Origin of the sequence: Sphingobium sp. SA916, from assembly GCF_002894065.1 — a bacterium.
GTDB lineage: Bacteria > Pseudomonadota > Alphaproteobacteria > Sphingomonadales > Sphingomonadaceae > Sphingobium > Sphingobium fuliginis.
Window position 1 is genome coordinate 1 of sequence record NZ_LXYF01000040.1, and the last position, 55,353, is coordinate 55,353.

Sequence of the window (55,353 nt, forward strand, 5' to 3'; positions counted from 1 at the left end):
CGGCGGCGGTGGCGGCGGCTTTGGCGGTGGTCGCGGCGGCGGCGGCGGTTTCGGCGGCGGTGGCCGCGGCATGCCCGCGCAGGTCGTCGGTGAAGGCACCGGCGTGGTCAAATTCTTCAACGGGCAGAAGGGCTTCGGCTTCATCGTCCGCGACGATGGCGGCGAAGACGTGTTCGTCCACATCAGCGCCGTCGAGCAGGCGGGCCTGACGGGCCTCGCCGAAGGCCAGCCGCTCGGCTTCACCCTGGTGGATCGCGGCGGCAAGGTGTCGGCCACCGATCTCAAGATCGAGGGCGAACCGCTCCCCGTCACCGAACGCGCCCCTCGCGAGCCCCGCGCCGGCGGCTTCGGCGATCGTCCGGGCGGCGGCGACCGCGGCCCGCAGCGCCAGCTCACCGGCGAACGCGCCAGCGGCACGGTCAAGTTCTTCAACGCAATGAAGGGCTTCGGCTTCATCCAGCGCGACGACGGCCAGCCCGACGCGTTCGTGCACATCAGCGCCGTAGAACGCGCCGGCATGAGCGCCCTGAATGAAGGCGACCGCCTCGACTTTGAACTGGAAGTAGACCGCCGCGGCAAATATGCGGCCGTCAACCTTCAGACGAAGGCCGACTAAAGAACGGCCTGCCCGCTTTAGGGAGAGGATAGAAAGGGGTCGCCTGCCCGGCGGCCCCTTTTTTATATAGACTTAATTAGCTGATTTGTTGGTGCACAACCATACGGCACCAGCTATTCATCGTTGGCTATTTCCGCGCTGCCCTGTATCAGCGAAAGCGCCGGTCGATAGAGAAAGGGCACCCGCCACGCCGGGGTTGGGCCACCGAGTCTCTCAAAGAAGCCAATGGTTTCTAATTGCCCTGCGATCTCATTGACCGCTGCGTCGTCGAGGTTCCACAACGCCTTTAAATTAGACAACGGCTGCGTAGCTTTCTGCTCTTTCAGCGCTTCAATGTATCGCCTCAAGGCGGGATATTCGGCAAAAATCGTCTGCTCTAGGCTCAGGACTCACTGATCAGAGCCAGAAGATGACGGTGGCAGCGAGGGCGATGGCCGAGAAGAAGGCGTTGGGGCATCGGTCGTAGCGCGTCGCGACCCGTCGCCAGTCCTTGAGGCGGCCGAACATGATCTCGATGCGGTTGCGCCGTTTGTAGCGGCGCTTGTCGTGTTTGACGGCCTTGTTCCGGGATTTGCGACCGGGAATGCAGGGGGTAATGCCCTTTTCCTGCAAAGCATCGCGGAACCAGTCGGCATCGTAGCCGCGATCAGCGAGCAACCATTGGGCTTTGGGAAGTTCGTCCAACAGGGCAGCGGCACCGATATAATCGCTGACCTGCCCTGCGGTCATGAAGAAACTGATCGGACGGCCGTTCGCATCGGTAACGGCATGGAGCTTGGTGTTCATGCCGCCTTTCGTGCGTCCGATCAGGCGTCCCGCGCCCCCTTTTTTACCGCAAGGCTCGATGCCGTGCGGTGGGCCTTGAGATAGGTTGCGTCGATCATAACCGTCCTGCGTTCGGAAGCCTGAGGCGCTGCCAGACCTTCCATCATCCGAAGGAAAACGCCCTTGTCACCCCACCGCTTCCAGCGGTTGTAAAGCGTCTTGTGCGGCCCATAGTCCTTTGGTGCATCTCGCCAGCGCAACCCATTCCGGTTGACGAAAATGATCCCGCTCAGCACCCGTCGATCGTCGACACGCGGTTTGCCATGGCTCTTGGGAAAGTAGGGCTCAAGCCGAGCCATTTGCTCGTCCGTGAGCCAATACAGGTCGCTCATCTTCAATCTCCTCGCGGAGCCTGAATCAGATCAAGCCGGTTATATCAATGGGTCCCGACCCTAGCTTTAGGTTATGATGCATAGTTATTGACTCTCATGCTTTTCACGATAGCCCAGTAAAGTCTACAGGTAGTTGGGGGTTGGCGTCTGCTGGGCGAAGATTATAGCCCTCAAACACGGTTGAGGCATCGAGCATATGTTGAACGTCCGGTAATCTAGACGCCTAAGTGGGTTGGCGAGGAAAAGTTGAAATTCAAACCCGCCGAAACGGAAACGGCGCCACCGTCCGCTCATAGCCATGCAGATCCAGCGCCCGCGTCACCGGCGGCAGGGCGCGATCCGGGCACCCCCGCCGCTCGCACAGATGGCAGGTCGGCCCCACCCCGGTCGCCGCGCCCTTCTCCAGATCGATCCCGTCGGCATGCACGATCCGCGCCCCATGCTTCGCCTCGCAGCCCAGCGCGATCACTGACCGCCCCCGCGCGCCGCCCTCCTTGGGCAACCCCACCGTCAGGCTGACGAAGCGCCGCCCGTCCACCGTCTCGATCAGTTGCGTGTGCACCGCATCCGGCGCCTGCCCCTCATGCGCGTCCCAGCGCGGGCAGGTGCCCCCCAGCCGCGCAAAGGGCCACGCCTCCCCGTCGAACCGCTTCGACACGATGCCCGCCCGGTCCACCTTCGCCATGAAGAAGGGCACGCCCCGCGCCCCCGTCCGCCCCAGGCTGGTCAGCCGATGCGCCAGTTGCTCCATCGACACGCCGAAGCGCGCCCGCAGCAGCGGCAGGTCGTGCCGGCTCTGCTCCGCCGCCTTGGCGAAACGGTCATAGGGCATGATCAGCGCCGCCGCCGCATAGTTGGTGAGCGCGATTCCGGCGAGGCGGCGGCTGTCCTCGTCCGGCGGCCCCGCCCGCGCCACCTGCCCGCTTATCGCGTCCGCCAGTTCCTGCGCGCAAAGCTGATAGGCCACCGCGAACAGCCGCCCCGAAGAGGCCAGCCGCTCGCTCAGCAACAGCCGCCGCCGGTGCATGTCATAATGGCGCAGCGTTCCCGCCAGCACATCCTCCCGCACGATCTGCACGGCCATGCCATGCCGCTCCTTCAGCCGCGCCCGGATGCCCGCCTGCAAGGCCGATGGATCGTCGCCCAGTTCCCCCGCCAGCGACTCCGCCGCCGCGTCCAGCTCCGCGAAATGATTGCCCGCCCGCGCGATCGTCTCGCGCAGCCAGTCGAGCGGCGCATGCAGCGGCGCCACGCTCCCCGGCGCCCCCGCCAGTCCGGACGCCACCTGCTCCGGCAGGCGCCGCAAATCGCTGAGCGCCCGGTAAAATCGCCTGATCGCCTCGCTCACCCCCGGATAATTTTCCGCGACCTCCAGCACTTCGTCGCGGGCGATGCCGATGTCGCGCACCAGCGCGTCGGACAATATCTCCCCCAGCGCGCTGGCGGCCCCTTCCTGCGTGCTGGCGACGAAATCGCGAATGTCGATGTCATAGACATTGGCCAGCCGCAGCAGCATCTGCGCCGTCAATGGCCGCTGATTGCGCTCCAGATGGTTGAGGTAACTGGGCGACACCCCCAGTTCCTCCGCCATCCGCGTCTGGTTCAGCCCCAGCTCCCGCCGCAAAACCCGCAGCTTCGGCCCCAGATAGAGTTTCCGATCATCCGCCATACTGTCACTATGTCAAAAAATGACAATATGAACAAGTCACCGCATGACACCGCTTCACTAATCGGCCTTCATTGACCGACTCGTTCATGGTTTGATGCGTCATCCCAACGGAAAGGAAGACCCATGGAAACGACCGAAGCACCCCAGCCCGCCCGCTCCCGCGCGGTTTTCTCCCAGGAGGATTTCGGCCTGATCCGAACCGCCATCGCCCATTATCTGCGCGAGGTTCAGGACAAGCCGGAATCTGTCAAATACGCCAATCTCTACCACCGCCTCGGCCGGGTGAGCTGAGCGTTTCAGGGTTCAGGAGAGGGAAGGGCGCGGCGGAAAAACCGACCGCGCCCTTTTCCCGTCAGAACAGCCGCGTCAGCCCGTAAAAGGCCGCGCCGATCACCGCCGCCGCCGGCAGCGTCACCACCCAGGCGACGATGATGCTCGACGCCACGTTCCACCGCACCGCCGACAGCCGCCGCGAAGCCCCGACGCCCACGATCGCGCCGGTAATGGTGTGGGTCGTCGACACCGGCACGCCCAGATGCGTCGCCAGGAACAGCGTCAGCGCCCCGCCGGTCTCCGCGCAAAATCCCTGTCCGGGCGTCAGCCGCGTGATCTTCGACCCCATGGTGTGGACGATCTTCCACCCGCCCAGCAGCGTCCCAAGGCCCATCGCCGCCTGACAGCTCAGCACCACCCAGAAGGGCACATGGAACCCGCCCGTCAGCATGCCCTGCGAATAGAGCAGCACCGCGATGATCCCCATCGTCTTCTGCGCATCATTGCCGCCATGCCCCAGCGAATAGAGCGACGCCGACACAAGCTGCATCTTGCGGAACACCCGGTCCGCCCCCTGCGGCGTGAAGCGCCGGAAAATCCAGCTCACGACCAGCACCAGCAGCAATGCCAGCACCAGCCCGATGGCGGGCGACAGCACGATGGCGGCGCTGGTCTTGAACACCCCGCTCCACACCACCGCGGAAAGTCCCGCCTTGGCCGTCCCCGCGCCCAGCAATCCGCCGATCAGCGCATGGCTGCTGGAGGAGGGGATGCCCAGTCCCCAGGTGATGAGGTTCCAGGCGATGGCCCCCATCAGTGCGCCGAAAATCACCGCCGGATCGATGATGCTGGCGTCGACAATGCCCTTGCCCACGGTCTCAGCCACATGCAGCCCGAAGAAGAGGAAGGCGATGAAGTTGAAGAACGCCGCCCAGGCGACCGCATATTGCGGCTTCAACACGCGCGTCGACACGATGGTCGCAATCGAATTGGCGGCGTCGTGCAGCCCGTTCAGGAAATCGAACAGCAGCGCGACCCCGATCAGCGCGATCAGCAGCGGAAAGGCGATATGGGCTTCCATCTATCTGCTCTGGCCGGATCAGGCGTGGTCGATGACCAGGCCGGAAATCTCGTTGGCGACATCCTCGAACCGGTCCGTCACCTTCTCCAGATGGCTGTAGATTTCGTTGCCGACGACGAAATCCATCGGATTGCCCTGTCGCGCCTGATTGTAGAGCGCTTTCAGCCCCGCCTCATGCAGGATGTCGGCATGCCCCTCCAGCTTTACCAGCCGTTCGGTCAGGTCATGCAGCCGCGCCGAATTCAGGTTCAGCGACCGCAGCAGCGGCATCGCCTCCGCCGTGATCCGCGCGCATTCGACGATCAGGGCGCTCATGTCCTGCATCTGCGACGGAAATTCCTTCACCTCGAACAGCGCGATGGCTTTCGCCGTCTGGTTCATCTGGTCGATCGCGTCGTCCATCACCCCGATCAGCCCCGTAATGGCGCTGCGGTCGAACGGCGTCACGAAGATGCGGCGCACATCCTGCAGCACTTCGCGGATGATGTCGTCCGCTTCATGCTCCCGGTCCGAAATCTCCTTGATGTGGGCGTCGATGTCCGGCCCGCCCTTCAGCAGCTTGGCGAGCGCATCGGCGCCGGCGACCAAAGTCGCGGCATGATCCTCGAACTGCTCGAAAAAGCGCCCTTGCTTGGGCATCAGCGCGTGAAACCAGCGCAGCATTCCAGTCCTTTCGCTTTGCCATTCCTTGACCCGCAGCAACGTCCGCACGAACAGGCCCGGGTCCCGGGGCGGTTCGCGGAAAGCGGCGATGATGGATTGCAGATCGGGTTCGTCGACAGCCTTTGCAGCTTCGGCAACGGGGAACCAACGCAGTTCCCGCTGCCCTTGTTCGGGCCATTGCGACAACTGGCCCGTCACCGCAAGCGGGAAAACCTCGACCGTCGCCTCTTTCGTGTCGCCCCGCCGCCGTTTCTTGTCATAGCGATAGCGGCCGAGCGGCGCGGGGCAGGCAATGCCGTGAATGCCCGCCTCTTCATAGGCCTCCAGCTCTGCGGCGCGGTGGCCGGCCATGCCCTTGATGCGATTGCCCTTGGGAATCACCCAGCGCCGCGTATCGCGAGAGGTGATCAGCAGGATACGCATCGACCCGTCGGGGCCGGTCGAATAGGGAAGGGCGGCGATCTGACGCATTCAGCCGCCCTTATACGCCCGCCGGCGCATCCGATCGAGTTTCGCCCACCCCTGGTCCATCCGCGCCTTGTAACGAAATCGTCACATTGCGCAATCAACCAGGTTATCAGATCGACAGGCGGGCCGTCAGGCGGATGTCCCGTCCCGCCAGTGGGGCGTAATCCTTCAGGAAACTGGCCGCCCGCCGCGCCTCCACATCGAAGATGTTGTTGGCGGAAAGGGTGATGGTGGTCCGGCCATTGCCCTTGAGCGGCTTGAAGGAGAGCGAGGCGTTGACCAGCGTGAAACCGTCGGTCGGCGTTTCGGTGTCCGCGATGCGGTTCTGGGCGAAGCTGCGCTCGACCTCGCCCCGCAGGCTCAGCCGGTCGCCCTGCAATTCCACGCCGCCCAGCAGACGAAGCGGGGGTATGCGCGGCGCCGGACCCGATCCGACGATGGTGGCGCGCACATAGTCGGCCACGCCATCCAGGTTGAGGGCATAGCCGCCGATCTGCCCCAGCTTCACCGTGCCTTCCGCCTCAAAGCCGAGATAGCGGGCATTCGCCTGCAGATTCTGGTAGCAGGGGAAATCCAGCGGTTCTCCGCCATTGGCGGCCATGCAGACGCTGTCGTCGGCCAGCGTATCGTAGATATAGCCGTCGAACCAGTTGTGATAGGCGGAAAGCGAGAGGGTATAGCCATTGCCCTGGCCGCGCAGCGTGCCTTCGACGCCCCAGCTCTTTTCCAGCCCGAAATCGGGATTACCGAGTTCAAAGGCCTGCGTTCCGGCATGGTTGCCGCGGGCGAACAGCTCCTCGGCCGAAGGAGCGCGCTCCGTGCGGGACAGGTTCAACCCGACCCGCCAGCCAGGAGCGAGTTCCTGACTGATCCCCAGCGAACCGGAAAGTGCATTGAAGCTGCGATGATAGGCGGGATTGAGCAGCGTCTCGTCCGCATCGGCCCCGACCCGCGTATGTTCATAACGCCCGCCCAGCTCGACCCGGGTGGTGCCGAGGTCGAAGGATTGCAGCGTGAAGAAGCCCAGTTGCTCCGTCTCGTTGCGCGGCAGGAATTTTTCTTCCCCCACCACGTGGAAGTTGCGTGCAAAGAACTGCGCGCCGATCGCGCCGTCCCAGCCGCCGCGCCTGGCCTGGACCAGTTCCAGCCGCGATTCGATCGACTGGTTGTAGAATGTCGTGCCGACCTCGCCCGTCTCCTCTATCTCCTGATGCTGATAATCGGCGAAGCCCGCGCGCAGGCGGATCGATTCCAGGAAGCCGCCATTGACGGGCAGTTCGGCGCGCAGGTCGGCCCGATCCTGCTTCATGTGCAGCCGCACCTTTTCCGCTTCGCCATCGGGATCGAGCGAATAGCGGACCGGCACGCCGTAGAAATTGTCGGTATGCGCGACGGAAAAGCCCAGATTGCCGCCATCGGTGATGAGCGCCGCGCCGCCCGCCACTTCCCATGTCCGCGCCGCGCTGTTGGGCAACTTGCCGCGCAGGGTGGCGAGGTCGCGGATTTCCGGGTCGCTGCTGGCATTCGCCTGGGCCCGCAGGGCGGGGGTCAGGATATAGCTGCCGGTGTCCAGATCGCCGCTCTTGGAATAGCTGCCGTCGAAATGGACTACGAACTTGTCACCGATGGGGGCCTCGATCTCGCCCGATCCGGTGCGTTCATTGGCTGCGCTGCCATAGGTGGCGATGCCGTCGACGTGGATCGGTTCGTCCGGCACGCGGCGGGGGATGCGGCTGTCGATCACATTGACCACGCCGCCAATGGCGGAGGAGCCGTAGAGCAGCGCCGCAGGGCCGCGCAGCACCTCGATCCGGTCGGCGGTGAGGGGGTTGATCGCCACGGCATGATCGACGGAGGTGTTCGACACGTCGAAGCTGCCGATGCCGTCGGTCAGGATGCGCACGCGCTCGCCCTGGAAGCCGCGCAGCACGGGGCGGGAAGCATTGGGACCGAAGGAGGTTGCCGAGACGCCTGGCTGGTGCGCCAGAGTGTCGCCGATGGTGGGGCGCAGCGCCCGGGTCAGTTCTTCGCCTGATACGACCGACGTTCCTGAAAGAATATCGCCCTGCCGGCGTGGAATGATGGCGGTGACGACGATGTCCGCTCGTTGATCATGATAGGCTTGGGGCGCCGCGTCGGCAGGGGCGTCCTGAGCAAAGACGGGAAGGGCGGCAGACAATGCGGAAAAGGCGCAACCGGCACGCAACAGTGCGGAACGATACATTCGGTTCGTCATCCTTGAATGGGAGGAGATGCGCTCTCCTATCTGAAATGATATAGCATATCAATACTGCTTGGCGCGGGATCGATCGCTTGCCCGCGAAATCGGCTCAGCCAGTCGCAGCGGATGATCAGAGAAAGAGGAATTCCGCCAGCGCGGCAGCCGCGGCCGGGCTTTCCGGGCGGAGAGCCTGCCGCACTTCGATGGCCGGGAGCGGACGTTCGAGCGCGATCCGCCTGATCCCGGTCATCCGGCCCAGATCGCGGGCGAGGGGGCCGAAGGCGGCGAAGCAGCCCGCCCCTTCGCGCAATATGGTCATGATGTCGAACAGATTGTCGGTTTCCAGCACCGGATCGCCCAGCCGGACGCCGCCGCGCAGCAGCGCCTCGTCGATGATCCGCCGCAGGCCGTTGCGCGGCTCCATCGCCAATGTCGGCATGGCGGCAAGCTCTCCGGTCGCAACGCTGTCGCGGCGGGCGAGCGGATGGTCCGCGCCGGCATAGAGGTTGATCTGCTCCGACCAGCCATAGCGGGAGGATGGCTCATCCGTCTCGCCCAACGCATAGAAATAGGCGATGTCGGCCTTTCCCCGGCGGAGCGCCCAGGCAGCTTCGTCGGCCAGGTGGATCGTCAGGTCGAGCGTGATGGCGATGTCGTCATTCGCGGCCTCGAACGCGGCCAGCGCTTCCTGGAAATGGCCGAAGACCGGGGCGGGCGCGGCCAGGACGATGCTTTGCCGCGATGGCGCCGATTCCGACGGAGGGGCGGCGGGGATCATGCCGTCCGCCTGATCGACCCCCCAGTTTTCCGGCTGATCCTGCGACAACAGGGTCATGGCCTCCGCCGTTTTCCGGCCGGCGGCGGTCAGGCGCGGGGCGCCGGCAAGATCGTCGAAGAGGCGATAGCCCAGACGCAGCTCCAGCGAGGCCAGATCGCGCGCGACATCATCGGGTGTGATCCCCAGATCGCTGGCGCAGCGCGAGAGGCTGCCCGATGCCACCATCTGCGCGAATATATCCAACTGGCGCAGGGAAGGCGTGGCCATGGCCCCTGATAGTGCAAATATCGCGCGGGGTTAAGGCCGATATTGGGTGAATATCGCTTTGGCATATTGACGAAGGCCGCCCAAAGATGGCAGGGCGCTCAGCCTGACGGGCGGGTATAGCTCAATGGTAGAGCACTAGCCTTCCAAGCTTGTGATGCGGGTTCGATCCCCGCTACCCGCTCCATCCCCTCATGGAGGCCCGTCCACGCCCATGGGCGACATCGTCAATCTACGACAGGCGCGCAAGGCGAAGGCTCGGGCGGACAAGGAACGCCAGGCTCAGGGCAATCGCGTCAAATTCGGCCGCACCAAGGCGGAACGTGTGGCGCAGTCAGCGGAAGAAGAACGGAACAGGCGGCTGATCGAAGGCGCGCGCCGTGACAATAGGGATGATAGTCCCAAATAATAGATCGCTGATTCTGAACCACAGGCAAGAATATAAAGTCTAAAACATCATCCATCAAAATGAACGAATGTTCATATTGGCCATGTTCTGATCATTTCGTCGGCCCTTTGGCTCGATTGATCGGGAATAGCCTTCAGGCTTTGCGCTGAATCGTGAGGCTCGTGGGTTTGATCATGGCTATGACTGGAAACATTCGCTCACTTCGCCCCGCCAGGGCCGCGATTGCCGCTGTTCTGGCTTTCAGTTCGACTCCGCTGCTCGCGCAGACCATCGTGCCGCCGAGCCAGCCGGTGATTGTCAATCCAGCCGCGGAACCGGAGCAACCGCCGGCTTCGTCCGCTCCGGCATTTGCGCCCGCTCAGCCTGTGGTTCAATCGACGCCTTCGGTCGAACAGCGGCTGGATGCCGCCATCGCGGCATCGCAGGCGGAGGAGAAGGCGCAGACTGCGGTAGCGGCTCCGGTGGAGCGGCGCGCACCAAGGCCAGCGACCCGAACGGCAGCGCGGACCGAGCCTGCCGCGTCCCCGCAACGCGCTACGGCCCCGGTGCAAAGCGAAGCGCCTGCCCCGGCGCCTGTACAGGCGGCCGCTCTGCCAGCAGCCGCCGCTCCTGTCAGGCCGGCGCCGGTTCCTCCGTCGCAAGCCGGGATCGATCCCGCGCTGCTTTGGGCGCTGGGCGGCGGCTCGCTGCTGATGGCGGGCCTCGCGGGCGCTGCCCTGTTGCGCAGGCGCAAGCGTCGTGAGGAGCAGTGGGAAGGCGAGGGGCATTGGGAGGGCGAGGTGATCCAGCCCATGCCTGCGGAACCTGCTCCCGCCATGCCGCTGATGACGCCGCCGCCCGCAATTGCTCCTGCGCGGAGCGAGGAGGAAAGCAGCTTGGCAGCGATGGTGGCTGCGCCGCCAAGCCCGGAGAACCCGTTCCGAACCCACGCCAAGCGCATGACCCGCGCAAAATTCCTCCTCGCGCAGCGGCAGAAGCAGGCGGCGACCCCGGCGGCGGAGGAAACCATGGCAGCGCCGCCAGTATCGGCCAGGCCCGCGCCTGCGGCGACGCAGACGGTCTATCGTTTCGGTTCCGACCGGCGCCGCGACAGCGTCTTCAAGCCGCGGACGAGTTGAGTCCGATTCGATTCCTTGAGGAAAGGGGATGCCGGTTCCGATCGGCATCCCCTTCGTCATGCGATAGTTCCGCCGTTGCGGTTGCGTTGGATCGCCCGGCCTGATACCGGCCCGCCGGTAATTGCATGGCCGCCCAGGCCCGCTTCAAGGAAAGTTGCCCATGTCCGACAAGATCAACCGCATCGTTCTTGCCTTCTCAGGTGGGCTGGATACCAGCGTGATCCTGAAATGGCTGCAACAGACCTACCAGTGCGAGGTGGTGACCTTCACCGCCGATCTGGGACAGGGCGAGGAACTGGAGCCCGCCCGCGCCAAGGCGCGTCTGATGGGCGTCAAGGAAGAGCATATCTTCATCGATGACCTGCGCGAAGAGTTCGTGAAGGACTATGTCTTCCCGATGATGCGCTCCAACGCGCTTTATGAAGGGCTTTACCTGCTCGGCACGTCCATCGCCCGGCCACTGATCGCCAAGCGGCAGATCGAGATCGCGAAGCAGGTCGGGGCGGATGCCGTCAGCCACGGCGCAACCGGCAAGGGCAATGACCAGGTGCGCTTCGAACTTGGCTATTACGGTCTCGCGCCCGACATCAAGGTGATCGCGCCCTGGCGCGAATGGGACCTCACCAGCCGCACCAGGCTGATCGAATTCGCTGAGAAGCACCAGATTCCGATCCCCCGCGACAAGCGCGGCGAAAGCCCCTTCTCGACGGACGCGAACATGCTGCACACCTCTTCGGAGGGCAAGGTGCTGGAAGATCCGTGGGAAGAAACCCCGGACTATGTCTATTCGCGCACGGTGAATCCGGAGGATGCGCCCGACGCGCCCGAATATATCACCATCGATTTCGAGCGCGGCGACGGCGTGGCGATCAATGGCGTCGGCATGTCGCCCGCGACCCTGCTGGAAACGCTCAACGACTATGGGCGCAAGCATGGCATCGGCCGCCTCGATCTGGTCGAGAACCGCTTCGTCGGCATGAAGTCGCGCGGCATGTATGAGACGCCGGGCGGCACCATCTACCACCTCGCCCATCGCGGGATCGAGCAACTGACGCTCGACCGGGGGGCCGCGCACCTGAAGGATGAACTGGCGCCGCGCTATGCCGAACTCATCTATAACGGCTTCTGGTTCTCGCCCGAGCGCGAGATGCTGCAGGCGGCGATCGACTTCAGCCAGGAGAAGGTGACCGGCACGGTTCGCCTGAAGCTCTACAAGGGCGGCGTCTATGTCGTCGGCCGCAAGTCGCCCCATTCGCTCTACAGCGAGAAGGTCGTGACTTTCGAGGACGATGCGGGCGCCTATGACCAGCGTGACGCGGCGGGCTTCATCAAGCTGAACGCGCTTCGCCTGCGTCTGCTGGGTCGCCGGGATCGTTGAATTTGATTGTTGTTCCCGCGAAGGAGGTTTGGAACCGAAGCCAAGCCTTCGCCCGATACAAATTGCGACATTTTATCGGGTGACGTGACAAAATTGCGGGACAAAACTCCCCGATAAGCATCCGCAAGGACGGCAGGGCGCCGTTCGTGACAGACGCTTTGAAGGAAGATTTCCATGATCCGCAAATTCATGACCACGGTGGCGCTGGGCTCGCTGTTCGTCGGCGGGCTCGCTGCCTCGCACCTTGCTTTCGCTCAGGACGACAGCGCCGGACCGCGCGGCGGCGGCATGCTGATGATGGCCGACGCCAACAAGGACGGCGCCGTCACAAAGGCGGAACTGACCGCCGCCCTCGAAGCCCGCTTCGCCAGGCTGGACGCCAACAAGGACGGCAAGCTCGACCAGGCGGATCGCGACGTCCTCCGTCAGCAGCGGCTCGATGAGCGTTTCGCGGCGCTCGATACCGACAGGAACGGCCAGATCAGCAAGGCGGAATTTGCCGCCGGGCATCAGGGCCGGGACGGCATGCACGACCGCATGGGCAAGCCCGGCGGGCCGGACGGCCATGGCTGGGGTCATCGCGGTTGGGGAAAGCATGGTGGCGGACAATATGGTGGGGCACAGGGCATGCGCGGCGGTCCGGGCGCTGAAATGAAGAAGGACGGCACCATCACCAAGGCCGAATTCATGGCCCGCCCGCTCGCCATGTTCGACAAGGCCGACGCCAATCATGACGGCAAGGTGACCGCCGATGAGATGAAGGCGGCGCGGCAGGCCTTCCGCGACGGCTGGCGCGACCGCAAGGGGCCGCCGCCCGCCAATTGAGGGCAGGGGCGAAGGCGTCGATTGCGCGCCTTCGCCCTTCCCACCCGCATCCAGCCATGACAAGAACCGGACCATGAGCGAACGACCCCATCTGCTGCTCGTCGACGACGAGCGCTCGATCCGCGAGCCGCTGGCGCAATATCTCGGCCGCAACGGCTTTCGCGTGACGGCCGTCGAAAATGCGTCGGAAGCGCGGATGCGCCTTAACGCCAACGCCATCGACCTGGTGATCCTAGACATCATGATGCCGGGCGAGGACGGGTTGTCGCTCTGCAGCCACATCCGTGAGACCAGCGAGATTCCGGTGATCCTGCTGACCGCGAAATCGGAGGAGACGGACCGTATCGTAGGTCTGGAAATGGGCGCGGACGATTATGTGCTGAAGCCCTTTTCCCCGCGCGAACTGGTCGCCCGCATCAAGGTGATCTTCCGCCGCGTCGCGACCGGCGGGCAGCGGGTCACGGCCCCCGATGGCGCAACCTATGCCTTCGCCAACTGGCTGCTCAAGACGCAGGAACGCACGCTGGTCGACGGCGAGGGGGTGGCGTTGCCCCTATCCACGGCGGAATATAATCTGATGCTGGCCTTCGCCACCCGGCCCAATCAGGTGTTGAGCCGCGACCAGTTGCTGGACATCACCCAGGGGCGGGAGGCCAATGCCTTCGACCGGGCGATCGACAACCAGATCAGCCGCCTGCGCAAGAAGATAGAGCCGGACCCGAAGAACCCGACCCTCATCAAGACGGTCTGGGGCGGCGGCTACACCCTGTCCGCGGACGTGCGGAAGCTGTGAGGCGGCTGCGCCTTTGGCCGCAGAGCGTCGTCGGCCAGATCATCATCCTCGTCGCGCTGGCGCTGTTCTTGGCGCAGGCGATCAATTTCACCCTGTTGCTGCGCGAGCGTCAACGGATCGAGCTGACCGCGCAGACCGCGCCGGGCGTCTATCGCATCGTCGACGCGCTCGACAACCGGCCGGACCGGCGCGGCGGCGACGAGGCGGATCGGCGGGGAAGGGTGCGCTTCCTGAATGCTGCCCCGCCCTTGCCGGGGCAAGCCCGGCCGGACGTCGAGCGCCGCGCGAGGGCGATGTTCGACGATGTCGGCCTTTCGGTCCGCTCCATCCGTGCGGCTGAACAGCCGCAGCTGCTGCCGCCGCGGCGCTGGGACAATTTCCGCATGCGCGCGGCCGGCGGCAGGCATGATCATGTGCATATGACGCGTCTGGCGATGGCGGTCGAATATCAGCCGGGCAAATGGGCGCTGACGCAGACGCGCATCGGGGACCGGCCGCCGCGCTTCGGCGGATGGCTGGTGGGGCAGACGCTGATCCTCTACGCGATCGTGCTGCTGCCGCTGCTCTGGGTCGGGCGCAGGCTGGCGCGGCCGTTGAAGCAGTTGACCCTTTCGGCGGAGCAGTTCGCCCGCACCGGATCGGCCGACCCGGTGGAGGAACGCGGCCCCGGCGACGTGCGGCAGCTCACCATAGCCTTCAACGCGATGCGCAGCCGCATCTTTGCGATGTTGAACGAAAAGGACCGGATGCTGGGCGCCATCGGCCATGATCTGCGCACGCCCCTGGCCTCGCTGCGCGTGCGCGCCGAATCGGTGGAGGACGAGGGCGAGCGCGCCCGCATGTCCGAGACGATCGACGAGATGAACCGGATGCTGGAGGATATTCTCTCGCTCGCCCGCGCGGGTCGCAGCAGCGAAGCCCGGCAGAAGGTCGATATGTCGGCGCTTGCGGACGCCGTGGTCGAGGATTTTCTGGAACTCGGATCTCCGGTCGATCTGGCCGACAGCGATCGCGCGGTCGCCAATGTGCGCCCGCAACAGATTCGCCGCGCGTTGCGCAACCTGATCGAGAATGCCATCGTCTATGGCGAGCGGGCTCATGTCTCGGTCGAAAGAGGGGATGGCACCATCCGGCTGATCGTGGCGGACGATGGACCCGGCATATCGGAAGACCGGATGGAAGAGATGATGGAGCCCTTCACCCGGCTGGAGGGCTCGCGCAATCGGGACACTGGCGGGGCCGGCCTGGGGCTGGCGCTGGTTCGGGCGATCATGACCGAACATGGCGGCGCGCTGAAGCTCGCCAACCGGGCGCAGGGCGGATTGGAAGCGAGTCTGGTCCTGCCGGCCTGAAAACGGCGATTTTCAGCCGAAGTTCACAGTGTATGCGCGCGCGTGCCCGGGCGCGCGTAGGCGCGTCGCGCAATGCGTCGGACGTTTCAAAGAGGGGTGGGCGATAGGCCGGCCGGCGGACAATAGGACAGGCCGAACTGGGTCAATGTCGGGGAAATAGGATATTTTGTCAGTAGCCTGTTGCGCTTGGGTCACATGCTCCTGCGGGGGGCTTGGGGCGAGGTCGGGAGCAGAATGGCTGGAAATTGGCCAATTCAGGACCTTCCCCTCCCGTAAACGGGAGGGGTTAGGGGTGGGCCCGAGCGTAGCGAGCTTCTGACTTAGAGCAGAATCCGATCACTCTGGCTCATAGCCGGTGGCTGTGAAGTAGTTTGCGCATTCTTCGGGAGTGAAGCGTGGCAACGCGTCACGTATCGCATCCCATAGCTCCGGGATGGTTCGGGCGGCGGCTTTTCGCAAGATAGCCTTAAGTTTGGAGAAGGCGTTTTCGATGGGATTGAAGTCGGGGCTGTATGGCGGCAGGAACAGCATGCGCGCTCCAGCCTCTTCAATGGCTTCACGGGCAGCCATTGCCTTATGCGCCGGCAGATTGTCGAGGATGACGATGTCACCAGGATGCAACGTTGGCGCCAGAACCTGCTGGGCATAGGCAGCGAACCATTCACCGGTCATGGGACCGTCCAGGACCATCGGCGCGGTCATGCCCGTCAGGCGCAGCGCACCGGTGAAAGTGGTGGTTTTCCAATGGCCGTGCGGGATTGGAGACCGACAGCGGATGCCCCGCCTTGCCCGTCCCCGCAGGCGGGCCATCTTTGTCGAGGCGCCGGTCTCATCGATGAACACCAGCCGTTCGGGATCGAGGTCAGGTTGCGCCTTGAACCATGCGCGTCGCCGCGCGAGAACGTCGGGCCGTCCCTGCTCGCTGGCGTGTGCCGTTTTTTTTGACGGTCATGGAATGGCGGTCGAGAAAACGCCAGATGGTGCTCGGCGCGAACATCGCGCCATGCTTTGATCGAAGCATCTCGGCCAGTTCGACCAAGGTGATGTCCACCTGCTCCTCAACCGCGCCAAGAATGACATCGCGATAGGCTTCGATCCTGCGCGACCGCATGTCGCCGCCCTGAGGCTTTGCCCGCGTCGAACCAGTCTCACGCCATTCGCGAACCCAGCGGACGGCGCTTGCTGCCGCGACGCCGAAACGCTCGGCTGCAGCGCGCCGGGATAGCCCCCCATCTACCGCCGCGATCACACGAAAACGTAAATCCTCCGAGATCGACTTCGTCATGCCAGGCTGGCCTCCTCGTCCAGCTGGCATGTTGAATCAGATTTCCTGGCTCCAGGGAATCCCCTCGATTCCGTCAGATCGGATTATGCTCTAGCCGTTACAAAACAGCGCAGATGCCGCGCCAGCCCACCCCCTAACCCCCTCCCGCCTGCGGGAGGGGGAATGTCCGCAATCCACCCAAGGCAGCCGGGTTGGTTCAATGCTTGCCGGGCTTGTTCGACGTCCCCGGTGCTGTCGGGTTGATCAACTGCGCGCCTGCGGGGAGGCTGGTGCCGCCCATGTCGAGCTTGCGCGCTTCGGTCCGGGCCATGGTCATGGGGTTGTCGCGTTCCTTGATCGCGGCCCTGGTTTCGGCGTCGGGTTGTTCGTCCGCATCGCCGTCGTTCGCGCCGCGGCTCCACCCCAGGATGATCGACATGCGCCGGTTGCGCGGGTCGTAGACGTCGCCCTTCGCGAAAGGTTCGCGATCGGCCACACCCTCGATCCGGGCGAAGCGGTCGTTGCCGATGCCGCTGGCGGCGAGTGCCTTGCGCGTGGCTTCGGCGCGGGCGGAAGAGAGCATCCAGTTGTTCATCGTCTGGCCCGCGCTGTATGGCAGGCCGTCGGTGTGCCCACGCACGATCAGCGGATTGGGCATGGTCCGGATCGTCGCCGCGACCTCGTTCACCAGTTCCCGCGCCTGCGGCAGCAGGCGGTCGGTGCCCATGGCGAACATCGCGAAGTCCGCCTCGTCTATCAGGTCGATGCGCAGTCCTTCGCGCGTTTCGGTGAAGCGGATGTTCTTCAGCAGCTTGCGGATGCCCTGGCGGCGGGCCATGCGCGCCTCCAGTTCCTTCCTGATCGATTCGAACTTCACCCGGTCGGCGGCCTTGGTGGCCTTGCCGCCCTGGTCCTTCGTGCCCGATGCGTCGCGCGGGATGGTGATGGCGAGATTGCCCTGACCGCCCGTGGTCGGATAATTTTCCTTCGCCGTCATGCTGTCGCCGCCGAACATGCCGTTCGACCCGGCCGAACCTTCCTTGAGCTGCACCAGGGTCGGCGTGAAATAGTCGGCCAGCCCCTTGCGCTGCTTTTCCGTGGTCGCGCCCAGCAGCCACATCAGCAGGAAGAAGGCCATCATCGCCGTCACGAAGTCGGCATAGGCGACCTTCCACGCGCCGCCATGATGGCCGCCATGACCGTCGACGACGATCTTCTTGACGATGATCGGTCTGGGTTCGGGCTCGTTCGCGCCGCGCTTCTTCTCGGCCATGGCTTATTTGCCCCGCATGCCGTCGAACACTTCGGCGAAGGCCGGCTGGTTCGCATGGGTCAGGCTGGAACGCGCGGCCTCGATCACCAGCGGCTGCGGATGGCCGTGCAGGGAGGCGACGATGATCTGCTTGACGACATGATACATGGACCCGTCCGCCTCGATCACGGCGCGGCAGCGATTGGCGAAGGGGTTGACCATGCCATAGGCGAGCAGAACGCCCAGGAAGGTGCCGACCAGCGCCGAACCGATCATGCCGCCCAGGATCGCCGGGGGCTGGTCGATCGAGCCCATGGTCTTCACCACGCCCAGCACCGCCGCGACGATGCCGAGGGCAGGCAATGCGTCCGCCAGTCCCTGGAGGTTGTCCGCGGGACGCAGCGCTTCATGATGATGGGTCTTGAGCGCATTATCCATGACTTCCTCGACCGCATGGGGATCGAGCGTGCCGGAGGAGACGACCACCAGACGCAGCGTGTCGCTGATCAGGTGGATCAGCGTCTTGTCGCCCATCAGGCGCGGATATTCGGAGAAGATGGTCGAGCTGGCCGGGTCCTCGATATGCGGTTCCAGCGCCACGGGCCCTTCGACGCGCAGCGTCTTCATCAGCTTGGAGACGAGGAAGATGCAGTCGAGAAAGTCCTGCTTCTTGTATTTCGGGCCCTTGAACACCTTGCCCAGGCCGCCGCCCAGCGCCTTCAGGTCCGAGCCCGAATTGCCGATGATCAGCGCGCCGACGGCCGCGCCGCCGATGATGATCATTTCATGTGGAAGCGCGTGCAGAACCGGGCCGATGTCGCCGCCTGTAAAGATGAAGCCGCCGAACACCATGGCGAGCAGCACGACCAGGCCGATGATTGCGAACATGATTATCCCCGAAATTCTGCCCGAAGGCGCCGTCTTGATCGAAGCATCGCATGAAAGACGCTCTCGATTGGTTAATACGGCTTGGCGATGCCGTGGTTTAGGGCGCGACCGAAAAATCGATGGCGATGTTTCCGGGCGAAAGATCCTTCTGTTTCGGAAGGTTCGTCCAAGCCATGGCGTGTTCCTGCCCGGGCAGGAACATGATGACCATGGGATCGCTTCAGGCGCCTATTTGATCAGGTCGAACAGGGTCTGCTGGTTGATCCGGGCGAAGGCGGACTGCGCCGCCTCAAGCTGGAGCAGCTTGGCCGATACCGAGGAGATCACATCCTGCAGGTCGGTCGATTCCAGGCCTGCGCGCCGTTCCTTGAGGTCGAGGTCGACATTGGTGAGGCGCGTGCCGATCACGTCCAGCCGGTCGCTGCGCACGCCCTGCTTGGTCTGTTCCAGGACGATGTGGTTCTGGGCCGCCTTGATCGCGTCGAGCCCGGCCGCGACGTCGCTGTCGGTCCCGCTTTGCAGCGCGGCGATGCTCTGGCCCAATATGGCGTCGAGCGTCATCGGCGTGCCGTTGACGTCGATCCCTTCCGACACTTCCTGCCGCGTGCCGACCACCGCGAGGTTGAGGCCGCGGCTGACCGGGACCAGCACGCTCTGCCCATCGTCGAAGGCGGGTACGCCGCTGTAATCCTTCTGGTTCAACAGCGAATCGATGGTCGACCGGATCGTCGTCATTTCCTGGACGATGGCCGTCTTGTCGGTCGTGCTGAGCGATCCGTTGCGGGCGCGCGTCATCAATTCCTGCGCGCGCGTCAGCAGGGAGTTCATCTCGCCCAGATTGGCCTCCGCCGTGTTGGCGCGGGCCGTGCCGGTGCTGATATTCGACTGCCAGGCGGCCTGTTGCGCCTGCGCCCGGCCGATGTCCGACACCTGCACCCAGGCGAGCGCGTCGTCCGACGGCCTGTTCAGCGTCTGGCCGGTCGAGATGGCGGTCTGGCCATCGACGATGTCCTGCGACAATTTCTGCTGACGGCGAATCTCGGCCAGAAGGATCTTGTTGGTGATGCCGACCATGGTCCCGTTGCTCCCGTTCAGATGATCTGCAGAATGGCGTCGACGGTTTCCTTCGCGACCTGAAGGATCTTGGCGCTGCCCGAATAGGCCTGCTGGATGCGCAGCAGTTCGGCCGCCTCCATGTCGAGGTCGACGCCGCTTACCGCTTCGCGGGCGGCCACGGCCTGGTCGCTGCGGTTCTGCGCCGTGGTCTGCTCCGCTTTGGTGGAGGAAAGCAGGTTGGCGTGGGTGGCGATCAGGTTGGTCCAGCCCTGTTCGACGCTGCCATTGCCGCGCAGCACGGTCGATACGGTCAGCAGATTGCCGTTGGGCGTGCCGTCGGCGGCCTTGGTCGCAAGCTGCGCCGGGTCGGTGATGAGGGCGGTGACGGTCGCAGCCGTCGTTCCGGACAGCAGCGGCGCGCCCGCCGCGCCCGGACTGCCGTTGGTCAGCCCCTGCGCATGCCAGTTGTTCATATTGGCGACGAACTGCTGCGCCAGCGTATCGAGGCTGGTGCGGCGCTGCGACACCGTGCCGGCGGCGGAGAACAGCCCGCCCAGCGTGCCGCTCGTCGGCGCGGCCAGGGCGGCGCCGCTGCCGGTCGCAAGCGCCAGCGTGCCGTTGGTGTTGACGGTGAGGGCCAGCGGCGTGGCGCTGCTCCCCTGCACCAGCGTCTGGCCGTTCAGCGTCACCTGCGCCTGGTCATGCGTGCCGAAGCTGATGTCGATGTTGAGATTGGTGGACAGCGTGCCCAATGCCGCGTCGCGGCTGTCGAGCAGTTGCGCATAGGCCGATGTGCCCGGCTGCGCGCGCAGCAGGCTGTTGTTGATGTCCGCGAGGGCGGAGAGGGCCTGGTTGATCGTCGTCACCGAAGCCTGCGCCTCGGTCGCGATGCCGCTGGACACCTGCACCAGGTCGGCCGAGGTCTGGTTGAAGGCCTGGGCGACGCGGCCGATGCTGTCCAGCGTCGTCACCCGCAGGGAGTTGTCGGTGGGGCTGGCGGCCAGCTTGTCCATGTTCTGGAACATGCCGGTCATGAGCTGGCCGATGCCGGTTTCCGTGTCGTTGAGCGCCGTTTCCGAATCGGTCAGCCAGCGCATCCGCGCGACCGCGCTGCCAAGCTGCATGTTGGTGTAGCGCACCGTCGCGTCGAGATAGGGATCGGTCGCGCGGTTGACGCTCTTGACCTCCGTCCCGCCGAAATTGGCGCGGGAGATGTAGACGGCCATGGTGGCGGTGGACGAACCGGATTCGATGGTCGTCACCGAACGGCGGGAATAGCCCTCCGTGCTGGCATTGGCGATGTTCTCGGAAATCGCGGCCATGGCGGTCCGATAGGCCTTGGTGCCCGACGCGCCGATGATGAAGAGGTCGCTCATTCGGCCTTATCCGCGGCATTTGCGCTGGCAGGCGCGACGGCTTTGGCGCCGAACTGGCGCATCAGCATCTCCGCTATGCCCAGCGTGCCGTGGCTCGCCATGCTGTCGGCGGTGCGGGCGTCGGCCATGTCGCGGAACTGGTCGGTGGCGCTGGAATCGCTGATGCCCTCCGCCAGGCTGGCCGAGCGCATCGCGCCCATCATCTGGCGCAGGAAGATCGCCTCGAACTGCTGCGCCGCCTTTTGCAGCGCGGCCCTGTCCTGCGTTGCGCCCGCCGGAGCCGTCGTTTCCGAAGTCGCACCAATCCGCATCACAACACCACCAGTTCAGCCTTGAGCGCCCCTGCCTGCTTGAGCGCTTCGAGGATCGCGACCATGTCCGCGGGGGAGGCGCCGATGGCGTTCACCGCTTTGACTATATCGGCCAGAGAGGCTCCACCTTTAAAATTAATCATCGGTTTCTTTTCCTGATCGATCGAAATCGAACTGGATTGCTCCACCGCCGTCTGCCCTTGCGAGAAGGGGGCGGGCTGGACGATGCGGGGGGATTCGTTGACGCTGACGGTGATTTTCCCGTGCGCGATGGCGGCGGGATGGATCTTCACCGCGCCGTTGATGACGACGGTGCCGGTGCGGGCGTTGACGATCACCTTGGCCGGGGCGTCGGCGGGCGAAATCTCGATATTCTCGATCATGCCCATCATCATGATGCGGTCGGTGGCGCCCGGCGCGGCATCGATGGTGATCGACACGGCGTCCACGGCCTTGGCGCGATGGTCGCCATAGGTGCGGTTGATGCCGTCCGCCACGCGAAGGGCGGTCGTGAGGTCCGCTTCGGACAGGTTGAAGGTGAGGGTGGGGGCGGTGTCGAAGCCGGTGGCGACGGCGCGCTCCACCGTCGCGCCGCCCGGAATGCGGCCGGCGGAGGGGATGTTGACCGACACCTGGCTGCCGTCCGCGCCCGACACGCCCAGGCCGCCGACGGCTAGATTGCCCTGCGCCATGCCGTAGATTTCATTGTCCGCGCCGCGCAGGGGGGTCATGATGAGGGTGCCGCCGCGCAGCGACTTGGCCTTGCCGAGGGCGGAGACGGTGACGTCGAGGCGCTGGCCGGGCTTGGCGAAGGCGGGCAGGTCGGCGGTGACCAGCACGGCCGCCGCGTTCTTGAGCGCCGGGTTGATGCCCTGCGGCAGCGTCAGACCGAAGCGCGAGACCACGCCTTTCATACCCTGCGTCGCATAGTCCAGGCTGTCGTCGCCCGTGCCCGCCAGGCCGACGACGATGCCGTAGCCGGTGAGCTGGTTGGGGCGCACGCCCTGGAAATTGCCGAGGTCCTTGATCCGCTCCGCATGGGCCGGGGCTGCGATCAGGGTGAGGGCGGTGAGAAGGGCGAGTATTACGCGACGCGCTAAACGCTTGCCCAACCACACGCCGTCATTCCCGCGAAGGCGGGAATCCATCTCCCGACGTTGCACCAGACGCGAGGTCCGGAGATGGATTCCCGCCTGCGCGGGAATGACGAAGTTGGGGAGGCGGGCGAAGGACGTCATGGCGTGCATGTCCATCAGAAGGGGCTGATCATGGAGAAGAAGCGCTGCAGCCAGCCCTGGCGGCTGGCGCGGGCGATTTCCCCCTTGCCGGTGTAGATGATCTTCGCGTCGGCCACGCGGGTCGAGGCGATGCGGTTGTCCGGGCCGATGTCGGCCTGGCGGACGAGGCCGCTGATCTGGATATATTCGTCGCCGCGATTGAGCGTCAGCGCCTTTTCGCCCTTCACCAGCATCGTGCCGTTGGGATAGGTCGCCGCGATGGTCACGGTGATTTCGCCGTTGAGCGCATTGGACTGGGTCGCGGCGCCCTTGCCGGTGAAGCTGTTGCTGCCGCTGGAGCCGATGTCGCTGGCGGAGAAGATCTTGGAGAGCGGGCCGGTGCTGGGCGGGGTCAGGGCGATGCTGCCGTCGCGGCTGGTGTCGGCGCTGTTGCTCTTGGTCGCCTGGGTCCGTTCGACCAGCACGATGGTGATGATGTCGCCCACGCTGGTCGCCCGCGCCCCGCTGGTGAGCGGGGTATAGCCCATCGACGCCTGGAAGATCGAACCGTTGGCGGCAGGGGCGGCAGGGGCGGCAACGACCGTGGGGGCATAAAATTGCCGTTCGGCATCGCGCTTCTTGCCGGCCATGGCCGGGGATGCGGCGAGGGCGGTTCCGAAGAGGAAGAAAATGGCCGTTCTGCGCATCATCCGGCTCACAGCTGCTGGTTGACGTACTGGAGCATTTCGTCGGTCGCCTTGATCATCTTGGAATTGACCTCATAGGCGCGCTGGGTCTCGATCATGTCGACCAGTTCCTCGACCACGTTGACGTTCGAGGTTTCGAGATAGCCGGAGCGGACGACGCCGCGCCCGTCCAGCCCCGCGACGCCGACCTGCGGCGTGCCGCTGGCGGCGCTTTCCTTCAGCAGATTGCCGCCGACCGCCTGAAGGCCGCCCGGGTTCATGAAGCTCGCCAGTTCGATCTGGCCGAGCTGGGTCGGTTCGGCCTGCCCCTGAAGCGTGGCGGAGACGGTGCCGTCATTGCCGATGGTGACGCTGGTGGCGCCTTCCGGAACCGTGATCTGCGGGATCAGCGGCAGCCCTTCGCTGGTGACGACGACGCCTTCCGCCGTGGTCGTGAAATTGCCGGCGCGGGTATAGGCGATGGAGCCGTCCGGCTGCTGCACCTGGAAATAGCCTGAACCCTCTATCGCCATGTCCAGCGTGTTGCCGGTCTGGTTGAGCGTGCCCTGGCTGTTGATCTTGGCCGTGCCCTGCATCGCGACGCCCGAGCCGAGGTTGAGGCCGGTGGCGAACTTGTTCTCGCTGTCGCTGTTCGCGCCCGCGGCCACGATCTGCTGATAGGCCAGCGTTTCGAAATCGGCGCGATCGCGCTTGAAGCCGGTGGTGTTGACGTTCGCCAGGTTGTTGGCGATCACGCGCATCTTCGTGTTCTGCGCGTCAAGGCCGGTGCGGGCGACATGAAGGGCTGCGTTGGTCATGGCTCAAAATCTCCGTAGGGCCGTCAGGCTTGCCTGTCGAAAAGCAAGAGCCGTGCCAAATTAACCATCAATCCAGGCGCATCAGCGATGCGCCGCCATCGTCGAGCTGCTTGGCGGTGTCGATCATCTTGACCTGGGTTTCCCAGGCGCGGCTCGCCTCGATCATCTGCACCAGCGCTGACGTGGCGTTGACGTTCGACCCTTCCAGCGATCCGCCGGTCACGCTGGCGAGCGGATCGTCGGGCAGCGCGCCGCCATTGGCTTCGCGGAACAGCCCGTCCGTGCCCTTGGCGATGCTGGAGCCGACCGGGCTGACCAGCTTCAGCTTGTCCACCTGTTGCGGATTGGCGGGGTCGCCGCCCTGCGGCACGCCCCAGATGCTGCCGTCTTTCGCGATGGAGATGCTGTCCATCTGCGGCAGGGTGATGGGGCCGCCTTCGCCCAGCACGGGCAGGCCGTCGCCGGTCATGAGCAGGCCGCTGTCGCTGACCTTGAGGTCGCCGCGGCGCGTATAGGCTTCGCTGCCGTCCGCGGCCTGAACGGCGAGCATCGCATCGCCGTTCATGGCCACGTCCAGCGGATTGCCGGTTTCGGTGACCGCGCCTTGCGCCATGTCGGCGGCGATCACCTGTTCGGACGCCTGCGCCCGCGTGTCGAAGGTGCTGCCCTTGATCCAGCGCGTCTCGGCATTGGCGATTTCCGCGCGGAAGCCGGTGGTGTTGACGTTCGCCAGATTGTTGGAGATCGCCGCCTGCCGCGCCATCGCGCCGCGCATCGCGGTGAGTGCCGTGTTGACGAGCCGGTCCATGGGGGTGTCCTGTTGTTGACTGCGGGCGCTGATTTATTTCCGTCACCCCCGCGGAGGCGGGGATCCATCTTCCAGCGTTGCCGCTTTGTGCGAGGTCGGGAGATGGGTTCCCGCTTTCGCGGGAATGACGGTTCAATTCATGCGGAAGCTTAGGTCCGCATGTTGACGATGGTGGTGGACAGCGTGTTCGCCGCCTCGATCGCCTTCGAGTTCGCCTGGAAATTGCGCTGGGCCGAGATGAGGTTCACCAGCTCTTCCGTGATGTCGACATTGGAGCGTTCCAGCGCGCCGGAGCGGACCGAGCCGAACAGGCCGCTATTGCCGGTGCCCAGCATCGGCGTGCCGCTCGCGTTGGTCGCGGTCCAATGGGCGTCGCCGCTCTGGCGCAGCCCTTCCTGGCTGTTGAACGCGGCGATGGCGGTTGCGCCCAGATAGACGGTGGAACCGTCGGCATAAACGCCGGTGATCTTGCCTTCTTCCGACACGCCCACGCTGGTGAGCTGGTTGCCGGTGCCGCCGTCGGGCCAGTTGGTCGGAATCTTGAGGTCGGTCAGCGATGTCGGGGTCAGGGTGCCCGTCACCGTCGGCGCGCCGGTGGTGGGATCGAGCGGGATCACCTGAAGCCGGGCGCCGGTGGTGTCGACGACATAGCGGTCCTCCTCCACCGAGAAGGCGCCGTTGCGGGTATAGCCCACCTGATTGTCGGCGCTGCGCTTCACCGTGAAGAAGCCTTCGCCGGTGATGGCGAGGTCCAGCGTCTTGTCGGTGGTCTCGATCGTGCCCTGGGTGAACTGCTGGCTGATGCCCTGGGCGCGCACGCCCTGGCCGGCGACCTGCGTCGTGGTCTGCATCGGCGCGGCGGCGAAGATGTCGCCGAACACGGCCTTGCTCTTCTTGAAGGCGGTCGAGTTGACGTTGGCGACATTGTTCGCCGTGGTCGACAGGTCGGTCTGGGCGGCCTTCAGGCCGGAAAGCGAGATGTAGAAGGACATGGCGTTGCTCCTTGGGTGAAAAGGAAAATCGGTGTGAAAAGGATTGGTCGGTTAGGCGAGCGAGATGGCGTCGGACGGCGAATAGGTGCCGAGCGCGGTGATCAGCTTGGACGAACTGCCGTCGGCGGGTGACTGGACGGCGGCGATGGTGGCCCAGCTCGCGACGCGGCTGGGGTTGGCGCCGTTGACCTTGATCCTGAGGGCGTCGGTGGCGACGGTGTTTCCCGCCTCATCCTTGCCGTCCCAATAGAAATTGACGTCGCCCTTGGGCTGATCGCCCAGCGCGATCGTCTTGACGACATTGCCGTTGCCGTCGATCAGGTCGACGCTGGCGCCGCTGGTGGCGTCGGCAAAGCTGACCTGGCCCATATATTGGCCGGCTGCATCGGGCGCGGCGATGTTGCTCTGCACCAGCATCGACTTGCCGATCCAGCTCGCCGCGTCGCCAAGGCGCGATCCGGTCAGTTGCGACGCCAGATTCTTCAGCGTCTGGTTCATTTCCGCGATGCCGCTGCTGTTGGTGATGGTCGCCATCTGCGCGACCATCTGGGCGTTATCGACGGGTTCGAACGGGTCCTGCGTCTGCATCTGCGCGGTCAGCAGGCGCAGGAAATCCGCCTGGCCCATTTCCGACTTGCCCGTGCCGACATTGGCATAGGGGTTATAGACGGACAGGCCCGCGCTGTCGGTGGCGGTCGTGGTCGTCATTTGCCGATCCTTATGGTTTCCATCATCAGGGACTTGGCGGTGTTCAGCACCTGCACGTTGTTCTGGTACATGCGGGCGGTCTCGATCATGTCGACCAGCTCCGCGCTGCTATCCACGGCGGCTTCCCAGACATCGCCATTCTTGTCGGCCAGCGGATGGTTGGGATCGTGGCGCTTGGTGGGCTGCGCATTGGTGGTGACGACATTCTGGACCTTGACGGTCGAGACGCCGGGGCTGTCGGTGACGGACTGGAACACCGGCTTGATCGCGCGATAGGCCTCCGCCGCGCTGCCGGTGACATTGCCCGCGTTCGCCATGTTGGATGCGGTGGCGTTGAGCCGCACGAGCTGCGCGCTCATGGCGCGGCCGGCGATGTCGAAGACGTTCAGGGGGCCATGGCCGCTCATGCTCATTCTCCCTTAAGCGCGCGGGTGATGGTGTTGATGCGGCCCTCCAGGAAGGAGAGGGTCGTGCGATATTTGACGGCGTTTTCCGCGAACAAAGTCTGTTCGGTGCTGAGTTCGACCGTGTTGCCGTCGAGGCTGGGTTGCAGCGGCACGCGATAGCCCATCGAATCGTCGACGGCCTGCGACACGTCGGCGGCGGATTTGCCCTGCCGCGTCGTGGCTTCCTTGAGGGCGGACTCGAAATCGATGTCGCGCGCCTTGTATCCGGGCGTCGAAGCGTTCGCGATATTGGACGCGAGCAGGGACAGGCGCTGCGAGCGAAGCGCCAGCGCCTTTCCATGTATCCCGAACAATCCGTCTTCCAGCGACATTGTCGTCTTTCCGCTTTTTTCCGCCCCGATGGGCCTAAAACTTCCGTCTCCCCCGCCGTTCTGAAGCCTGATGGCGTGAACTGCGGGTGATCCAGCCTGATATTCGCAAGAGCCGTGCCAACTTGCGTGGGTGACGCATCGGCATGGCGGAAAATGGCGGAAATCCGGGGGATTGCGTGAGGATGGCGGCAAGGGCGGCAAAATTTTGCCGGCGGGTGGCAGCGCTTTGCCGCCGGCCGGCCGGGCGTAAGCGGGGACGTGAAGATGATCGGGATCATGGCGCATTTGTTCGACCCCCTGACCTTGCTGGCCATGGTCGCGGGGATCGGGCTGGTGGCGCTGTTCCAGAATGGCGCGCGGGCGCTGGCGCGGGCCTTTGCCGCCCTTGTTCCCCTGCTGCGCGCCGATCCGGCGAAGGACCGGGATGCTGCGCGGGCGGCCATGCTGAAGATCGATCAGGTCGCGCAACTGCGCGGCCTTGCCTGCACGGACCGGGTGAAGACGGCCAATCCCTATCTGACCGAAGCCGCGCGCAAGCTCGCCAATTGCGAGAAGACGGAGCAGTTCGAACTGTGGGCCGCGCAATCGCTGGCGGACCGGGCGCAGCGCCATGGCTCTGCCTGCAAGGTCTGGCTGTCCATCGCGGATGCCGCCCCGGCCCTGGGCATGGCGGGCACGATCATCGGCCTGGTCGGCATGTTCGCCGCGATGGACGATCCGGCGGCGCTGGGCCCCTCCATGGCCCTGGCGCTCCTCACCACCTTCTATGGCGTGGTCATTGCCAATGTCATCGCCGCGCCCGTAGCGACGCGGCTTGCCGACCTGTCGGAACGGGAACTCGCCTGGCAGAAGGAGGTCACTGATCGCATGGCCGCCATCGCGCGGCGGGAAAATGTGCCGATGCGCCGCGCCTCGATCCGCGAGGTGGCATGAATATCTCCGCCCTTGCCGGGGCGCGGCGCGGCCGCTGGGCGATCAGCTTCGCCGACCTGCTGCTGTTGCTGCTCGGCTTTTTCGTCATGCTTCAGGCCAGCGGCCAGCGGCGTGACGCCATGCTGGCGCAGGTGCGGCAGCAATTTGGCGGCCATGCCAGCAGTCCCATGGAAATCCACGCCGCCGAACTGTTCCTGCCCGGTGAGGCGTTGCTGACGCAGCAGGGCCGGAAGCGGCTGAAGATCGTGGCGGATCGCTTTGCGCTGGGGCGCGAGCGGCTGGAGGTCAGCAGCCGCGGCACGGATGCGGGGCATCAGCGCTTCGACGGCTGGGACCTGTCGGCGGCGCGCCTTGGCGCCGTGGCGCGGGCGCTGAAGGCGGAAGGCATTGGCGGCGACCGGCTGGTGCTGCGCGGGCTGGACCAGTTGGATGGCGAGGGCGGCAAGGGGCAGGTGATCCTGATTGTCGCGGGGCGTTAGGCGTCGACCGCCCCAAAGGTGCTGCTGTTTTTTTGGCACGGCTCACCCTCCCCCAGCAGCAGCGTCCATTATATGGCACGAATTTTGCGTGGTTCATGGTTAATCCTGTCCGCTTTCGGAGAGATACCGTGACAAATTTGCCCAAGATCCTGCTTCTGGCGCTGTCCGTTTCAGCGTCCGACCCTGCGCTGGCGCAGCAGAAGTTCGAGAATCTGGATCGGATCGACAGTCTGGTCGCGATGACCGTCGGCGCCAATCTGGGCGAACCGGGCGGGCCGATCGCGCCGGTCGACCGGCGTTTGCGGCTGGCCGCCTGTCCGGCGACGCCCAGCGTGGACGGGCCTGTCTTTGGCGCCGCCATCGTCAAGTGCGATGCGTTGGGCTGGCGAATCCGCGTGCCGTTGGTGGCCGGCGGCGCCGCTGCCGCTTCCGGGCCGGTGGCGCGCTACGCCCCTGCGGCCCGGGCGGCGCCCAGGGAGGCCGCCGTCAAGAAGGGCGACCCGGTGCAATTGATGGCGGGCAATGCGGCCTTCAGCGTCTCGCGCATGATGGTCGCGGACGAGGACGGCGCCGTGGGCGAGACGATCCGCGTGCGGGAAGACAGGAAATCCGCGCCGATATTGGCGCAGGTCGTGGAAATGGGAATTGTTCGTGTTCCGGGATTTAACAATTTTTGAACCCGGCCGTATATAGACTGTGCGGGACGAATGAAGGATTGAAACGATGATCAAGTCTGTCGGCCAGAATATCAGCGCCGCCATAGAGGCAGCCCGCCTGAAGGAAGGCGGCAGGACGACGCGCGCTTCTTCGACCGGTTCGGCCGCGACTTCCGCTTCTTCGGCCAGTTCGGCAAGCCCCGTCGCCCGCATGGCGGCCGAAGGCGCGCCGGTCGACATGGACCGCGTCGCCGCGATCAAGGCGGCCATCGCTTCGGGCAATTACCCCGTCGATCCGGCGGCGATCGCGGATCGCATGCTGGCGCTCGACCTGCCGGCGGCCGGTTGACCCCATGCCGCTCGGTCTTGCAGCGCTGGATGAGTTGGGCGCGGCTTTCGAAGAGCTGCGCGGGGCACTGGACGGCGTGGATGCGGCGGTGATCGAAGCGGCGACGCAGCGGATCGCCAAAGCCGCGTCCGCTGTTCGCGCCATCGGCGTATGGCGGTCCGACGAAGCGGTGAAGGATCGATTGAGGGCGCTCCAGCCGATGATGGAATCGGCGCGGATTCGTACCAACCTGCTCGCGGACCATGCGAATCAGCGGCTCGCGATACTCGCGGCGCGCGGCGCGGAAACGGCGCCTCTGGTTTACGGGCGCTGAAAATCCCGACCCTCCGAGACGTTGTAAGGGCGCCCGCCATGGCGCCCTTTTTGCTTTCCATCTGACGGCGGACTGGGCTCCTGCCCGCGCAGGAGCAGGTGGGCGCGGCTTGATTTGACCGGAGCAGGCTCCATTCCCAAAAATCAAATTATGAGCGCGCGTTAACCAAATCTTGGCACGTCACTTGCTCTAATGACCCCCGGTACCAACGGGGATTGATCGAACCAGTGTCGGCTTTCGCAGACATCGCAGGAACGGGGGCGGCAACGGGCGCTTCGACGGGCAATCGCGTGACCAACGCGATCGCCATGGCCAGCCGGCGGACGGGCGTGGACTTCGCCTATCTGCTGGGGCAGGCGAAGATCGAGAGCAGCCTCAATCCCACCGCCCGCGCGACCACCTCCTCCGCGACCGGGCTTTACCAGTTCGTCGACCAGAGCTGGCTGGCGGTCATCGACCAGCATGGCGGCGAATATGGGCTGGGCTGGGCCGCCGACGCGATCAGCCGGGGCAGCAATGGCCGCTATTATGTGGCCGATCCCGACCTTCGCCAGCAGATACTGGACCTGCGCAAGCATCCCGAAACCGCATCCGTCATGGCGGCCCAACATGCCGCCGACAACAAGGCCACATTGGAGCAGCGGCTGGGCCGCGAGGCGGAACCGGTCGACCTTTACATGGCCCATTTCCTGGGCGTCGGCGGGGCCAGCAGGTTCCTGTCGATGAACGACCGCGCGCCCAATGCCGCCGCCGCCGGGATGTTCCCGGCCGCCGCCCGCGCCAACCGCTCCATCTTCTACGACAGGCAGGGCAACGCCCGCAGCTTCGCCGAAATCCGCGACCGCTTCGCCGCCAAGCTCCAGAAGGGCTTCGATTCGGTCGGCGGCGGCGACATTCAATATGCCGATGCGTCTTTGCCCTCCGGCGCGAAGACCGTGCAGCCCGCCGACTATGTGCGGATCGAAACCCAGCGCCTTGCGACCGCCGCCGACGTCACCGTCCGGCCCGAACCGCAGACGGCGCGCCTCGCCTATCTCATGCTCGCCACCCTCGGAAGGTAACGGCCCGATATGACTCCCGCCCAAGTCAAAGCGAAGATCTGGATGAGCGCCGCCAAGGGAGCGGTGTTGCCCATTGCGACGCTGATGGTCGTGCTGTTCATGATGGTGCCGGTGCCGGCGATCATGCTGGACGTCGGGTTCATCACCAACATCATGATCAGCCTGGCCGTGCTGATGGTGGCGCTGAACGCCGCCAAGCCGCTCGACTTCTCCAGCTTTCCGACGGTGCTGCTGTTCGCGACGCTGCTGCGGCTGGCGCTGAACGTCGCGTCGACCCGCGTCGTGCTGGTGAACGGGCATGAAGGCACCGATTCGGCAGGCCATGTGATCGAGGCGTTCGGCCATTTCCTGATCGGCGGCGATTATGTCGTCGGCATCTTCGTCTTCGCGATCCTGATGATCATCAACCTGGTCGTGATCACCAAGGGCGCGGGCCGCGTGTCGGAAGTCAGCGCCCGCTTCACCCTGGACGCCCTGCCGGGCAAGCAGATGGCGATCGACGCCGACCTGAACGCCGGCCTGCTGACCCCGGAAGAGGCCAAGGTCCGCCGCCGTGAAGTGGCGACCGAGGCGGACTTCTACGGATCGATGGACGGCGCCTCGAAATTCGTGAAGGGCGATGCGGTCGCGGGCATCCTGATCCTGGCCATCAACATCGTCGGCGGCATCATACTGGGCGTGGTCAGCCACAAGCTCAGCATCGGGGAAGCCGCCCAGACCTATATCATCCTGGCCATCGGCGACGCGCTGGTCGCGCAGATTCCGGCGCTGCTGCTCTCCATCGCCGCCGCCGCCATCGTGACTCGGGTCGGCAGCGAGGACGATCTGTCGAACCAGATCACCAGCCAGTTCGGTTCGGGCAAGGCCTGGATGCCGGTCGCGGCGATCCTGACTTTCCTGGGCATTTTGCCCGGCATGCCGCACATGATCATCCTGCCCGCCGCCGCGGTGGCGGGCGGCATCGCCTGGCACCTCCGCAAGTCGAGCCAGCGCAAGGCCGCCGAACCCGAAGCCGCCGCCCCGCCGCCCAATCCCGCGCTGATCGAATGGAACGACGTGTCGGACGGCGCCGTGCTGGGGCTGGAGATCGGCTATGGCCTGATCAGCCTGGTGGACGAGCGCAAGGGCGCGCCGCTGATGGCCCGCATCACCGGCATCCGCCGCCAGCTTTCGAAGGAACTGGGCTTCGTCGTGCCGATGGTGCGCGTGAAGGACAATCTGGCGCTGGAGCCGAACCAATATCGCATCACTATCGCCGGCGTTGTCGTCGGTGAGGACGAGATTTTCCCCGACGACCTGCTGGCGCTGGACAGCGGCGCGCTGGAGGGCACTGTGTCCGGCCGCGAGGCGAAAGACCCGACCTTCGGTCTGCATGCCGTGTGGATTTCGCCTGCCAATCGCAGCGAAGCCGTGGTCGCGGGCTATACGGTGGTCGATCCGCCGACGGTGGTGGCGACGCATCTCAACCAGCTTATCGCCATGAATGCCAGCGAGATGTTCGGCCTGGACGAAGCGCGCAAGCTGCTCGACAACCTCAAGGACGCCGCGCCGCAACTGGTCGACGGCCTGACGCCGGGGCTGCTGAACCTGACGCAGATCAGCGCGCTTTGCCGCGCCCTGCTGGCGGAGGGCATTCCGCTCAAGGATTTCCGCCGCATCTGCGAGGCGATGGTCGACGCGGCGCGGCCCGACATGACGCTGGACCAGCTGGTCGAAGCGGTGCGCCAGCGCATCGGTTCGCTGATCATCCAGGGGCTGGTGCCGGTGAAGATGCCGCTGCCGGTGATCACGCTGGACGGCGATCTGGAAGCGTTGCTGGCGCAGGCGATGCGGGTCGCGGGCGATGCCCGGCACCCGATCGAGCCCGCCCTCGCCAACCGCATCATAGAGGCGGTGGTGACGGCGGCCCGTCCGCTGCTGGGGCAGGCGCGCAGCTTCGCCATCGTCACCTCGCCGCTGGCCCGCCGCGCGCTGGCCCGGCTGTTCAAACCGCATCTGCCGGAGACGCCGGTGCTGTCCTTCCTGGAAATTCCCGATGGCAAGGGCGTGGAAGTCGTCGCCGTGGTCGGCGGCGAGCAGCGGCCCGCGCCGCGCCACGACCCCCTGCCGACACGCGAACGCGTTGCCTGAGGAGCCTGACCGATGTTCATGAATAGGGTCGTCGCCGGTTCCGATGCCAACACCTATGGCCGGTCCGCCCATGCCAATTCGCCCGAACGGCTGGCGCGCCAATATATGCCGCTGGTGCGCAAGATCGCCTGGCATGTCCATGGCCGGGTATCGAGCGCCATCGAGATCGAGGATCTGCTCCAGATCGGCATGGTCGCGCTGGTCGAGGCGGCCAATGGATTCGAGGATCGGGGCCTTGGCTTCGCCTCCTATGCGCAGATGCGCGTGCGCGGGGCGATGATAGACCATCTGCGCCGCCATGCGACGATGACGCGTTCCGCCATGTCGCAGCGCAAGCAGTTAGGGGCCATCCGCAACCGGTTGGAGCAGAAGCTGGGCCGTGCGCCGCTGGAGGCGGAGATGTCCGCCGAAATGGGGCTGGACCCCGCCGCCTATCGCGAAGTGGCGGATGGCTGCGAGATGGTGCAGCATAGCAGCATGGACGAGGTCTATTCCGACCAGTCCATGTGGTTTGCCGATGTCGAGGATCGCGCCGACGATGTGATGGAGCGGGAATCGCTCAAAGCCGCGCTCGCCAAATGCATAGGCGACCTGCCGCAGCGGGAGGCGCTGGTGCTTCAGCTTTATTTCGTCGAGGAACTCAATCTGGAGGAGATCGGCGCGACGCTGGACATCGGCGCGGCGCGGGTGTGCCAGATCAAGAAGGCCGCGCTGGACAGGCTGCGCGAGAAATTGCGGGATTGGGACTGAGTCCCTTCGCTTTCCTTCAGGCGTGCCGTGCTCCTGCGCAGGAACACGGTGTTTCAGGATCGACTAACTGTCGTTCGCGGCGTTGGAGAAGTCCTTGATCGGCGCATTGTCCAACTGCAGCTGCCGATAGCGCGTCTTCTGGTAATTCTGCATCCGCCACCAGGGTTCCGCCACCTGGAACAGCCCGCTTTTCGCGACATGGCTGCCCCAATCCTTGCGCGCCGTGAAGGCCGCGAAGAAGGGCGCCAGCACCAGACCCGCCGCCACCGGCACGATCCAGCCCAGCGATGTATCGGACTCGACCGCCAGCAGCGTCAGCCCCACGCCCAGCAGGATATGCCATTTGAACAGCCAGATCGCCGGCAGCATCCGCATGCCGTCGCGGTCGCGGGTCTGGCCGTTCCAGCTGCTCTTGCGGCCCATCAATATGCCGAACAGGTTGATGGTCTGCGTGAGCATGCTGATCGGCGCCATCAGGATCGACAGCGCGATGTCCGCGATCACGCCGCGCATCATGCGCACTCCGCCGCCGAAACCGATGCGCCGTGCAGGATCGGCCAGCGCCCAGAGCAGCGCCAGCAGCTTCGGCCCGAACAGCAGCACCGCCGTCAGCGCCAGCAGGCCGCCCGACGGCAATATGGCGCTCGGCGGCCAGACGCCCGCCGCCGCGCCGCCCAGCACCACCAGCATCAGCGCCAGCCACAGCGGCGAGGTGCAATAGGCCGACGCCCCGACGAAGAGCTGGAACTTGCTGACCGGGTGCATGCCCCTGATCTTAGAAAGCAGGGGGATGTGCTGGATATTGCCCTGGCACCAGCGGCGGTCGCGGGTGGCGAGATCGGGCAGGGAAGGGGGAAATTCCTCGAAACTGTCGTCGGCCATGACGATATGCACGTCCCAGCCGCGACGGCGCAGCAGGGCCGCCTCTATCATGTCATGGCTCATGATATGCCCGCCGAAGGGCGCGCGCCCCGGCAGTTCGGGCAGGCCGCAGCTCTGCGCGAAGGCCCTGGTCCGCAGGATCGCATTATGGCCCCAGAACATGCCTTCCGACCCTGACCACCAGATCATGCCGGCGGCGGAAATGGGGCCGAACAGGCGGCTGGCGAATTGCTGCCAGCGGGCGAACAGCGTCGACGCGCCGACGATCGACGGCACGGTCTGGATCAGGCCGACATGCGGATGCCGCTCCATATCCGAGGCCAGCCGCGCCATGGTCTGGCCGCTCATCACGCTGTCCGCGTCCAGCACGATCATATAGTCATAGGCGCCGCCGAAGCGTTCGACCCATTCCGCGATATTGCCCGGCTTGCGCCCGACATTGAGTGCGCGGCGGCGGTAATGGACGGGGCGGGAAAAGCCCTTGCGCATCTTCAGATAGGCGGCGCGCTCCTTCTCCCCATTTTCCGGGTTGGAATCGGAGAGGATGAAGAATTCGAACCGCTCGCCCCCCATGACCTGCGCCAGCGAGCGCTCCATGATCGACAGGCGGCCGAGCACGCCCTGAAAATCCTCATTGCAGACAGGCAGCAGCACGGCGGTGCGCCCGCGCAGCGGCGCCGTCGACCGCGCGCGATAGGGACGGACGCCCGGGCCGCGCCCCATGGTCAGCAGCAGGAAACCGATCAGGCTGGTGGCGAAGCCGAAGGCGATCCAGGCGAAGAGCGGGATGAAGAGGGCGAGATAGACGCCCTCCCATGCCGAAATGCCGTCCAGGCCGATGGAACGCCGCATCTCATGCGCCGCCATGGAGGCGGGCAGCAGCGCCAGCAGCACCACCAGGGTGCGCCGGGCCCAGAGGTCGATGTTGAACGGACGGTGGGGCAGATCGCGCGGGGTCGCGGAAAAATCCTGCGCGGGCATGGCCAGGGGCCTCTCCGGGGGAAGATGCTCGAACGCCCTCGCGGTCGCCATTCCGCCGGTCCTGTTGCTGTGCACGCCACCCGTTGCTTTCATGCCCGACTCGTTTCGCCAGATTTCACGGGCTCGAAACCCGTCACCAGAACCGCCTTGAACCCGGCTGGTTCCCTTGTCGCCCTTAATTCAGGCGCCCAGCGGGTAATGCACATATTCGCTGAACGGGCGATTGCCAGCCCTGAGCTGGGCGCGGATATCGGTCGGCCTGCCCCGGTCCCGACGAATATCCAGGACCATCCGGAACATGTCCTTCTGGTGCAGGACCGGATAACCGGCCTTCTTGACCAGCGTTCCGCCGGCAAGATCGACCCATATGTCCGGCCTGCTTCCGGTCGGCACGCCGGCGAAGTCGACCAGGAAACGGTCGACCCCGGCTTCGCCCGACTGCCCGGTCCAGATATTCTCCACCGTGGCAAGGCCGGCGGAAGCGGGCGCGCGGGCGGCGGACCAGTCCAGCCGATAGCTCGCCTCTATCCGGCTGCCCGCGCGGGTGGGCGCGGCGGGGGTCCAATAGGCCGCGACATTGTCGGTATATTCGCTGTCGGTCGGAAAGGCGTAGAGCCGCACCTGTCCGGCGCCCAGCGGCTTGCGGCTGGTCGCCCATAGGGAAGGCCGCCGTTCGTAGAAGACGCCGTCATCCTGATAATGGTCGAAATTGCGGTCGCGCTGGAGCAGTCCGAAGCCCTTGGGGTTGCGCTCCTCAAACACATCGACGCGGGGGGCGGAGGGATTGACCAGCGGACGGCAATGGACGGTCCCATCCGCGCCGGCGATGGAGAGCAGGTCGGAATCGTGGATTTCCGGCCGCCAGTCGGTGCGGGTGCGCCGGTCGGCCTGATCGTACCAGAACATGCTGGTCATCGGCATCAGCCCCAGTTCCGCGATCGCCTTGCGCGTGAACAGCACGGCGTCGACATCCTGCCGCACGCCCTGCGGCGTCAGTTCATTGGCGAAGCGGAAGGCGCCGGTGAGCGATGCGCTGTCCATCAGCGCATAGACCGTGACGCTGCTGCGCCCGGTCCGCTCCAGCCAGAAATGGGTGAAGCGGGGAAATTCCTCCTTCCCCGCGATGCTGGTGTTGATGGCGACGGCGCGGGCCGAGAGCCCGAACTGCCTTTCGGCGGGGGCGCGGAAATAGGTCGCGCCCAGAAAGGACAGCCAGTCGCCGTCCCGCGCCTGATTCATGATGCGGAAGCCGGCAAAGCCCGCATCGGGCCCCAATGCGCGCACCGCATTGCCCGGCGGCGCGTCGAACATGGCGGGATCGTAGCGCAGCGGCGTCGCCCGGCCTTTTTCGACCAGCGCGATCTCCACCGGCTGCTGCACCGTGCCGCTCAGGGGGAACAGGCGGATGCCGGTATCGTCGCCGCTTTCGTTCCAGATGGTCCGCTCGTCACGGAAGCGCGCCTCGTTGAACGCATCATAGCCAATCCTGTCGGCGCCGGGGAAGAAGGGCGTCACCGTGAACGCGCCGCGGGCGAGGCGCTGTGCCCGGGCGATCAGCATGGTCCAGGAAAAGGCCTCGGCCCGGTTCTGGGCCAGCACGGAATGCGGCAGCAGCAGCGCAGCGCCGGATGCCGCGATCATTGCGCGGCGTTCTATTCCTGTCGAAGAATTGTTGGTCATGGCCGTCATCATGGGTGCGACAACCGCCAATGCAAGTGTTTCGATCCCGCATTGATTGGAAACCGGCCGATCGACAAATGCGATGAAGCCTCCGCCCGGGGGGACGGAGGCTTCGTTATGCTGGTCGTTTCATCGAAGTTTTTACCCCCGGCGCGGTGGGGACTGTAAATGCGCCGGGGGCGGCATGACCGGCCGGGGTGACCAAAACCCCAGCCGGTCAATCTGAGTGTCGCAGCTTAGCTGATCAGCTTCAGCACGCCCTGCTGGCTCTGATTCGCCTGGGCCAGCATCGCGGTCGAGGCCTGGCTCAGGATCTGCTGCTTGGCGAGCGCGGTCGTTTCGGCCGAGAAGTCGGCGTCCTCGATGCGGCTGCGGGCGTCGGTCAGGTTGGTGACGTTGGCCGTCAGCGTGTTGACCGTCGATTCGAGGCGGCTCTGCGTCGAACCCAGCGTGGCGCGGGCGGTCGAGACCGACTGAAGCGCCGTGTCATAGAGCGCCAGGGTGGCGGTGGTCGCAGCCGAGCCGCTCACGGTGGCGGCGCTGGCGCCGACGACGGCCGAGAGGTCGATGCCGCCGACGGAGAGCGAGACCGAGTCGGCCGCGGTCGAACCGGCCTGGATCGTGATCGTCGCCGCCGTGGTCGGGAACAGCGAGATGCCGTTGAATTTGGTGTTGGTCATCACGCTGTTGATCTGGGTCGACAGCTGGTCGAGTTCCGAGGTGATGTTCGCCTTCGAATTGGTGTCGTTGGTGCCGTTCAGCGCCTGGACGGTCAATTCACGCATACGCTGCAGCATGTTGCTGACTTCGCCCAGCGCACCTTCCGCCGTCTGGGCGAGCGAGATGCCGTCATTGGCGTTGCGGATGCCCTGGGTCATGCCGCGGATCTGCGAGGTCATGGTCGATGCGATGGCAAGGCCGGCCGCGTCGTCCTTCGCGCTGTTGATGCGCTTGCCGGTCGACAGGCGTTCCATCGCGGTGCTGAGCGCCTTGCTGGCCTGGGCCGAAGCATTGGATGCACGCAGCGCCGAGGAGTTGGTTCCGATAACAGTCATTTTGATACCCTTTCGTTCGTTCAGGTCGCTGCCATCAGGCTGCTTGCGGCCTCGAAAGGGGATAACGGCACCGGAAAAAAAGCTTTTAGGGCGGGGATGATTTTTTCTGCTATTTTATTGAAAAGGCCCGGAAACAGGGCATTCGAGCCCCTTTGCGGGGGCCGATATATCCATGAAGCGCCAAAAAGTTCCGCCCCGGCGGAAAAAAATTGCCGTTATGCGGCAAGGGGTTTGCCGCATTAACCATATGCTAACCACAGTCGGGCAGTTTCAACCCATCGAAGGGGTCAGGGGCGTGCGGGGGCACAAGCCGGCCAAAACATGGGGACAAGTTCATGTCATCGTTGGACGTGAGCCGAGGAGTCTGCGCGCTCGTTCCGGGCCTGCAGCACTGGCTGGAAAATGCGTTCTTTACCGTCCGGATCGTGGACGCCCAGAGCCCGCGCGAGCGGGAAGACCGGCGCGTGCTGCTGGCCACCGAAATCGGCCATGCGACCCATCGCGACATATTGATCAACCTGATCGACGGCCTGCCCTCGCTGGTGCCTGCCGCCAACGGCCTGCCCGCCCGCGTCGCCTTCGGCCTTGAGGATATGGGTTTCGCCTTCGCGCTGATCGCGGAGCTGGCCCGTCCCGCTGCCGTTCCTGCGGTGGGCGACGCCGGCAGCACGCGGCTGATGACGCTGGCCGGCCGCGTGGCGCGCAGCGACGCCACCGTGCTGATCCAGGGCGATACGGGCACCGGCAAGGAAGGCATGGCGCGCTTCCTTCATGCCCAGTCGGGCCGCGTGACCCGCGACTTCATCGCCGTCAATTGCGCGGCGCTGCCCGAAACCATGATGGAAGCCATGCTCTTCGGCCACAAGAAGGGGAGCTTCACCGGCGCGGCCAATGCGTCCGAGGGCCTGTTCCTGGCGGCGGACGGCGGCACGCTGTTCCTCGACGAAATCGCCGAACTGCCGCTCAGCCTTCAGGCCAAGCTGCTGCGCGCCCTCCAGGAAGGCGAGGTGCTGCCCGTCGGCGCGACTCATCCGGTTCCGGTCAATGTCCGCATCATCGCGGCCTGCAACCGCAACCTTGCCGCCGAAGTCGCTGCCGGCCGCTTCCGCGAGGATCTATACTGGCGCCTCAATGTCATGCCGCTGGAGCTGCGTCCGCTGGCAGAGCGTCCGGGCGACATCGCCGCCATCGCCGCCGCCATGCTGCTGCGCCAGCAGGATGCCTTCGTCTGGCCGACCGCCGCGGCGCTGGAAAAGCTGACCGGCCATGTCTGGCCCGGCAACGCCCGCGAGCTGGGCAATGTCCTTCAGCGCGCCGTGGTCCTTCGCGACGGCGACCGTATCGATGCCGACGACCTGCACATCACCGGCGCGCCGCAACTGCGCATCGTGGAGCAGGTCCTGGCGCCGGCCGATCCGATCCGGCTGCGCGACGTGGCGCATAACAGCAAGCTGGAGGCGGTCCGCGCCGCCCTGCGCGAAACGGATGGCCATCGCGCCGCCGCCGCCCGCAAGCTGGGCATTTCCGAACGTACGCTGCGCTATCGGCTTGCCGAGATGCGCGAGCGGGCGGCGGCCTGAGGAGGAATAGGGTATGTCCGGAATTTCTCCGACCGATAGCGTGATGGCGATCCGCAACGCCATCCTCCAGAAGAACGCGGCGCTGCGCGACGTGGCCCAGACCGGCAATGTCGGCCCTGGCTCCGCGGTCGGCACGAACGGCGCAACCGCGCCGGGCGGCTTTACCGACGCGCTGAAATCGGCGCTGGAGCAGGTGAACGGCCTGCAGAACCAGGCGGGCGAAGCAGCCGCCTCGTTCGAACGGGGGGAAACCACCGATATTGCCGGGGTCATGCTGGCCAAGCAGCAGGCGTCCGTCAGCTTCGAAGCCACCCTTCAGGTCCGCAACAAATTGCTGTCCGCATACAAGGACATCATGAGCATGCCGGTGTAATATGAGCGAGAACGCACTCACCCCCTCCGTCGGCGGCGCCGCCGCTCTCCCGGCCACCAGCCCCGCCTTTCCGGGCGGCGCGAAGGGCGTCGATGCGCTGAAGGCGCGCTTCACCGGCTTCATGAAGCAGCCCGCCGTGGCGAAGAGCCTGCCGCTGCTGGGCCTGCTGGGCGTCGTCGCGACCGCTGGCGCGGCCTGGCTCGCCCTGCGCGAACCGCCGCAGCGCGACCTGTTCCGTGCCCTGCCCGATGCCGACAAATCGGCGGTTGCGAGCGTGCTGGACCAGAATGGCATCCGCTACGACTTCGACAATTCGGGCAGCATGACTGTTGGCGAGGACGATTATTTCAAGGCGAAGATGATGCTCGCCGCCCAGGGCCTGCCCAAGAGCGCGCCTGACGGCAACAGCATGATCGACAGCCTGCCCATGGGCGCATCGCGCGCGGTGGAAGGCGAAAAGCTGCGCTCCGCCCGCGAAATGGACCTGGCCCGCACCATCGAGGCCATTGACAGCGTGGAGAGCGCCAAGGTCCACCTTGCGGTCGAGCCGCCCAGCGTCTTCCTGCGCGAACGGTCCAAGCCCTCCGCATCGGTGATGCTGCGTCTTGCCTCCGGCCGGTCGCTGACCGACCAGCAGGTCAGCGCCATCGTGCATCTGGTGGCCTCTTCGATCCCGGAACTCAATCCGGAGGACATATCGGTCGTCGATCAGAATGGCCGTCTGCTCAGCAATAACGACAGCAACGCCGCCGACGACCGCCAGTTGGCCGTCCAGACCAGGATGGAGGATCGCTATCGCCAGTCGGTGATCGCGCTGCTGACGCCGATTCTGGGCGCGGGCAAATTCTCGACCGAAGTGCATGCCGAACTGAACTTCGCGGAGCGGCAGGCGACCCGCGAAACCTATCCGCAGGATGAAGCGCGTCTTCGCAGCGAACAGGGCACCTGGGCATCCGACCCGCGCGGTCAGGGCGCGGGCGGCGAAGCGAGCGGCATTCCCGGCGCGCTCAGCAATCAGGCGCCGGTCAATCCGACCGTGACGCAGACCAATCCCAATGGCCAGGCCGTCGCGCAGGGCGCCACCAGCGCCCAGACCGCAGCCCAGCCCGGCACGCCGCCCAATCCGCTGATGAAGACCGAGGAAACCTTCAACCGCAGCTTCGAACTGGGCCGCGAGGTTTCCGTGACCAGGGACGCCATCGGCACGGTCAAGCGCCTGTCGGTCGCGGTCGCGCTGGACAACGGGCCCGACGGCAAGCCGCGTTCGGCGCAGGAGATCGCGGCCCTGGAGGCTTTGGTGAAGGGGGCGGTCGGTTTCGACCAGGCGCGGGGCGACGTGGTGGCCCTTTCCGCCCGCAGCTTCGCCAAGGAAGAAGTGGTTCAGGCGCCCTGGTATGAAGCGGGATGGGTGTCGCCGCTGGTGCGCAACGTCTCCGCGCTGCTGGTCGCCCTGCTGGTGATCTTCGGCATCGGCCGGCCGCTGCTGAAGCGCCGCGCCGCCGCTCAGGCCGCCGCCGCCGAACAGGTCGCCGCCGAGGGCCAGAAGATCGGCCGCGAAATCTCGACCGAGATCACCCGTCAGGCGACGGTCAACCCGGATGGGTCGACGCCGGTCACGCTCGATATGATCTCCTCCACCTATGACTATGCCCAGCGCGCCGACCTGATCCGCAATTTCGTGAAGCAGGACCCCGATCGCGCGGCGCTGGTCGTCCGCGACCTTCTGAAGGAAGGGAAGAAGGAAAATGCCTGACGCCGCCACCGCCACGGCGCTGAAGGGCAGCGCCGCCGCCGCGGTCCTGCTGATGCTGTTCGACGAGGATGAAGCCGCGCAGATCCTCTCGCGTCTGGAGCCGGACGAAGTGCGCCAGCTTGGCTATGCCATGTATGACGTGGCCGATGTGCAGGTCGAGGAAGTCAATGAGGCGCTCGATCATTTCGTCACCAAGGCGAAGAAGCGCACCACCATCGGCTATGGCGCGACCCGCCATATCCGCGGCGCGATGACCAAGGCGCTGGGCGAGGAACGGGCCGAGAATATGCTGGCCCGCATCACCCCGCCGACCCGCTCCACCCAGCTTGAGATGCTGAAATGGATGGACGCCAAGGAGATCGCCGTGCTGATCGAGGCGGAGCATCCGCAGATCATGGCCATCGTCCTCGCCCATCTGGAGGCGCCGATCGCCGCCGACGTGCTGCAATTGCTGCCGACCGAATATCAGGAAGAGGTGGTCTACCGCATCGCCACGCTGGGGCCCGTGTCGAACGAGGCGCTGGACGATCTGGAGCAGCTCCTGCTGCGCGGCAATATGGCCAAGAAGCAGGGCGGCGCCTCGCAGCGTGGCGGCACCATCGAGGCGGCGGCGATCATGAACAATGTCCGCAAGGAGAATGAGCAGCGCATCATCAAGGCGCTGGCCAAGCGGGACAAGATGGTCGCCCAGACGATCGAGGAGGAGATGTTCGTCTTCGACAACCTGATCGACATGGACGACAAGAATATGGGCACGCTGATGCGCACCGTTGACAGTTCGATCCTGGTGGTCGCGCTGAAGGGCGCGAACGACATGCTGAAGGCGAAGATATTCGGTTCCATGTCCGCCCGCGCCGCGCAGGCCATTGCCGACGAGATCGAGGAACGCGGGCCGATCCGCCTGGCCGAGGTCATCGACGCGCAGAAGCTGATCATCGCCACCGCGCGCCGCATGGCCGATGCGGGCACCATCATGCTGGGCGGCAAGGGGAATGATTTTGTCTAAGCTCTGGAGCAATGCGGAGGTCGCCAGCATCCCGCTGGGCGGCATGGGACAGGTGACGAGCGGCGGCTTTCGCAGCCTGTTCGCGCCTGCGCAGGCCGCGCCCGGCCAGCCGGTGCATGACAGCATTCCGGAAAGCGAAGAGGATGTGCTGGAACAGGCGCGGATCGAAGCCTTCGCCATGGGCTTCGACGAAGGCAGCCGCGTGACGGCGGAAGCCCATGCGGCCGAGACGCAGGCCCGCCAGCAGCTTGCCCAAGCGCTGGAACTGCTGGCGCCGGCGCCCAGCGGCATGCTGTCCACCATGCTTTCCGCGACCGTGGTCCGGCTGGTGGAGCAGATCGTGGGCGAGGTCGAGATCGACATCGAGCGGCTGCTCCAGCGCTGCGACAGCGTGGCCGCCTTCATCGAGGATAATGACGAAAAGGGCGCGCTGCACCTGCATCCCGACGACATCGAACTGCTGGAAGGCGAGAGCATCGGCGTGAAGCTGGTGCCCGACGGCGCGATGCAGCGCGGCTGCGTGCGCCTTGAAACCGCCGACGGCTGGGTCGAGGACGGCCCGGATGTGCGCCTGTCGCGCCTGCGCGCCCTGCTGGACGATATGGAGGGCAAGGCCTGATGATTCGCGCCTCGCTGGCCCAGGCGGAAACGCTGTTCGACCATATGCAGGTGCAGAACCGGCAGCCGCGCCATGTCGGCCGGCTGGTCAGCCATGATGCGGGCATGCTGGAAGTCACCGGCTTTCGCCGTCCCATCGGCGCGGGCGCGCGGGTGATCGCTTCGGACGGGACGGTCTGCCGCGCCGAGGTTGTGGGCTTTCGCGGCGACAGGACGCTGCTGGTGCCGCTCGACAGCGACGCGCCGCTGGAAAATGGGGCGCGGGTCGAACCGGATTCCCAGGCGACCATGGTGCAGGTGGGCGAAGGCCTTATCGGCCGCGTCATCGACGCCATGGGCCAGCCGCTGGACCGCAAGGGGCCGATCATCGCGGGCGGATCGTGGCCATTGAACGGCGTCAAGGGCAATGTGCTCGACCGGGGCCGCGTCACCGAGCCGTTCGACCTGGGCGTGCGGGCCGTCAACGCGCTGCTGACCGCCGGGCGCGGCCAGCGCATCGCGATCATCGCGGGGTCGGGCGTCGGCAAGTCGGTGCTGATGGGCCAGATGATCCAGGGCGCCGAAGCCGACATCGTCGTCGCGGGCCTGATCGGGGAGCGTGGCCGCGAGGTCAGCGATTTCCTGGAAACCAAATTGAAAGGCGCGATGCACAAGAGCATCGTCGTCGCCGTCCCCGCCGACCATCCGCCGGTGCTGCGCCTGCGCGCCGCCGCCCGCGCCACCGCCATTGCCGAATATTTCCGGGCGCGGGGCAAGAAGGTGCTGCTGCTGATCGACAGCCTGACCCGCTGCGCCCATGCCCAGCGCGAGATCGGGCTGGCATTGGGCGAGCCGCCCGCAATGAAGGGCTATCCGCCCTCCGCGCTGGCGCTGATCCCGCGTCTGGTCGAGCGCGCCGGCGTCGACGCCCGGACTGGCGGGTCGATCACCGCGCTCTACACCGTGCTGGCCGATGGCGACGATACGGACGATCCGATCGTCGACGCCGCCCGCGCCATTGTCGACGGGCATTTCGTGCTGTCGCGCCATCTGTCGGAACAGGCGATCTTCCCGGCGATCGATGTCGGCAAGTCGCTGTCCCGCGTCATGGCGGATGTCGTGCCGGACGAGCATCGCCTTGCCGCCGCCGCCTATCGCCGCCTCTGGGCCGCCTATGAGGAAAATCGCGACCTCATCCTGATGGGCGCCTACCGCCCCGGCAACGATCCGGTGATCGATGAAGCCGTGCAGCGGCGACAGGAAGTCCTCGACTTCATTCGTCAGGATCAGAAGAGCTTCATCGACCTCGACACCAGCGCCCATGCCCTGATCGCCGAGTTCGGCGCGTGAAGGGCGAAGTCGCCCGCCGCCAGCGCGTGCTGCGCGTCCGCCATGTCCAGCATGCCATGGCCGCGGCCGAAACCGCCCGCGCCCGCGACGAGGCGGAGGGCCTTGCCCGCAATGTCGAGCGGCTGCGCAATGTGCGGAACGATCTTTTTACCGGGCAGGGCGTCGCAACTGGCGCGAATTTTGCAGCGATGCAGGAACTGGCGGGCCGTCTGGAACAGGCGGGGCGCCAGTTGGATGGTGCGCTCTACGATGCGCGCCGCAAGGTGGAGGTCAAGGAAGGCCTTTCCCTCGCGGCCAATCGGGATCGCGAAATCGCCGTGAAGCTCAAGGATCGCGCCCGCGCGGACCTGGAGGAATGGCGGGAGAACAAGCTTGCGGCGCTGCCGCGCTATCGCCGGATGCAGAGGACAGGAGATGTCTGACGTGAACATGCTGACCAGCCTCAAGGCGCTGCTCTTTTCCTCGGCGGCGACGCCGATGCCCGCCGATGGCGCAGCTGCGTCGGCCGTGCCTGCGGAGGGGGCGGCGGATTTCGCCAAGCTGCTGAACGGCACGATGGCCGCTTTGCCCGAAGCGCAGGAAAGCGCGGGGATCGCTGGCCCGCCGCAAGGGATCGCCCCGGCGGCCGCGGATGAAGCCGAGGGCATGGAGCCCGCACCGCCCAAGGCGGGCAAAGCCGATGGCGGCGATCCGGAGGTCGAGACGGCTTCCCCCTTGCCCTTCGGTCTGGCCAACGCATTGAGGGCGGTGCAGAGCCACCGCAAGGATTCGCTGCCGCTGCCGCCCGGACTTGCGAGGAAGATCGACGCGCCAGCCGAGGCCGCCGTTCGGGAGACGGCGCCTGCGGTGGATGCTGGTCCTATGGTGGATGCCGGCCCTGCGGTGGATAGCGGTTCCGTTGAGGAGGTCGCGGCGGAAATGCCTGCTGCGGCGCCGGTCGCGATGGAAGAGGGCGAGGTCGGCGGGCCGGAACTGCCGGTCGCGACGCCCGATCCCCAGACCAAGGCCCCGCGCCCCGGCAAGGAGACCAAGCCGGAGAAGGTGGAGGCCTTGCCCGAAGCCGCGGCGGTGGAGCATGCCGACGAGCCGGTGGAAGCGGAGCCGGGCGACAGCGACAGGCCGAAGGAGCAGGCCGAGGCGGCACAGGCTCCGGCAACGGTCGTCGCTGCTGTCCAGATGCCGGCCTCGCCAAGCGTTCCGGCGCAGGCGCTGCCGCCATCGACGGCCCCGGTCGCGCAAACGGCGCCCGCCAAGCCGGATCGCGGCAAGAATCTGCCGGTAGCGGCGCCCTTGCCGCCTCAGTCTGCCGGACAGCCGGTTCCCGCCCAGTCGACGGTTGAACCGACTCCCGTGGCGGACGCCCCTGTGCAGCCAGCCATTGAAGCGCCTGCGGCATCGGCCGACCAGCCGGAAGGCCCGGTTCCCGCTGCGCATCCCGGCAGCGCCCCGGTGAAGTCCGAGGCGCTCGCCCTGCTCCAGCTCGTGCGCGATCAGGTCGCTGCCCGCCAGCCGGGCACGCCGGTCCGCGCCGGGGAACCGCTCGCGGCCCGCGTCGAAACGGGCAGGGCCGCCACGCCGGTCGATGCCGTGCCGGCCCATGCCGTCCAGCATGACCCGGTCGATGCCGTGCCCCCGATGCCGCTCGCCCAGCCCGTTTCCGCGCAGCCGGTGCCGTCGGCCGTCGCGCCGCCGCCGGCCGACCTGTCCGCCAGCCTTGGCGCGCAGATCGTCGACATGGGCGTTTCCGGCCAGTGGATCGACGGCCTCGCCCGCGAGATTGCCGGGCTGTCCGCGAACGGTGCGCAGGGGCGGTTCCAGATCAACGCCGACCAGCTTGGGGCCGTGCAGGTGGACATCCGCCAGGGCAGCGACGGCGCGGCGGTCAGCCTGACCGTCGCCAGCGAAGCCGCCGAAATGGCGCTGCGCCAGGACAGCGACCGTCTGCGCCTTGATGCCGGACTTTCGGCGGTGCGCATTGCCGAGGTGAAGATCGAACGCGCGCCTCCTGTCGCGGAAGCGGCGCGGGCGGACGGCGCCAATCAACAGCAATCCTCCCAGCAGCAGGGCGCGCAGCAACAGGGTTCCCAGGGCGCGAACGCATGGGCGAACAACGGCCAGAACATGGCGCAATCGCAGGGGCAGGGCCGTTGGCGTCCCCAGGAAAATAGCGCATTCGCCCCTAAAAATTCCGGCGATCCGGCCGTTCTTAACCATGACGAGCTGCGCCATGCCGGCAATCCCGCCGCGCGCGCGCGCTATGCCTGACGACATGGATTGCGGGGGACTTTGACCGATGAGTGACGACGCCAAGCCGAAGAAGAAAAAGGGCGGTGGGATGAAGATGATCCTGCTCATCGTCATCGCCATGGTCGTTGGCGGGGCGGGCGCGGCCGGCGGTCTTTACGCCGCGGGTTTCTTCAGCCCGAAGGAAGAAGGGCCGAAGGAAGATCCGAACAAGCCTGTGCTCGTGCTGGCGGGTGAAAATGCCGAGGAAGTGGCGAAGGCCCATGGCTATGCCGGCGGCGGCGGCGGCGAAGGCGGCGGGCATGAGGGCGGCGGCGGGGGTCATGCCGCTTCGGGCGTCCATGTCCCGGCCAAGGGCATCGACCTGCCCAGCCCGGCCAATCCCGCGGCCTATCAGGCGACCTATTTCCAGCTTCAGACGCCGTTCACCTCCAACATGTCGGATACGGACGCCTTTGCGCAGATTTCCATCGCCGTTTCGACCTATTACGACATTCGCGTTGTGGAGGCGATCAAGGTCCATGAGATGGCGATTCGCAGCCAGGTCCTGATGATGCTGGCCGAACAGCCGGTGGAGGCGCTGTCGACGCCGGAGGGGAAAAGGGCGCTTCAGGGGAAGATCAAGGGCATTATTAACGACATTCTGAAGCAGAAGACGGGCTATGGCGGCGTCGATAACGTTTATTTTACCAATTTCGTTATTCAATAGGGCTGCCTGATCGGCGGGAAGTCCCCCGCCCGGGACGGCTGGGGACTGAAATGACCGACGTTCAAGCCTACGCCTTCGGGCGGGGGGAATCGCAGGCGCCGCTGATGCTGTCGGGGCTGGACCGGCTGGGCGAAAAGCTCGGCCGGCGTTTGCGCGCCCTGATCGAGCCGATCGCCGGGGTTCGCCCGCATGTCGCCGCGCAGGACGCGCGCGCGCTGGAATTCGGCGCCTGGGCGCATGAGGTGCCCGGCTCCTCCAGCATCGGCGTCTATCGCCTGGCGCCGCTCAAGGGGCAGGTGCTGCTGCGGCTCGATGCGGCGATGATCTCGACGCTGGTCGACTGTTTCTATGGCGGCATCGGCAATCGTGCGCTGCCGCCGCGCGGCGAGTTCACGCCGACCGAAGATCGCCTGATCGCGCGGATTTCCGATGCCTTCATGGCCCGGCTGGTGGAATGCTGGAGCGACATGCTGGCCATAGAAGCCGGTCTGATCGTCCGGGAAACCGGCATCGGCTTCGCCGCCGCGGCCCAGCCGGGCGAGCAGATGGTGCTGCAACGCTTCCTGATCAGCATCAGCCGCGATGCCGAATGGCCCGTCGACCTGCTGTTCCCGCTGTCCGCGCTGCGCGCCGTCGAGTCGTTGACGGGCAGCCGCATCCCGATCGACGACGAACGCGCCGACCCGGTGTGGCAGGCGCGCATCGCCCACCGCATGCGCGACATCCGCCTGCCCGCCCGCACGGTGCTGGCGCGTCCTGACCTGTCCCTGGCCGAACTGATGCAGCTCAAGGCCGGCGACATCATTCCCGTCACCATCAACCGCAGCCTGCCGCTGATCGTGGGCGACCGTATCGTCGCGCACGGCTCCATCGGCGAACAGGATGGCCGCGCCGCATTCCAGATCGAAAAGCTTGCACAGGAAACCGGACAATGAGCGACATGAGCGAAGCCCCCCGCCTTGACAGCGTGGGCGAGGACAGCATTTCCCGCATGGTGAACAACCGCCAGTTCCGGTTGCTGGCCGACATTCCCGTCCGCATGTCGGTGGAGGTCGGGTCGACCTCGCTCCGGCTGGCGGAGGTCATGGACCTGAGCGAAGGAAGCGTCGTGGAACTGGACCGCCAGGCCGACGACCTGCTCGACATCATGGTCAACGGCGCGCTGATCGCCAAGGGAGAGGTGGTGACGGTGAACGGCCGCTACGGCATCCGCATCGTCGAAATCGCGGCTGCCGAAAGCCGGCTGGCGGGCGTCGAGCGGCGCGGCTGAAGCGCAGGCGGCAGATTTACCGCTTGCCTTGCGCGCCAATCTTTCGGAACGGATGACGAATTAACCATCTTCGCGGAAAGCCCTCATGATCTGGTATTTCGTCAAGCTGCTGATTTTATTGCCTCTGGTCGGCGGCATGGCCTTCGGCGCGCTGTGGCTGTGGCGCAAATATCAGCCGGGGATGATGGCGGGGCAGAACGACCGGTCGCTCAAGGTGCTGGAAGCGCTGCCGATGGGGACGTTCGGCAAGCTCGCCGTCGTGGAGTTCGAGGGGAAGAAGATCCTGCTTTCCGTGACGCGGGGGCGGATCGAGAAGATCGCGGAAGGCGACCCTTATCGTGCCGGGCGCTGACCTGCTTGCCACCGTCATTCCGGCGCAGGCGGGAACCCCTCTCCGGACCTCGGGTCCGCAGGCTGCTGCCGGGAGATGGGTCCCCGCCTGCGCGGGGATGATGAAATGGGGCGTGGTGGCGCTGCTGCTGCTGACCCTGGTCCTTGCCATGCCCGCCTTTGCGCAGGCCGCGCCCGCCGCCCCGGCGCCCATCGACAATGGCGGCGCGCTGAGCCGGGCCATGGGGCAGATCAGCGGCGACGGCCGTTCGCTGTCCCTATCGCTGCAGATCCTGATCCTCATGAGCCTGCTGACGGTGTTGCCGTCGCTGATCCTCATGATGACCAGCTTCACCCGCATCATCATCGTCCTGTCGCTGCTGCGTCAGGCGCTTGGCCTGCAACAGACGCCGCCCAATCAGGTGCTGGTCGGCCTGTCGCTGTTCCTCTCCCTGTTCGTGATGCGGCCGGCCATCGACCAGATCAACGCCCAGGCCTTCGATCCCTATGGCAAGGGGCAGATTTCCATCGAGGAGGCGGTGGGCCGTTCGGGCAAGGTGCTGCACGGCTTCATGACCAAGCAGACCCGCGAGACGGACCTCAAGCTGTTCTCCAATCTGGCGGAGGCGCCGGCCTTCCGCTCGCCCGCCGACATTCCCTTCTCCATCCTGCTGCCGGCCTTTGTGACGTCGGAACTGAAGACCGCTTTCCAGATCGGCTTCATGATCTTCCTGCCGTTCCTGATCATCGACCTTGTGGTCGCATCGACGCTGATGGCGCTCGGCATGATGATGCTGTCGCCCACGATCATCTCCATGCCGTTCAAGCTGCTGCTGTTCGTGCTGGTGGACGGCTGGGCGTTGACCATGGGTTCGCTGGCCGGATCGTTCGCGACATGAAGGGCGTGCGCTTCTCTCCTCCAGACGGCTCCGGGACGGCCTGATCCATGGAAAACGCCGATTTCTTCATGGGGCTGGCGCAGCAGGCGCTGTGGATCACGGCGCTGGCGGCAGCGCCGATCCTGATTCCCGCGCTGATCGCAGGCGTCGTCATCGGCATGGTGCAGGCCGCGACCTCCATCAATGAACAGACGCTGGCCTTCATTCCCAAGATCATCGTCGTCGGCGCGATGCTGGTGCTGTTCGGCGGTTCCATCATGGTGCTGATCGCCGATTTCACGCGCGAGATTTTCGAGCGCATTCCGGACCTGCTGCAATGATCGCGCCGGGCTTCGCCCCAGGCTTTGTCAATGTGGAAGTCCAGCTCTGGATCTGGCTGATCGCCATGATCCGCCCCGGCGCCGCCTTCATCGCCGCGCCTGTCTTCGGCGCGCCCGCCGTGCCGTTACAATTGCGGCTGATCCTGTCGCTGGCGCTGGGCATGGCCGCGCTCAACAGCGTGCCTATCCAGCTTCCCGCCGACGGCGTCGCCAGTTTCCAGGGCGTGATGCTGGTCGCGGGTGAGGTGCTTGCCGGCCTCGCCATCGGTTTTGCCGTGCAGATCGGCTATGCCGCCGCGCTGGTGGCCGGGGAGGCTATCGGCAACACCATGGGCCTTAATTTCGCGGCGATGGTCGATCCTTCGTCGGGCCAGGCGACGCAGGCGGTGGGCCAGTTCCTCTCCATCCTGTCGACCTTCCTGCTGCTGGCGATGGACGGGCATCTGATGCTGGTGAGCTTTGTCGTGCAAAGCTATCGGGCGCTGCCGCCGGGTGGCGCGATGCTGAGCAACGATGCGGTCTGGCACCTGATCGAATTCGGCGGCGCGCTGCTCGGCGCGGGCGTCACCATCGCGCTGCCGGTCGGTTTCGCGCTGGTGCTGGTGCAGATCGTCATGGGCATGCTGGCGCGCACAGCGCCCGCGCTCAACCTGTTCGCGGTCGGCATGCCGGTGGCGCTGATGGCGGGGCTCATCCTGCTGGCCGTCACCGCGCCGATCATGGGGGAGGGGATCACCGCCGCCCTGAAGGCCGGGCTGGACCAGGCCCAGACCATTGCGGAGGGGCACTGACCATGGCCGGGAGCAATGGCGGCGGCGAAAAGACCGAGAAGCCGACAGCCAAGAAGCTGAAGGACGCGGCCAAGAATGGCGACATTCTCCAGTCCCGCGATCTCGCCACTGCATTGGTGGTGATGGCCGGCATTGGCTGGATCGCGGTCACGGGGCCATCGATGGTCGAATCCCTGTCCGACATGCTGATAGAGGCGTTGCGTTTCCGGCGGGAGGACATCGTGAATTTCGCGCCGGCCGACCGGGGCATCGCGCTGCTGTCCGGCATCGCCCTGCCGGTCGCGGGGATATTGCTGGCGACCTTGCTGGCTGCCATTGCGGGGCCGGCGCTGCTCGGCTCGCTCGGCTTCCGTCCCGGCGCCTTCGCGCCCAAGGCGTCTAAGCTCAATCCCGCCGCCGGCCTCAAGCGCATGTTCGGGCTCCAGGGGCTGATCGAACTGGTCAAGTCCGTCGCCAAGGTCGCGCTGCTGGGCGCGATCGGAGTCTGGATGATCTGGGACCGGCTGACGGAGATCGTCGGGCTGGGCAAGGCGGGGCTGGCGCCCGCCATGGCGGACCTTGGCAACATGTTCATCATGACCTGCCTGATCATGGCGGGGGGCCTGTTCCTGATCGCGGGCATCGACGTTCCCGCCCAGCTCATGCAGCGGTCCAGGCGGCTGTCGATGACCAAGCAGGAGATCAAGGACGAGCATAAGGAGAGCGAAGGTTCCCCCGAGCTGAAAGGCCATATCCGCCGCAAGCAATATGAGGTGCTGAGCGGTTCGACCCGCAAGGCGGTGGCGGAGGCCAGCGTCATCATCACCAACCCCACCCATTTCGCCGTCGCCTTGCGCTACAAGCCGGGGCAGGACGCCGCGCCGGTGGTGGTGGCGCGCGGCTGCGACGCGGTGGCGGCGGCGATCCGCGACCTTGCCGACCAGAACGGGGTCACGGTGCTGCAATATCCCGAACTGGCCCGCGCCATATACTTCACCTCGCGCGCCGGGCAGATCGTCAATGAAGGGCTGTACATGGCGGTCGCGACCGTCCTTGCCTTCGTCTTCCGGGTGGAGAATCGGATGGCGAGCGAGATGGACCGGCCATTCATCACCGTGCCGGACGATCTGCGCTTCGACGCGGACGGCAAAAAATCATCTTGATAATCAGCGGTTTCCTGAAAATCGATCGTCCTTAACTTAAGTTTAGGACTTGATATCCGTATAATCTTCACGGGGACGCATTAGGATGTGCGTCATGAACGACTATATTTCGCGGACTGAACTGTCGGTGGAGCGCGGCGCGACCCGCGCGCCGTCTGCCGTGTCCGCGATTGCGCCCATTTCATCGGCCGCCACCGTGCATCAGGGCGGTGGATCGTCCCGGCAGGCGCCGACGCCCGAGGATCAGTCGGGCGTGGAAGAAAGCATCGCGACCAGCGCCGAATATGCCAAGGTGCATGCCCGCATTGCCGACATTCTGGCTGAATTGCGCAGTCAGGGCGGCACGGTGACGGTCGACGGGGCAGCCGACGAAATCCAGTCGATGCTGCCCGAGCCGCAGATACTGGTCCCCTTGCCCCCGGCCTCCAAGGAAGCGGTGGAAAGCACGATCCGCGTCGCCAAGCGCATCGCGGAACAGGCCGCCTATGCCCATGCGGCGCAGGCCAACATCCGTCGCGGCGCGGTCGACCAGATTCTGTCTCCGGGCGCTTGAGCCGGGTTCGTCGCGGCGCTCCTGCGCCTGCTCGCGAGCGCGCCATTGCAGGCGGCGTGGGATTTTCGGGACTGTGGGCTGAGCGGTTGGGGTGGAATCAGGACATTCCCCCTCCCGCAGGCGGGAGGGGGCTAGGGGGTGGGCTGGCGCGGCATCAGCGTGAATTTTCAACGGCTAAGCTGGAAGCTCGCTACGCTCGCGCCCACCCCTAACCCCTCCCGCAAGCGGGAGGGGGAATGTCTTGGATTGGCCAATCCCCGACATTTCGAAATTCGTCCACGCGCCTGGATGCTGCGTCGGTGAGGTGGGCTCCTGCCTTCCCCCCTGAAAATCATTCCTAAAGGTCTTCGCGCTAGGGCCGTTCTCTCTCTTGAAAGGACGGCCAATGACTTCGGTGAGCAGCAGCATCTTGACGGCGCTAGGCGCGGGATCGGGCATCGACACCGCGTCGCTCGTCTCCAGCCTGGTCAGCGCCACCAAGGAACCGCGCCAGACGGCCATCACCAGTCGCCAGACGCTGAACACCGCGCGGATTTCCGCCCTGGCGTCGGCCTCCAGTTCGCTCGACACCTTTGCCGATGCGCTGAACAGCCTGCTCGCGGGCACCGGCTATTCGGGCGCGCCGGCTTCCAACGACCCCAGCATCGCTTCGGTCAGCGCGCTGCCCGGCGGCACGCCGACCGGCCTTCCCGCGCAGATCGAAGTGCGTAACCTGGCGACCAGCCGGACGCTGGTGTCGGCGGTCAACGCGAACACCGATGCGGCAAGCGGCGCGGCGGCGACCGTGGGCACGGGCACGCTGATGCTGAAGGTCGGTTCCGGCGCCGCGGTTCCCGTCACCATCACCTCGGCCAACAACAGCTATACCGGCCTTGCCGCCGCCATCAACGCGTCCGGTACCGGCGTCACCGCCTCCGTCATCACCGATTCGCAGGGCACCCGCCTGATGATGAAGGGGCCGACCGGTGCGGCCAACGACATCTCGCTGACGGTTTCTTCCTCCACCCCCGATGCCAGCGGCGCGTCCCTGGACCAGTTCGCCTGGACCAAGGCCAGCGTCCCGGCCGGCAGCACCATGGCCAGCGCCGCCGACCCGGCGGACGCGGTGATCCTGCTCGACGGCGTGGAGCAGCATTATGCCGGCAACACCATCGACGGCGCGATCCCCTATCTGCGCATCGACCTCAACAAGGCGGCGCCTGGGACCAGCGTCACGCTCGCCACGACCGAGCCGACCACGTCGATGCGCGACCTGATGGTCGAATTCGTCGACGCCTACAACACGCTGATGAAGGCGCTGAACACCGCCACCTCCACCGGCACGGACTCGTCCAATGCGGGCGTGCTGAACGGAGAATCCTCGATCCGCGACATGAAGCGGCAGCTTTCGCAGATGGTGTCGGCCCAGCTCAGCAGCACCGGCGCATACAAGACGCTGAACGACCTGGGCGTCAGCACCAATCGCGACGGTACGCTGTCGCTCGATACCAAGGCGCTGGACAAGGCGATCGCGGCCGATCCGAAGGCGATCACGCAATTGCTGAACCCGTCGGTCAAGACCGCCACGAATATCGGCCTTGCCGGCCTGATGGACAGCGTGCGCGACAATATCAAGAAGGATGGCGGACCGCTCGCCACCACGCAGGACAAATATGAGAAGCTGGCGAAGGATCTGACGGATCAGCTCGACAAGCTCGATACCCAGATGACCAACTATCAGGAACAGCTCACCAAGGTCTATTCGGCCATGGAAACGCGCCTGTCGGCGTTGAAGGCGACGCAAAGCTATCTCCAGCAGCAGGTCGCCCTCTGGACCAAAAACGACAATTAATACCGAAAGGGTCGGAATATCATGTTCTACAATCATGGCGGGTTCGGCGGCACGGCGGCGGCGCGGCGCTATGCGGCGGTCCATTCGGGCAGCCGGATCGAGGGTGCGACGCCCCAC

The 55,353-nt window shown here is 65.6% G+C and carries 59 protein-coding genes and 1 tRNA gene (1 of these 60 only partly in view); 36 read left to right on the forward strand and 24 right to left on the reverse strand.

From position 1 onward, the window contains the following. Positions 1-616 (forward strand): cold-shock protein (locus A8G00_RS25785; protein WP_103000793.1); only part of this gene is annotated, 616 nt, incomplete at its 5' end. A 113-nt stretch (positions 617-729) separates the two neighbouring features. Here the strand turns inward: A8G00_RS25785 and A8G00_RS12190 are convergent. The 3 genes from A8G00_RS12190 to A8G00_RS12200 form a co-directional block, all read right to left on the reverse strand. Then, complete coding sequence (locus A8G00_RS12190) at positions 730-963, reverse strand: hypothetical protein (RefSeq protein ID WP_103000794.1); 234 nt, start codon at positions 961-963, stop codon at positions 730-732. A gap of 49 nt (positions 964-1,012) precedes the next feature. Further along, positions 1,013-1,773, reverse strand: a protein-coding gene (locus A8G00_RS12195) for an IS5 family transposase (RefSeq protein ID WP_103000795.1) whose coding sequence is annotated in 2 segments (ribosomal slippage) — positions 1,013-1,449 and positions 1,449-1,773 — 762 coding nt in all. Because the reading frame shifts where the segments join, the coding sequence is not laid out codon by codon here. 253 nt (positions 1,774-2,026) lie between these two features. Beyond that, positions 2,027-3,442, reverse strand: a complete 1,416-nt coding sequence (locus A8G00_RS12200; RefSeq protein ID WP_103000796.1) for a short-chain fatty acyl-CoA regulator family protein — start codon at positions 3,440-3,442, stop codon at positions 2,027-2,029. Positions 3,443-3,565: 123 nt separating this feature from the next. Here A8G00_RS12200 and A8G00_RS25165 point away from each other — a divergent pair, with 123 nt between their 5' ends. Continuing rightward, positions 3,566-3,733: a hypothetical protein gene (locus A8G00_RS25165; protein ID WP_007682549.1), complete on the forward strand. Its 168-nt coding sequence runs from the start codon at positions 3,566-3,568 to the stop codon at positions 3,731-3,733. 61 nt (positions 3,734-3,794) lie between these two features. On the opposite strand, the gene A8G00_RS12205 is transcribed toward A8G00_RS25165, so the two are convergent. The 4 genes from A8G00_RS12205 to A8G00_RS12220 form a co-directional block, all read right to left on the reverse strand. Next, positions 3,795-4,796, reverse strand: a complete 1,002-nt coding sequence (locus tag A8G00_RS12205; RefSeq protein WP_044661375.1) for an inorganic phosphate transporter — start codon at positions 4,794-4,796, stop codon at positions 3,795-3,797. An 18-nt stretch (positions 4,797-4,814) separates the two neighbouring features. Next, positions 4,815-5,930 carry a DUF47 family protein gene (locus A8G00_RS12210; RefSeq protein ID WP_044661376.1) on the reverse strand — a complete coding sequence of 372 codons (1,116 nt, stop codon included), beginning with the start codon at positions 5,928-5,930 and terminating at the stop codon, positions 4,815-4,817. A 106-nt stretch (positions 5,931-6,036) separates the two neighbouring features. Then, entirely contained in the window at positions 6,037-8,151 is a 2,115-nt protein-coding gene (locus A8G00_RS12215; protein ID WP_103000797.1) for a TonB-dependent receptor, read from the reverse strand. Between the two features lie 127 nt (positions 8,152-8,278). After that, the gene (locus A8G00_RS12220) at positions 8,279-9,193 is read right to left on the reverse strand and encodes a LysR family transcriptional regulator (protein ID WP_048576279.1); all 915 of its coding nucleotides are present in this window, start codon (positions 9,191-9,193) and stop codon (positions 8,279-8,281) included. Between the two features lie 110 nt (positions 9,194-9,303). On the opposite strand from A8G00_RS12220, the gene A8G00_RS12225 reads away from it, so the two are divergent. The 7 genes from A8G00_RS12225 (at position 9,304) to A8G00_RS12255 (ending at position 15,065) form a co-directional block, all read left to right on the forward strand. Then, positions 9,304-9,377 (forward strand) — tRNA-Gly (locus A8G00_RS12225). 27 nt (positions 9,378-9,404) lie between these two features. Continuing rightward, entirely contained in the window at positions 9,405-9,599 is a 195-nt protein-coding gene (locus tag A8G00_RS12230; protein WP_103000798.1) for a DUF4169 family protein, read from the forward strand. Positions 9,600-9,772: 173 nt separating this feature from the next. Beyond that, entirely contained in the window at positions 9,773-10,717 is a 945-nt protein-coding gene (locus A8G00_RS12235; RefSeq protein WP_253257987.1) for a hypothetical protein, read from the forward strand. A gap of 160 nt (positions 10,718-10,877) precedes the next feature. Further along, positions 10,878-12,095 carry an argininosuccinate synthase gene (locus A8G00_RS12240; protein ID WP_103000800.1) on the forward strand — a complete coding sequence of 406 codons (1,218 nt, stop codon included), beginning with the start codon at positions 10,878-10,880 and terminating at the stop codon, positions 12,093-12,095. Between the two features lie 174 nt (positions 12,096-12,269). After that, on the forward strand, positions 12,270-12,920 hold the full coding sequence (locus tag A8G00_RS12245) for an EF-hand domain-containing protein (RefSeq protein WP_103000801.1): 651 nt from the start codon (positions 12,270-12,272) through the stop codon (positions 12,918-12,920). Positions 12,921-12,993: 73 nt separating this feature from the next. Then, positions 12,994-13,713 carry a response regulator gene (locus A8G00_RS12250; protein WP_103000802.1) on the forward strand — a complete coding sequence of 240 codons (720 nt, stop codon included), beginning with the start codon at positions 12,994-12,996 and terminating at the stop codon, positions 13,711-13,713. Beyond that, complete coding sequence (locus tag A8G00_RS12255; RefSeq protein WP_103000803.1) at positions 13,710-15,065, forward strand: ATP-binding protein; 1,356 nt, start codon at positions 13,710-13,712, stop codon at positions 15,063-15,065. Before A8G00_RS12250 ends, A8G00_RS12255 begins: the two co-directional genes overlap by 4 nt. Positions 15,066-15,401: 336 nt before the next feature. Here A8G00_RS12255 and A8G00_RS12260 read toward each other — a convergent pair. From A8G00_RS12260 to flgB, 14 genes are all read right to left on the reverse strand, one after another. Next, a protein-coding gene (locus A8G00_RS12260) for an IS630 family transposase (protein ID WP_253257988.1) occupies positions 15,402-16,350 on the reverse strand; the annotation gives its coding sequence in 2 pieces (ribosomal slippage) (positions 15,402-16,011 and positions 16,010-16,350; 951 coding nt in all). 196 nt (positions 16,351-16,546) lie between these two features. Next, on the reverse strand, positions 16,547-17,602 hold the full coding sequence (locus tag A8G00_RS12265; RefSeq protein ID WP_044660330.1) for a flagellar motor protein MotB: 1,056 nt from the start codon (positions 17,600-17,602) through the stop codon (positions 16,547-16,549). A 3-nt stretch (positions 17,603-17,605) separates the two neighbouring features. Then, on the reverse strand, positions 17,606-18,469 hold the full coding sequence (gene motA / locus A8G00_RS12270; RefSeq protein WP_007682571.1) for a flagellar motor stator protein MotA: 864 nt from the start codon (positions 18,467-18,469) through the stop codon (positions 17,606-17,608). A 228-nt stretch (positions 18,470-18,697) separates the two neighbouring features. Further along, a complete protein-coding gene (locus tag A8G00_RS12275; protein ID WP_025548605.1) occupies positions 18,698-19,543 on the reverse strand; it encodes a flagellin in 846 nt (281 codons plus the stop codon). A 17-nt stretch (positions 19,544-19,560) separates the two neighbouring features. Next, positions 19,561-20,901: a flagellar hook-associated protein FlgK gene (flgK, locus tag A8G00_RS12280; RefSeq protein ID WP_103000804.1), complete on the reverse strand. Its 1,341-nt coding sequence runs from the start codon at positions 20,899-20,901 to the stop codon at positions 19,561-19,563. Beyond that, positions 20,898-21,212, reverse strand: coding sequence for a rod-binding protein (locus A8G00_RS12285; RefSeq protein WP_103000805.1), 315 nt, complete (start codon positions 21,210-21,212; stop codon positions 20,898-20,900). The genes flgK and A8G00_RS12285 overlap by 4 nt, the downstream gene beginning before the upstream one ends. After that, a complete protein-coding gene (locus A8G00_RS12290) occupies positions 21,212-22,465 on the reverse strand; it encodes a flagellar basal body P-ring protein FlgI (protein WP_249902380.1) in 1,254 nt (417 codons plus the stop codon). The genes A8G00_RS12285 and A8G00_RS12290 overlap by 1 nt, the downstream gene beginning before the upstream one ends. Then, positions 22,465-23,136 (reverse strand): flagellar basal body L-ring protein FlgH, encoded by a 672-nt coding sequence (locus A8G00_RS12295; RefSeq protein ID WP_044662808.1) that lies wholly within the window; start codon positions 23,134-23,136, stop codon positions 22,465-22,467. The genes A8G00_RS12290 and A8G00_RS12295 overlap by 1 nt, the downstream gene beginning before the upstream one ends. A gap of 8 nt (positions 23,137-23,144) precedes the next feature. Next, positions 23,145-23,933, reverse strand: coding sequence for a flagellar basal-body rod protein FlgG (flgG, locus tag A8G00_RS12300; protein WP_025548597.1), 789 nt, complete (start codon positions 23,931-23,933; stop codon positions 23,145-23,147). 67 nt (positions 23,934-24,000) lie between these two features. After that, the gene (locus A8G00_RS12305; protein WP_044660327.1) at positions 24,001-24,741 is read right to left on the reverse strand and encodes a flagellar basal body rod protein FlgF; all 741 of its coding nucleotides are present in this window, start codon (positions 24,739-24,741) and stop codon (positions 24,001-24,003) included. Between the two features lie 149 nt (positions 24,742-24,890). Continuing rightward, entirely contained in the window at positions 24,891-25,733 is an 843-nt protein-coding gene (locus A8G00_RS12310) for a flagellar hook-basal body complex protein (protein ID WP_048576704.1), read from the reverse strand. A 51-nt stretch (positions 25,734-25,784) separates the two neighbouring features. Continuing rightward, a complete protein-coding gene (locus tag A8G00_RS12315; RefSeq protein ID WP_103000806.1) occupies positions 25,785-26,441 on the reverse strand; it encodes a flagellar hook assembly protein FlgD in 657 nt (218 codons plus the stop codon). Then, positions 26,438-26,848, reverse strand: a complete 411-nt coding sequence (gene flgC, locus A8G00_RS12320) for a flagellar basal body rod protein FlgC (protein WP_025548590.1) — start codon at positions 26,846-26,848, stop codon at positions 26,438-26,440. Before flgC ends, A8G00_RS12315 begins: the two co-directional genes overlap by 4 nt. Before the next feature lie 2 nt (positions 26,849-26,850). Further along, positions 26,851-27,219 carry a flagellar basal body rod protein FlgB gene (gene flgB / locus A8G00_RS12325; RefSeq protein ID WP_025548588.1) on the reverse strand — a complete coding sequence of 123 codons (369 nt, stop codon included), beginning with the start codon at positions 27,217-27,219 and terminating at the stop codon, positions 26,851-26,853. 264 nt (positions 27,220-27,483) lie between these two features. On the opposite strand from flgB, the gene A8G00_RS12330 reads away from it, so the two are divergent. The 8 genes from A8G00_RS12330 (at position 27,484) to A8G00_RS12365 (ending at position 33,890) form a co-directional block, all read left to right on the forward strand. Then, positions 27,484-28,152, forward strand: coding sequence for a MotA/TolQ/ExbB proton channel family protein (locus A8G00_RS12330; RefSeq protein WP_103000820.1), 669 nt, complete (start codon positions 27,484-27,486; stop codon positions 28,150-28,152). Then, on the forward strand, positions 28,149-28,631 hold the full coding sequence (locus tag A8G00_RS12335; RefSeq protein WP_048576702.1) for a flagellar motor protein MotB: 483 nt from the start codon (positions 28,149-28,151) through the stop codon (positions 28,629-28,631). The genes A8G00_RS12330 and A8G00_RS12335 overlap by 4 nt, the downstream gene beginning before the upstream one ends. Positions 28,632-28,759: 128 nt before the next feature. Continuing rightward, positions 28,760-29,308 carry a flagella basal body P-ring formation protein FlgA gene (locus A8G00_RS12340; RefSeq protein WP_061936558.1) on the forward strand — a complete coding sequence of 183 codons (549 nt, stop codon included), beginning with the start codon at positions 28,760-28,762 and terminating at the stop codon, positions 29,306-29,308. 46 nt (positions 29,309-29,354) lie between these two features. After that, the gene (gene flgM / locus A8G00_RS12345) at positions 29,355-29,636 is read left to right on the forward strand and encodes a flagellar biosynthesis anti-sigma factor FlgM (RefSeq protein ID WP_025548582.1); all 282 of its coding nucleotides are present in this window, start codon (positions 29,355-29,357) and stop codon (positions 29,634-29,636) included. 4 nt (positions 29,637-29,640) lie between these two features. Next, positions 29,641-29,949: a hypothetical protein gene (locus A8G00_RS12350; protein ID WP_044660321.1), complete on the forward strand. Its 309-nt coding sequence runs from the start codon at positions 29,641-29,643 to the stop codon at positions 29,947-29,949. Positions 29,950-30,176: 227 nt separating this feature from the next. Further along, positions 30,177-31,010: a flagellar protein FlgJ gene (locus A8G00_RS12355; RefSeq protein ID WP_044662807.1), complete on the forward strand. Its 834-nt coding sequence runs from the start codon at positions 30,177-30,179 to the stop codon at positions 31,008-31,010. 9 nt (positions 31,011-31,019) lie between these two features. Then, a complete protein-coding gene (flhA, locus tag A8G00_RS12360) occupies positions 31,020-33,140 on the forward strand; it encodes a flagellar biosynthesis protein FlhA (RefSeq protein ID WP_103000807.1) in 2,121 nt (706 codons plus the stop codon). Positions 33,141-33,152: 12 nt separating this feature from the next. After that, positions 33,153-33,890, forward strand: coding sequence for a sigma-70 family RNA polymerase sigma factor (locus tag A8G00_RS12365; RefSeq protein WP_025548576.1), 738 nt, complete (start codon positions 33,153-33,155; stop codon positions 33,888-33,890). 63 nt (positions 33,891-33,953) lie between these two features. Here A8G00_RS12365 and mdoH read toward each other — a convergent pair whose 3' ends face one another. The 3 genes from mdoH to A8G00_RS12380 all read right to left on the reverse strand — a co-directional run bounded on the left by mdoH (position 33,954) and on the right by A8G00_RS12380 (position 38,488). After that, on the reverse strand, positions 33,954-35,846 hold the full coding sequence (mdoH, locus tag A8G00_RS12370; protein WP_103000808.1) for a glucans biosynthesis glucosyltransferase MdoH: 1,893 nt from the start codon (positions 35,844-35,846) through the stop codon (positions 33,954-33,956). Between the two features lie 87 nt (positions 35,847-35,933). Continuing rightward, positions 35,934-37,445, reverse strand: coding sequence for a glucan biosynthesis protein (locus tag A8G00_RS12375; protein ID WP_103000809.1), 1,512 nt, complete (start codon positions 37,443-37,445; stop codon positions 35,934-35,936). A 224-nt stretch (positions 37,446-37,669) separates the two neighbouring features. After that, the gene (locus tag A8G00_RS12380) at positions 37,670-38,488 is read right to left on the reverse strand and encodes a flagellin (protein WP_025548572.1); all 819 of its coding nucleotides are present in this window, start codon (positions 38,486-38,488) and stop codon (positions 37,670-37,672) included. A 335-nt stretch (positions 38,489-38,823) separates the two neighbouring features. Here A8G00_RS12380 and A8G00_RS12385 point away from each other — a divergent pair, with 335 nt between their 5' ends. The 19 genes from A8G00_RS12385 to fliS form a co-directional block, all read left to right on the forward strand. Then, positions 38,824-40,068 carry a sigma-54-dependent Fis family transcriptional regulator gene (locus A8G00_RS12385; RefSeq protein WP_025548571.1) on the forward strand — a complete coding sequence of 415 codons (1,245 nt, stop codon included), beginning with the start codon at positions 38,824-38,826 and terminating at the stop codon, positions 40,066-40,068. Between the two features lie 13 nt (positions 40,069-40,081). Continuing rightward, positions 40,082-40,441 (forward strand): flagellar hook-basal body complex protein FliE, encoded by a 360-nt coding sequence (gene fliE, locus A8G00_RS12390; RefSeq protein ID WP_025548568.1) that lies wholly within the window; start codon positions 40,082-40,084, stop codon positions 40,439-40,441. 1 nt (position 40,442) lies between these two features. Further along, positions 40,443-42,194: a flagellar basal-body MS-ring/collar protein FliF gene (gene fliF / locus A8G00_RS12395; RefSeq protein ID WP_025548567.1), complete on the forward strand. Its 1,752-nt coding sequence runs from the start codon at positions 40,443-40,445 to the stop codon at positions 42,192-42,194. Beyond that, positions 42,187-43,200 (forward strand): flagellar motor switch protein FliG, encoded by a 1,014-nt coding sequence (gene fliG, locus A8G00_RS12400; protein WP_025548566.1) that lies wholly within the window; start codon positions 42,187-42,189, stop codon positions 43,198-43,200. The genes fliF and fliG overlap by 8 nt, the downstream gene beginning before the upstream one ends. Further along, on the forward strand, positions 43,187-43,819 hold the full coding sequence (locus A8G00_RS12405) for a flagellar biosynthesis protein (protein ID WP_103000810.1): 633 nt from the start codon (positions 43,187-43,189) through the stop codon (positions 43,817-43,819). Before fliG ends, A8G00_RS12405 begins: the two co-directional genes overlap by 14 nt. After that, positions 43,819-45,147: a FliI/YscN family ATPase gene (locus A8G00_RS12410; RefSeq protein WP_025548563.1), complete on the forward strand. Its 1,329-nt coding sequence runs from the start codon at positions 43,819-43,821 to the stop codon at positions 45,145-45,147. The genes A8G00_RS12405 and A8G00_RS12410 overlap by 1 nt, the downstream gene beginning before the upstream one ends. Continuing rightward, complete coding sequence (locus tag A8G00_RS12415; protein ID WP_025548561.1) at positions 45,144-45,569, forward strand: hypothetical protein; 426 nt, start codon at positions 45,144-45,146, stop codon at positions 45,567-45,569. Before A8G00_RS12410 ends, A8G00_RS12415 begins: the two co-directional genes overlap by 4 nt. Beyond that, positions 45,562-47,412: a flagellar hook-length control protein FliK gene (locus A8G00_RS12420; RefSeq protein WP_103000811.1), complete on the forward strand. Its 1,851-nt coding sequence runs from the start codon at positions 45,562-45,564 to the stop codon at positions 47,410-47,412. Before A8G00_RS12415 ends, A8G00_RS12420 begins: the two co-directional genes overlap by 8 nt. Positions 47,413-47,440: 28 nt before the next feature. Beyond that, complete coding sequence (gene fliL / locus A8G00_RS12425; RefSeq protein ID WP_103000812.1) at positions 47,441-48,100, forward strand: flagellar basal body-associated protein FliL; 660 nt, start codon at positions 47,441-47,443, stop codon at positions 48,098-48,100. Positions 48,101-48,150: 50 nt separating this feature from the next. Then, the gene (locus tag A8G00_RS12430; RefSeq protein ID WP_025548558.1) at positions 48,151-49,035 is read left to right on the forward strand and encodes a flagellar motor switch protein FliM; all 885 of its coding nucleotides are present in this window, start codon (positions 48,151-48,153) and stop codon (positions 49,033-49,035) included. Then, a complete protein-coding gene (gene fliN, locus A8G00_RS12435; RefSeq protein WP_025548556.1) occupies positions 49,032-49,370 on the forward strand; it encodes a flagellar motor switch protein FliN in 339 nt (112 codons plus the stop codon). The genes A8G00_RS12430 and fliN overlap by 4 nt, the downstream gene beginning before the upstream one ends. An 85-nt stretch (positions 49,371-49,455) precedes the next feature. Continuing rightward, on the forward strand, positions 49,456-49,722 hold the full coding sequence (locus A8G00_RS12440) for a flagellar biosynthetic protein FliO (RefSeq protein WP_025548555.1): 267 nt from the start codon (positions 49,456-49,458) through the stop codon (positions 49,720-49,722). A 97-nt stretch (positions 49,723-49,819) separates the two neighbouring features. Next, positions 49,820-50,599 (forward strand): flagellar type III secretion system pore protein FliP, encoded by a 780-nt coding sequence (gene fliP / locus A8G00_RS12445; RefSeq protein ID WP_061936582.1) that lies wholly within the window; start codon positions 49,820-49,822, stop codon positions 50,597-50,599. 47 nt (positions 50,600-50,646) lie between these two features. Then, positions 50,647-50,919: a flagellar biosynthesis protein FliQ gene (fliQ, locus tag A8G00_RS12450; RefSeq protein WP_025548552.1), complete on the forward strand. Its 273-nt coding sequence runs from the start codon at positions 50,647-50,649 to the stop codon at positions 50,917-50,919. Then, the gene (gene fliR / locus A8G00_RS12455; RefSeq protein ID WP_048576692.1) at positions 50,916-51,710 is read left to right on the forward strand and encodes a flagellar biosynthetic protein FliR; all 795 of its coding nucleotides are present in this window, start codon (positions 50,916-50,918) and stop codon (positions 51,708-51,710) included. The genes fliQ and fliR overlap by 4 nt, the downstream gene beginning before the upstream one ends. A gap of 2 nt (positions 51,711-51,712) precedes the next feature. After that, the gene (gene flhB, locus A8G00_RS12460) at positions 51,713-52,852 is read left to right on the forward strand and encodes a flagellar type III secretion system protein FlhB (protein WP_025548550.1); all 1,140 of its coding nucleotides are present in this window, start codon (positions 51,713-51,715) and stop codon (positions 52,850-52,852) included. A 94-nt stretch (positions 52,853-52,946) separates the two neighbouring features. Then, on the forward strand, positions 52,947-53,405 hold the full coding sequence (locus tag A8G00_RS12465) for a hypothetical protein (RefSeq protein ID WP_061936584.1): 459 nt from the start codon (positions 52,947-52,949) through the stop codon (positions 53,403-53,405). 385 nt (positions 53,406-53,790) lie between these two features. After that, on the forward strand, positions 53,791-55,236 hold the full coding sequence (gene fliD / locus A8G00_RS12470; protein ID WP_103000813.1) for a flagellar filament capping protein FliD: 1,446 nt from the start codon (positions 53,791-53,793) through the stop codon (positions 55,234-55,236). 21 nt (positions 55,237-55,257) lie between these two features. Further along, on the forward strand, positions 55,258-55,353 hold the 5' end (the start) of the coding sequence (fliS, locus tag A8G00_RS12475; protein ID WP_025548545.1) for a flagellar export chaperone FliS. 303 nt of this gene lie beyond the right edge of the window; 96 of the gene's 399 nt are visible here — the first part of the coding sequence; its start codon is at positions 55,258-55,260; its stop codon lies off the right edge, out of view.

Coding starts and splice junctions, on each gene's coding strand:
- A8G00_RS12200 (WP_103000796.1), bottom strand. CDS start 3,442: ATGGCGGATGATCGGAAACTCTATCTGGGGCCGAAGCTGCGGGTTTTG.
- A8G00_RS25165 (WP_007682549.1), top strand. CDS start 3,566: ATGGAAACGACCGAAGCACCCCAGCCCGCCCGCTCCCGCGCGGTTTTC.
- A8G00_RS12205 (WP_044661375.1), bottom strand. CDS start 4,796: ATGGAAGCCCATATCGCCTTTCCGCTGCTGATCGCGCTGATCGGGGTC.
- A8G00_RS12210 (WP_044661376.1), bottom strand. CDS start 5,930: ATGCGTCAGATCGCCGCCCTTCCCTATTCGACCGGCCCCGACGGGTCG.
- A8G00_RS12215 (WP_103000797.1), bottom strand. CDS start 8,151: ATGTATCGTTCCGCACTGTTGCGTGCCGGTTGCGCCTTTTCCGCATTG.
- A8G00_RS12220 (WP_048576279.1), bottom strand. CDS start 9,193: ATGGCCACGCCTTCCCTGCGCCAGTTGGATATATTCGCGCAGATGGTG.
- A8G00_RS12230 (WP_103000798.1), top strand. CDS start 9,405: ATGGGCGACATCGTCAATCTACGACAGGCGCGCAAGGCGAAGGCTCGG.
- A8G00_RS12235 (WP_253257987.1), top strand. CDS start 9,773: ATGGCTATGACTGGAAACATTCGCTCACTTCGCCCCGCCAGGGCCGCG.
- A8G00_RS12240 (WP_103000800.1), top strand. CDS start 10,878: ATGTCCGACAAGATCAACCGCATCGTTCTTGCCTTCTCAGGTGGGCTG.
- A8G00_RS12245 (WP_103000801.1), top strand. CDS start 12,270: ATGATCCGCAAATTCATGACCACGGTGGCGCTGGGCTCGCTGTTCGTC.
- A8G00_RS12250 (WP_103000802.1), top strand. CDS start 12,994: ATGAGCGAACGACCCCATCTGCTGCTCGTCGACGACGAGCGCTCGATC.
- A8G00_RS12265 (WP_044660330.1), bottom strand. CDS start 17,602: ATGGCCGAGAAGAAGCGCGGCGCGAACGAGCCCGAACCCAGACCGATC.
- motA (WP_007682571.1), bottom strand. CDS start 18,469: ATGTTCGCAATCATCGGCCTGGTCGTGCTGCTCGCCATGGTGTTCGGC.
- A8G00_RS12275 (WP_025548605.1), bottom strand. CDS start 19,543: ATGGTCGGCATCACCAACAAGATCCTTCTGGCCGAGATTCGCCGTCAG.
- flgK (WP_103000804.1), bottom strand. CDS start 20,901: ATGAGCGACCTCTTCATCATCGGCGCGTCGGGCACCAAGGCCTATCGG.
- A8G00_RS12285 (WP_103000805.1), bottom strand. CDS start 21,212: ATGCGGATTGGTGCGACTTCGGAAACGACGGCTCCGGCGGGCGCAACG.
- A8G00_RS12290 (WP_249902380.1), bottom strand. CDS start 22,465: ATGGACATGCACGCCATGACGTCCTTCGCCCGCCTCCCCAACTTCGTC.
- A8G00_RS12295 (WP_044662808.1), bottom strand. CDS start 23,136: ATGCGCAGAACGGCCATTTTCTTCCTCTTCGGAACCGCCCTCGCCGCA.
- flgG (WP_025548597.1), bottom strand. CDS start 23,933: ATGACCAACGCAGCCCTTCATGTCGCCCGCACCGGCCTTGACGCGCAG.
- A8G00_RS12305 (WP_044660327.1), bottom strand. CDS start 24,741: ATGGACCGGCTCGTCAACACGGCACTCACCGCGATGCGCGGCGCGATG.
- A8G00_RS12310 (WP_048576704.1), bottom strand. CDS start 25,733: ATGTCCTTCTACATCTCGCTTTCCGGCCTGAAGGCCGCCCAGACCGAC.
- A8G00_RS12315 (WP_103000806.1), bottom strand. CDS start 26,441: ATGACGACCACGACCGCCACCGACAGCGCGGGCCTGTCCGTCTATAAC.
- flgC (WP_025548590.1), bottom strand. CDS start 26,848: ATGAGCGGCCATGGCCCCCTGAACGTCTTCGACATCGCCGGCCGCGCC.
- flgB (WP_025548588.1), bottom strand. CDS start 27,219: ATGTCGCTGGAAGACGGATTGTTCGGGATACATGGAAAGGCGCTGGCG.
- A8G00_RS12330 (WP_103000820.1), top strand. CDS start 27,484: ATGATCGGGATCATGGCGCATTTGTTCGACCCCCTGACCTTGCTGGCC.
- A8G00_RS12335 (WP_048576702.1), top strand. CDS start 28,149: ATGAATATCTCCGCCCTTGCCGGGGCGCGGCGCGGCCGCTGGGCGATC.
- flgM (WP_025548582.1), top strand. CDS start 29,355: ATGATCAAGTCTGTCGGCCAGAATATCAGCGCCGCCATAGAGGCAGCC.
- A8G00_RS12350 (WP_044660321.1), top strand. CDS start 29,641: ATGCCGCTCGGTCTTGCAGCGCTGGATGAGTTGGGCGCGGCTTTCGAA.
- flhA (WP_103000807.1), top strand. CDS start 31,020: ATGACTCCCGCCCAAGTCAAAGCGAAGATCTGGATGAGCGCCGCCAAG.
- A8G00_RS12365 (WP_025548576.1), top strand. CDS start 33,153: ATGTTCATGAATAGGGTCGTCGCCGGTTCCGATGCCAACACCTATGGC.
- mdoH (WP_103000808.1), bottom strand. CDS start 35,846: ATGAAAGCAACGGGTGGCGTGCACAGCAACAGGACCGGCGGAATGGCG.
- A8G00_RS12375 (WP_103000809.1), bottom strand. CDS start 37,445: ATGATGACGGCCATGACCAACAATTCTTCGACAGGAATAGAACGCCGC.
- A8G00_RS12380 (WP_025548572.1), bottom strand. CDS start 38,488: ATGACTGTTATCGGAACCAACTCCTCGGCGCTGCGTGCATCCAATGCT.
- A8G00_RS12385 (WP_025548571.1), top strand. CDS start 38,824: ATGTCATCGTTGGACGTGAGCCGAGGAGTCTGCGCGCTCGTTCCGGGC.
- fliE (WP_025548568.1), top strand. CDS start 40,082: ATGTCCGGAATTTCTCCGACCGATAGCGTGATGGCGATCCGCAACGCC.
- fliF (WP_025548567.1), top strand. CDS start 40,443: ATGAGCGAGAACGCACTCACCCCCTCCGTCGGCGGCGCCGCCGCTCTC.
- fliG (WP_025548566.1), top strand. CDS start 42,187: ATGCCTGACGCCGCCACCGCCACGGCGCTGAAGGGCAGCGCCGCCGCC.
- A8G00_RS12405 (WP_103000810.1), top strand. CDS start 43,187: ATGATTTTGTCTAAGCTCTGGAGCAATGCGGAGGTCGCCAGCATCCCG.
- A8G00_RS12410 (WP_025548563.1), top strand. CDS start 43,819: ATGATTCGCGCCTCGCTGGCCCAGGCGGAAACGCTGTTCGACCATATG.
- A8G00_RS12420 (WP_103000811.1), top strand. CDS start 45,562: ATGTCTGACGTGAACATGCTGACCAGCCTCAAGGCGCTGCTCTTTTCC.
- fliL (WP_103000812.1), top strand. CDS start 47,441: ATGAGTGACGACGCCAAGCCGAAGAAGAAAAAGGGCGGTGGGATGAAG.
- A8G00_RS12430 (WP_025548558.1), top strand. CDS start 48,151: ATGACCGACGTTCAAGCCTACGCCTTCGGGCGGGGGGAATCGCAGGCG.
- fliN (WP_025548556.1), top strand. CDS start 49,032: ATGAGCGACATGAGCGAAGCCCCCCGCCTTGACAGCGTGGGCGAGGAC.
- A8G00_RS12440 (WP_025548555.1), top strand. CDS start 49,456: ATGATCTGGTATTTCGTCAAGCTGCTGATTTTATTGCCTCTGGTCGGC.
- fliP (WP_061936582.1), top strand. CDS start 49,820: ATGATGAAATGGGGCGTGGTGGCGCTGCTGCTGCTGACCCTGGTCCTT.
- fliQ (WP_025548552.1), top strand. CDS start 50,647: ATGGAAAACGCCGATTTCTTCATGGGGCTGGCGCAGCAGGCGCTGTGG.
- fliR (WP_048576692.1), top strand. CDS start 50,916: ATGATCGCGCCGGGCTTCGCCCCAGGCTTTGTCAATGTGGAAGTCCAG.
- flhB (WP_025548550.1), top strand. CDS start 51,713: ATGGCCGGGAGCAATGGCGGCGGCGAAAAGACCGAGAAGCCGACAGCC.
- A8G00_RS12465 (WP_061936584.1), top strand. CDS start 52,947: ATGAACGACTATATTTCGCGGACTGAACTGTCGGTGGAGCGCGGCGCG.
- fliD (WP_103000813.1), top strand. CDS start 53,791: ATGACTTCGGTGAGCAGCAGCATCTTGACGGCGCTAGGCGCGGGATCG.